Raw genomic sequence first — 57,024 nt, 5'->3', positions numbered from 1 at the left:
AGGGCCAGGGTGAAGCCGTCGATCACTGGCGGTGGCGTGGTCGTGGTGCTGAACGAGCCCATGTCGGTGCCATCGGAGCGCTTGACCGAGTAGTTGGTGGCGCTGGTGAAGGTCACCTGATAATCGCTGGTGGTCAGCTTGCCGGTGTCCTTGATGGTGACATCGAGGTTGCCCGAGCCGGCGCTATTGGTCGACTGCGCAATGCTGCGCTGGCTGACCAGTGCGGCACTGTTGATGTTGTTGAAGATCGCTGCGCCGAAGTCACCGTTCTTGTCGATGCCCTGGGCTTGCTGGCTGTTGACCTGATCGGCCACCACCAGCGCGACACGCCCCAACTCATTGAGCGAAGGGTCGAGCACTTCTTTGCGATAGGTCAGCAGGCCACCGATTTCGCCACCGCTCATGGCCGACGTGATGTCGATCACGCTTGAGCCGCGGTCCAGCTGAATCGCCATGCGCGTCGGATCGTCCTTGCTCGGCACGGTGCTCAAGGTGTTGGTGGTGTTGCCGATCACCAGCGGCTGGCCGGTGCCGATGTACACGTCAAAACTGGTGCCACGCTCGACGACCTGTGCACCGGTCAGCTCGGAGAGCTGACGCACCGCTTCATTACGGCTGTCGAGCAGATCGTTCGGCTGGCCGCCGCTGGTGGAAATCTCGCCGATCTTCTGGTTCAGGTTGGCAATCGAAGTCGCCAGCTTGTTGACCTGGGACGTCATGTCGCTCAGGTTGCCATTGATCGTGGTGTTCTGATCGTTCAGCTGTTTGGCCAGCGCATTGAAACGGCTGGTCAGAGCCTGCGCACCGGTCAGCACCGACTGACGGGAGGTGTCGTCAGTGGCCGAAGTCGCCACGCCCTGCATCGAAGTAAAGAACTTCTGCAGCACACCGGTCAGGCCGGTGTTGGTATCGGACATCGAAGCGTCCAGCGCAGTGGCCTGGGCACCGTACGCAGCCGCTTCGCTATTGAGCGAGGTGGCGGTATGCAGCTGGTTTTCGAGGTAAGAGTTGTAGACCCGGCGCACATCGGCCAGGGTCGTCCCCGTACCGATGAAGACGTTGCCGAACTGCTGCGAGGCCTTGGTGCTCTGCACGGTTTGCTGGCGTGAATACCCGGCGGTGTCGACGTTGGCAATGTTGTTACCTGTGGTCGCGAGAGAGGAAGAACTCGCGGACAACCCCGACATCCCGATATTGAGCAAACTCATGATTCAAACCTTACCGTGTGTTTATAGAGGCGTCGTTGAAACGCCGGCCGCAGCGTAGTTTTCGAAACTGTTCATCTGCTTGGCTATCTGCGAAATCTTCGTCGCGTAGTTCGGGTCGGTCGCGTAACCGGCCTTTTGCAACTCGCGTACAAACTGTTCTGGGTTATCGGCCGACTTCACGACATCTTGATAGCGATTGTTGGTCTGCAGCAAAGTCACCAGATCGTGGAAACTGTCCTTGTACGAGGCATAGGAACGGAACTGCGCCGTCTCCTTGACCATCTGCCCGTTGCGGAACTCGCTGGTGATTGCCCGGGCCGAATCGCCGGTCCAGTTGCTGCTGGCCTTGATGCCGAACAGGTTGTGACTGCTGCTGCCATCCTGGGCACGCATGACCGATTTGCCCCAGCCGGTTTCCAGTGCGGCTTGCGCCACCAGATAACGCGGATCGACGCCAATACGCGCGGCGGCTTCTTTGGCCATTGGCAACATGGTGTTGACGAATTCGTCGGCGGAGCTGAAAGCGCGCTTGGCCGGCGCCAGCGGAATCTGCGCCATCGCTCGACCGTAAATCTGCATCTGCCCGCCGGACGCCTTGGCGTCTTCGGCACGGCTCAGCCAGTCGCCGTTGTACAGCGGGCCGGCGCCGGTGGCGGCCGTGGTCACGGCACGTTGTGGCAAGGCATTGGTGGCGGTCGGCGTGGCGGACGGCACCAGACCGGCGAGCAAACGATCGGCCAGTTTCGGCGGCAATGCCAGACGACGCTTGTTGATCATTGCCATGTCATTGCTGTGCGAGGCTTCGGTAGTAGCCACACGCCCGGAACGCGAGGCCCACAACGGACGCTCGCCATTGAGCCGCGATAACGGCCCATTGGTGGCAGTGGTGCCGGCGGCAATCGGGGTCTGCACCGCAGCGGCTTTCGCCGCCTCTTGCTTGGCGGCGGACGCGGCCGCAGCCTCACCCGGTGCTAGCGGTTTGTTCCTCGACATCTGCTTCATCAGCACGTCGGCCAGACCGATACCGCCGCCCTCGCGGGACAGCGATACCGCCAGTTGCTGGTCGTACATTTCCTGATATTGCTTGGCCGCCGGGGTGTTCATCGGGTTGTCTTTACCCAATGCCTCAGTGGCCGAACGCATCGACTTGAGCATTTCGCCAAGGAACAGCGATTCGAACTCCTGCGCCACTTTGCGCATGTTCGCATCGCTGTTCTTGTCGCCGACCTTGAGCTGGTTCAGACGATTGAGGTCGGAGTACGAACCCGAATCGCCAGTGCCCACCAGACTGCCTTTGCGCATATCCATGGTCGGCGTCCTCAGATCACGATCAGGTCGGCTTGCAACGCGCCGGCCTGCTTCAGTGCTTCGAGAATGGCCATCAGGTCACCCGGTGCCGCGCCAACCTGGTTCACCGCCCGCACGATCTCGTCGAGGGTGGTGCCCGGGCCGAACTTGAACATCGGCTTGGCTTCCTGTTCGGCGTTGACCCGCGAACGTGGAACCACCGCGGTCTGGCCGTTGGACAATGGGCCCGGCTGACTGACGATCGGGTCTTCGGTGATGGTCACGGTCAGGCTGCCGTGAGTCACGGCGGCCGGCGAAACTTTCACGTTCTGGCCGATGACGATGGTGCCGGTGCGCGAGTTGATGATGACTTTCGCCACCGCCTGACCCGGATCGACTTCAAGGTTTTCGAGGATCGACAGGTAGTCGACGCGCTGGCTCGGATCGAGCGGCGCCGTCACACGGATCGAGCCGCCGTCGATGGCTTGCGCCACGCCAGGGCCGAGCATGTCGTTGATCTTGTCGACGATACGCTTGGCCGTGGTGAAGTCGGAACGGTTGAGGTTCAGCGTCAGGCTGTTGCCCTGGTTGAAACCGCTCGGTACCGAACGCTCCACCGACGCACCGCCGGGGATACGACCGGCCGACGGAACGTTGACGGTGATCTTCGAACCGTCACGCCCTTCGGCATCGAAACCACCGACCACCAGGTTGCCCTGAGCGATGGCGTAGACGTTGCCGTCGATACCCTTGAGCGGGGTCAGCAACAGGGTGCCGCCGCGCAGGCTCTTGGAGTTACCGATCGAAGACACGGTGATGTCGACCTGCTGCCCTGGTTTGGCGAACGCCGGCAGATCGGCACTGACCGACACCGCTGCGACGTTTTTCAACTGCACGTTGCCCGATCCCGGCGGCACCTTGATGCCGAACTGCGAGAGCATGTTGTTGAAGGTCTGCAGGGTGAACGGGGTCTGTGTCGTCTGGTCGCCGGTGCCGTTAAGCCCGACCACCAGGCCATAACCGATCAACTGGTTGGAACGTACGCCGGAAATGCTGGCGATATCTTTCAGCCGCTCGGCGTGGGCACCAAAGGCTGCGGACAACAGGGCCGCAGCCAGCATGAGGCTCTTGAAATTCAAAGTCGCCACCTAGAAAGGGAACAGCGGGCTGAGGAAGAAACGGTCGAACCAGCCTGGCTGACTCGCATCGGCAAACGAACCGGTGCCCGAGTAGGTGATGCGCGCATCGGCGACACGGGTCGACGACACGGTGTTGTCGGTGGCGATGTCATCGGCACGCACGAGACCTGCGATGCGCACCAGCTCGTCGCCGGTGTTGAGGGTCATCCACTTCTCGCCGCGCACGGCGATGATGCCATTGGGAAGCACATCGGCCACGGTCACGGTGATCGAGCCGGTCAGGGTGTTGCCCTGCGCCGCCTTGCTGTCGCCCTTGGTCGCACGGTCGCCGCTGTAGCCGACGTCGAGGCTCAGATCATTGCCACCCAACGGGTTGTTGGTGGTGCCACTGCCGCCAAACAGCGAAGTCAGGCCGATGCCGGTCTTGCTGTTCTTGGCCACTTGCGAGTTGGCGTTTTTGCTCGCCTGAGTCTTCTCGTTCAGGGTGATGGTGATGATGTCACCGACCCGGAATGCCTTGCGGTCGCTGTACAGGTTCTGCTCGAAGCCGGCCTGATAGATCGAGCCGTTGTTGGCCGCAGACGGCAATGGCGTGCGTGGCAACACCGGAGCGTAATAAGGGTCATTGGGCTTGGGCGTCGGTGCGACGCAGCCCGCGAGCGAGACGACCCCACCCAATGCCAGAACAGATACGAAGCGTTTCATGACCCTACCTCACGGTGTTGCTGGCGACCTCATGGCCGCCCCATAGACTTGATTACAGATTCTGCGTTACGAACGAGAGCATCTGGTCGGCGGTGGAGATCACCTTGGAGTTCATCTCGTAGGCGCGCTGAGTGGTGATCATGTTGACCATCTCCTCAACGGTGCTGACGTTGGAACCTTCCAGGGTGTTCTGCAGCGTGGTACCGAAACCGTTCAGGCCCGGGGTGCCGATTTGCGGCGCGCCGGAAGCAGCGGTTTCCAGGAACAGGTTGTTGCCCACTGCCTGCAGACCGGCCGGGTTGATGAAGTCGGCGGTTTGCAGGTTGCCGATCACCTGAGCGGCCGGGTTGCCTGGCACCGTGATCGACACGGTGCCGTCGGTGCCGACGGTGAAGCTCTGCGCGTTGTTCGGGATAACGATGGCCGGTTCCAGGGCGAAACCGCTGGCGTTGACGATCTGACCGTTGGAGTCGAGGTGGAAAGTACCGTCACGGGTGTAGGACGTGGTGCCGTCCGGCTGCAGGATCTGGAAGAAACCGCGACCGTCGATGGCCATGTCCAGCGGCTGCTCGGTGGTTTGCAGGCTGCCGGCGGTGAAGTTTTTCTGGGTGCCGACGATGCGCACACCGGTACCCAGTTGCAGACCCGACGGCAATTCACTGTCCTGGGTCGACTGGGCGCCTGGCTGACGCTTGATCTGATACAGCAGGTCCTGGAACTCGGCACGGTCACGTTTGAAACCCGTGGTCGACACGTTCGCCAGGTTGTTGGAAATGGTGGTCAGGTTGGTGTCCTGGGCGGACAGACCGGTTTTGGCAACCCATAGAGCCGGAAGCATTCGATTCTCCTCGTGCGCCTGTTTTACGGCGCGACGTTCTGATAATTAGCTGATCTGCAAGACCCGAGCCATGGCCTGGTCGTCGTCTTTGGCGGTGTTCATCATCTTGACGTGCAACTCGAACTGCTTGGCCAGGGCCAGCACCGAGGTCATTTCTTCCACGGCGTTGACGTTGCTCGACTCAAGGAAACCCGACACCAGTTTGACGTTGGCATCGGCCGGCGCCGGCTGGCCGTCCTTGGTGTAGATCGAGCCGTCGAGGCCTTTGTTGAGGTTCTTGATGTCCGGGTTGACCAGTTTGATCCGGTCGACTTCCGCCATGACGCGCGGGCCTTCGCCCATCGCACGAATACTGATGGTGCCGTCTTCCCCGACTTCGACCTGCTGCTCCGGCGGCACGGCGATCGGACCGCCGTTGCCGAGTACCGGCATGCCGTTGCCGGCGCGCAATACGCCGAGGGCGTCGATGTTCAGGCTGCCGGTGCGCACGTAGCTTTCTCCACCGTTAGGGTTCTGCACGGCAATAAAACCGTTGCCGGTCACGGCGACGTCGAGGTCACGCCCGGTCTGCACCAGCGAACCGGCGGTGAAGTCGGTGGCGGGCCGTTCGCTCATGGCAAACGCACGCGCCGGAAAGCTGTCACCGAACACCGGCATCGAACGCGCCTGCTCCAGGTCGCGCTGAAAACCATTGGTGGAGATGTTCGCCAGGTTGTTGGCATGGGCCTTTTGCGCCAGTGCGTTCTGACTGGCGCCGGTCATTGCCACATAAAGGTACTTGTCCACACTCTTTCCTCTGCATGCCGGACGTTTGCCGCCCACCGCTGTACTGCTGAGCCATAAGCAATTTGCAGACCAACTTTTTTCTGGCGGCTTGCGGCCCGGTAAACAAAGGACTTGCGGGGTTTTGCGGGGAAATTGGAAATGTATCGAAGTCGAAAAACCGGCGGTGTTATGCCGCTGGGCGGCAATCCCGATTGTTGCAGATGGAAAAAGAACCTGTGGTGAGGGGATTTATCCCCGATGGGCTGCGCAGCAGCCCAATCCATCCATTGATGGTGTATCGGATGGACCGCATTTGCCGGGTTTGGGGCGGCTTCGCCACCCATCGGCGATAAATCCCCTCACCACAAAAGCTCTTTTCACCACAGTGTTGCTGTTAAATCTCGGGGTCTTTACCGACCTCATACTCACGCAACTTATTAGCAATGGTGGTATGCGAAACCCCCAACCGCTTACCCAGTTGCCGACTGCTCGGGTGTTCGGAGTACAGCCGCTCCAGTACGGCTTTCTCAAAACGCCCGACGATCTCGTCCAGCCCACCCTCCAGCGAGAAATCGCCAAGCGGCTGACGCACGCCGTAATCCGGCAGGCGGATGTGTTCGACCTTGACCGTGCCGCCCTCGCACAGTGAAACCGCCTGGAACAGCACGTTCTCCAGCTGCCGCACGTTGCCCGGCCAGTGATAATGACTGAGGCGATCCATCGCCGCCGGCGCCAGTTTCGGCAGCGAGCAACCGATCTGGCGGCTGGCCTGATCGAGGAAGTGCTCGACCAGCGGGGTCAAACCGTCGAGGCATTCGCGCAGCGGCGGGATGTGCAGCGACAACACGTTCAAGCGGTGATACAGATCCTGACGAAACTCGCCGCGAGCGCACAGCTCGGACAAGTCGACCTGGGTCGCGCAGATCACCCGCACGTCCAGATACACCTCTTCATCACTGCCGACCCGGCGGAAGCAGCCGTCCTGCAGAAAGCGCAGCAACTTCACCTGTAAGCGCGGGCTCATTTCGCCGACGCCATCAAGGAACAGCGTGCCGCCCGCCGTCAGTTCCAGCAGACCAAGCTTGCCTTCGGCGCGCGCCCCTTCGAACGCGCCGGGGCCGTAGCCAAACAGTTCGGTCTCGGCCATCGACTCTGGCAGCCCTGCACAGTTGAGCGCCATCAGCGGCGACTGCCCACGCGGACTGGCGAGGTGACAGGCACGGGCCAGCAACTCTTTACCGGTGCCGGTTTCGCCTTCGATCAATAGCGGCGCATCCAGCGGCGCCATGCGCCGCGCTTCACGCACGACAGCGGCCATCACTTTCGAGCTCTGGAAGATACTGTCGAAGCCACGCAATTCCTGTTTGCGCACGTTATAGATGCGCTCACCTACGCGGTCGGCGCGGTGCAAGGTCAGTACCGCACCGGCCATGGCTTCGCTGTCGTCGTGCTCCGATTGCAGCGGCGCGATGTCGGCGAGAAAGATGTCGCCCCTGACCTTGACGCGCATGCCGTTGATTCGCGATTTGTTGGCGCGCACCAGTTCCGGCAGGTCGAAATCCTCGGCATAGCGCGACAGCGGAATCCCCGGCACTTCATCCACGCGCACTCCGAGCAACTGCGCCGCCGCGCGGTTGGCCGCAACGATCGAGCCGCCCATGTCGATCGACAGCACCGGAAATTCCAGCGCACCGAGCAACGCATTCAACTCCATGTGCCGACGCTCGCTGGGCATCAACCCGACGCGCTTGACGCCAAACACCCCGGCAATCGCCTCGAACTTCGGTCGCAGCGCCTGAAACTGGATGTTGATCAGGTTCGGACAATGCAGATAGATCGCATTGCCGTGCTCACCGCCGACCTCGCCGCGTGCAACGTTGATCCCGTACTCCACCAGCAGGTTGAGGATGTCACGCAGGATGCCGATGCGGTTTTGGCAGTGGACTTTGATACGCATATAAAGAGGCCCGACGAGGATGAGGGGTTAAACACAATCCCTGTGGGAGCGGGCTTGCTCGCTCCCACAGGGATAGCGCCCCGACTTTTCTGTCGAGGCGCGCAGATAGTTGTCAAGATTATGTGACAGCCACAGCCCTTTTCAAACCTGCAAATCACCGCAAATGCGTGATATCAGTCAAAGCGTAACGATTTTTTTACGAAATGCGGTGATTGTTCCTACTAGGAACGCACTCAACCTGCTGCATCACGCCGCACTCTCGGGTAATTCTCAGTCCATCGCTGGACATAACAAGAACGAATTCCCCTAGCAGGAGAGCAGTATGAAGCAGACGCAATACGTGGCCCGCGAGCCCGATGCGCAAGGTTTTATCGACTACCCCGCCGAAGAGCATGCGGTGTGGAACACGCTGATCACCCGCCAGTTGAAAGTGATCGAGGGTCGGGCGTGCCAGGAGTACCTGGACGGTATCGAAAAACTCGGTCTGCCCCACGACCGCATTCCGCAGCTGGGCGAGATCAACAAGGTGCTCGGTGAGACCACCGGTTGGCAGGTTGCCCGCGTCCCGGCACTGATCCCCTTCCAGACCTTCTTCGAATTGCTCGCCAGCAAGCAGTTTCCGGTGGCCACGTTCATTCGCACCCGCGAAGAACTGGACTACCTGCAAGAGCCGGACATCTTCCACGAGATCTTCGGTCACTGCCCGCTGCTGACCAACCCGTGGTTCGCCGAATTTACTCACACCTACGGCAAACTCGGCCTGCAGGCCACCAAAGAAGAGCGCGTGTATCTGGCGCGCCTGTACTGGATGACCATCGAGTTCGGCCTGGTCGACACCCCGCAAGGCAAACGCATCTACGGCGGCGGCATCCTGTCCTCGCCGAAGGAAACCGTTTACTCGCTGTCGGACGAACCCGAGCATCAGGCCTTCGATCCGCTGGAAGCCATGCGCACACCGTATCGCATCGACATTCTGCAGCCGCTGTACTTTGTCCTGCCGAACCTCAAGCGCCTGTTCGATGTCGCCCATGAAGACATCATGGCCATGGTTCGCCAAGGCATGCAGCTGGGGTTGCACGCACCGAAGTTTCCGCCAAAACCGAAAGCCGCGTGATCCGCGACTTTTGCTGAGAATTGAGTCTGTCAGTCGCCGTCACTTTGGTTTAGCGTGACGGCATTGACGGGCCGATAGCTTCTATAAAAAAAACACACTCGATTTCAGGAATCACACCATGTCCACTTTGAACCAAGCCCACTGCGAAGCCTGCCGTGCCGATGCGCCACAAGTCAGCGACGAAGAACTGCCGATCCTGATCAAGCAGATCCCGGACTGGAACATCGAAGTACGCGACAGCATCATGCAGTTGGAGAAAGTTTTCCTGTTCAAGAACTTCAAGCATGCTCTGGCGTTCACCAACGCCGTCGGCGAGATCTCCGAGGCCGAAGGGCACCACCCGGGTCTGCTGACCGAGTGGGGCAAAGTCACCGTGACCTGGTGGAGCCACTCGATCAAAGGCCTGCACCGCAACGACTTCATCATGGCCGCGCGCACTGACGAAGTAGCCAAGACCGCAGAAGGACGCAAGTAATGCACTTTGACGCCATCGGCCGGGTACCCGGCGACCCGATCCTCGGTTTGATGGAGGCCTATGCGCAGGACACTAACCCGCGCAAATTCGACCTCGGCGTTGGCGTCTACAAGGATGCCCAGGGCCTGACGCCGATCCCCGAAGCGGTGAAAATCGCCGAGGCGCGACTGGTCGAAAGCCAGGACACCAAGACCTACATCGGTGGTCACGGCAATCCGCTGTTCGGCAAAGTCATCAATGAACTGGTGCTTGGCGCCGACTCGAAGCTGATCGCCGAACAGCGCGCCGGCGCCACCCAGACTCCTGGCGGCACCGGTGCCCTGCGTCTGGCGGCCGACTTCATCGCCCAGTGCCTGCCGGGCAAAGGCGTGTGGCTGAGCAACCCGACCTGGCCGATCCACGAAACGATTTTCGCCGCGGCCGGGGTCAAGGTCAGTCACTACCCGTACGTGGGCAGCGACAACCGCCTCGACGTCGATGCGATGCTCGCCGCACTCAACGAAGTGCCGCAAGGCGACGTGGTGCTGCTGCATGCCTGCTGCCACAACCCGACCGGTTTCGACCTGAACCATGACGACTGGCAGCGTGTGCTCGACGTGGTGCGCCGCCGTGACCTGCTGCCGCTGATCGACTTTGCCTACCAGGGCTTTGGCGACGGACTGGAACAGGACGCGTGGTCGACCCGACTGTTCGCCGCCGAGGTGCCTGAGCTGCTGATCACCAGCTCCTGCTCGAAGAACTTCGGCCTGTACCGCGACCGTACCGGCGCGCTGATTGTCTGCGCGAAAACCGCCGACAAGCTGATCGACATCCGCAGCCAACTGGCCAACATCGCCCGCAACCTGTGGTCGACGCCACCGGATCACGGCGCGGCCGTGGTGGCGACCATCCTCGCCGACCCGGAGCTGAAAGCGCGCTGGGCCGATGAAGTGGAAGCCATGCGTTTGCGCATCGCCCAATTGCGCAGCGGTCTGGTCGAAGCACTGGAACCACACGGTCTGCGCGAGCGCTTTGCGCACATTGGCGTGCAACGCGGAATGTTCTCCTACACCGGGCTGTCGCCGGAGCAGGTCAAACAACTGCGTGAGCAGCACAGCGTGTACATGGTCAGCTCGGGCCGGGCCAACGTCGCCGGGATCGACGCCACGCGCCTGGCACTGCTGGCCGAGGCCATCGCCAACGCCTGCAAATAGTCACTGCAACACAAAACCCTGTGGGAGCGAGCCTGCTCGCGAAAGCGGAGTGTCATTCAACGAAAATGTTGCCTGACATACCGCCTTCGCGAGCAGGCTCGCTCCCACATTTGTATCTGCGGTGACAAGCTAACTTCGCCCCCCCTGCGGCCATCTGTCGCATTATTTTCAATTAAAAGTCTGATTGTCATTTTTCCTGCTGTATCCTGCGCAGGCTTTCAAGAAGCGCGGATCTACCAGATCTATCAACAGACTTAGCGAGGAGCGCAACCATGCACGAGATTCCTAATCTCCCCTTCCCAAGCCTGCACGTACCTGAGCAGACGACCACGCAACAAGCCGGTGCCCAACAGCCCGAGCCGAAAGAAGCCGTTGAGAGCCGCCAGGCCGACAGCGAAGAGTAAAACCCGCCGTACAGACCGTGTGGAAAGCGCTAAGATGCGCTTTCCACACTGCCTGAAACCGAGCCCGCCATGACCGACGAATTCTCTGAAAGCCAAGCTGCCGTCCTGATCGGCGCGACCGAGAAAATGATCGAGATCTGGAACCGTCTCTCCCCGGAAAAACAGGCCGCCCTGCTCGCCCGTTTCGGCAGCGAAGAAAACGCCCTCGCTGCACTGGTCACTACACAACTGGTCGCCCCGGCCAAACCCTGAAGCCACCCTCCCGGCAAATAGTTTTACTTTTCCCCGCCCCTGACGCGTCCGCGCCGGTATCATAAGCAGCCTATCTAATCCTGCTTTGCCGTGGATCGTTTCTCATGTCGTCCTCTATGCCACAACCCCAGCGCCCCCTGGCGGTCACGCTGCAAGTCGTGTCCATCGTCCTCTTCACCTTCATCGGCTATCTGAACATCGGCATTCCGCTCGCCGTGCTGCCGGGTTACGTCCACAGCGATCTTGGCTTTGGCGCGGTGATCGCGGGGCTGGTGATCAGCGTGCAATACCTCGCCACCCTGCTCAGCCGTCCGTACGCCGGCAAGATCATCGACAACCAGGGCAGCAAGCGCGCGGTGATGATCGGTCTGGCCGGATGCGGCTTGAATGGTGTGTTTATGCTGATTTCGGCGTGGACACCCAACTTGCCGATGTTCAGCCTGATCAGCCTGTTGATCGGGCGTCTGGTGCTGGGCAGCGCGGAAAGCCTAGTCGGCTCCGGCTCGATCGGCTGGGGCATCGGCCGCGTTGGCGCGGCGAACACCGCCAAAGTCATCTCGTGGAACGGCATCGCCAGTTACGGCGCGCTCGCGGTGGGCGCGCCGTTCGGGGTCTGGCTGGTCGGCCAGCTGGGATTGTGGAGCATGGGCGTCAGCATCATTCTGCTGGCAGCGCTGGGCCTGCTGCTGGCGTGGCCGAAAACCGCGGCGCCGATTGTCGCCGGCGAGCGCTTGCCGTTCATGCATGTGCTCGGTCGCGTGTTCCCCCACGGCTGCGGCCTGGCGCTAGGCTCGATTGGTTTTGGCACCATCGCCACCTTCATCACCCTGTATTACGCCACCCGGCACTGGGACAACGCAGTGCTGTGCCTGAGCCTGTTCGGCGCCAGCTTCATCGGCGCGCGACTGCTGTTCGGCAACCTGATCAACCGCCTCGGCGGCTTCCGCGTAGCGATCGCCTGCCTCTCGGTGGAAACCCTCGGCCTGTTACTGCTGTGGCTGGCGCCGGATGCGCATTGGGCGCTGGCCGGGGCGGCGTTGAGCGGTTTCGGCTTCTCGCTGGTATTCCCGGCGCTGGGCGTGGAAGCGGTGAACCTGGTGCCAGCCTCCAGCCGTGGCGCAGCGGTCGGCGCGTATTCGTTGTTCATCGATTTGTCGCTGGGGATCACCGGACCATTGGCGGGGGCAATTGCGGCGGGTTTCGGCTTTGCTTCGATCTTTCTGTTTGCCGCCATTGCCTCACTGAGCGGCCTGATCCTGAGTGTGTATTTGTACCGCATTAAACCAAAACACCACTCTCATTGATCGCCCAATATTGGCCATTCATTGGTTCCGAATGGCCAATGCACAACCGCGGCTTTTATAAGCTAACCATGCAAACGGAAAATGGCGAAGCTACCGTTTTCTCTATTTTTACTGGATACAAACACAATTTTTCGATCTTCCTGAACAGCGAGATCGTGAATAATCTGGTCTTTTGGAAATACAACCTTTCCAACATTACCAAACCCCTCGTCCCAACCCATGTCTTGTTCAAGACTGGCAATAAATGCCTGACTATCCGACCCGCCACGCAAATAAGCATAACCTGCTACCACAACGGTTGATTTCAAATTATAGAGTGCTGCTTTCGTCATATAGATATCGCTGAAATCATCAGTGATAAATCCTCCCCATCCTTGTTTGCCAAAAAGGTCATCTTCCTCACCATTCGACCCACGACGTTGAAGCTGGAGAAACAGATACTGCGGAACTCCATTATCCGAAGTACCCACAATATAAAACTTATCGTCACGTTTCAGAATCACATTTTTAACCGAAGGTACTCCATCATAATAACCTCCGGCCCCAAAACTGGAGTCAAGATCACCACGGGCATCATACCGGCCAACAAACCAACGTTTATCACGCAGACCGTCTGACGCGGCGACAACATAACCATTCCCTTGGCGAAACATATCCTGTCCTATGACTAAAACAGACGGACCTCGAGAAACCAATCGGTACCCGCCATTACCGAACGTTTCGTCCAACCCACCGTTATTTTTTAACTTGACCACAAACGCCCTATCGAAAAATCCTCTGTCGTCAAGCGTGGTCAGAAGCAAAACGCCGCCATCGTCCAATAATTCCATAGTTCCGTGGTAGTCGCGGCCTTTATCCGCCAGAGGCTGCTTCAGCTTTGGAACATCTGAACTTGCAGGAACAACCTCTTTCAGATCCAGACTCCACAACATGACGCCTTTGCTGCCAAACCCTTCATCAATCTCCCCATTCAAATCGAATCGAGCCAGGCCGGTAGCACGATTAAAGCCATCTTTACGAGCGAAGAACCCCAACACATACTTGCCATGAACACTATCAAACTTCACGCTATAGGGCTGCGGCAAATCCCACCCAGGAAAAAACTCCGAGAGTTTAAAAAAAACACTACCCGCTTTTCCGAAACTCTCGTCGATACCTCCTTCCTCATCAAGCATGCACAGGTAAATCTCTTGCCGCTCCTCGTCAGTTGCTGCGCAAAGAATCCTGTTCGGTTCTGAGAGAAGAGTGACGACCCGAGGTTGAAGCCTCTGACCTTGTTCTCCGTATAAAACGACCTCACTGCGCACACCAAAATCAGTATCGGGAGTACCACGCACAACATTTAAGTTATTCATTTACTTTTGCTCAATCAATGAAAAGAGAGCTCAGTAAACGTGTAACAGCAATCCGGCACACCTGTCAGATATGACAGTCATGTAGACCAATTAGTTATAAAAGAGTCGTTCAATGTCCGGAAATTGATTTAAGTTGAGAGGTGCGTAATGGATACAATGCCCGCTCCGGATGAAATGGAACAACTCCATGACACCAACCCTTAAAAATCCACCTTGCCGCGCCCGGCCTTGATGCTGCCGCGCTTGGTCTTGGATTCGAGCCGGCGCTTCTTCGAGCCGAGGGTCGGCTTGGTCGGGCGGCGCTTCTTTTCGACCTTGGTGGCGCTGAGGATCAACTCGGTCAGACGCTCCAGCGCATCGGCACGGTTGGCTTCCTGCGTGCGGTATTGCTGAGCCTTGATGATCAGCACGCCATCGCTGGTGATGCGACTGTCACGCAGCGCCAGCAGTCGCTCCTTGTAGAACTCGGGCAAGGACGAGGCCGGAATGTCGAAGCGCAGGTGCACGGCGCTGGAGACCTTGTTGACGTTCTGCCCACCGGCGCCTTGCGCGCGGATGTACGTCAGTTCGATCTCGGCATCCGGCAGATGCACGTTGTTGGAAATCACCAGCATGGAAAAAAGTCCGAATTCAGAGCGTGCAGGATACCGCGATTAACCACAAAGCAGGCCTCCTGCGGCCATGCGCAACTTCTTGCATCAATCGTTTCGCGTTATGATCCCCAGCGAAAATTTACCAGTTCAATGCAGGAAGCATAAGCATGAGCAATAAAGCAGTTATCGTTTTTAGTGGCGGACAGGACTCGACGACCTGTCTGATCCATGCACTGAGCCACTATGACGAAATTCATTGCATCACGTTTGACTATGGTCAGCGTCATCGCGCGGAAATCGAAGTCGCGCAGCAACTGGCCAAACAGCTCGGCGTGACCGTGCATAAAGTGATGGATGTATCTTTGCTGAATGAGCTGGCCATCAGCAGCCTGACTCGCGACAACATCCCGGTTCCGACGGTTAATAGTTCTGGCGAAAGTCTGCCAAGCACCTTTGTGCCGGGAAGAAACATCCTGTTTTTGACCCTCGCCTCTATTTACGCCTATCAGGTACAAGCCAGAACGGTCATCACCGGGGTTTGCGAAACAGACTTCTCGGGCTATCCGGATTGCCGGGACGAGTTCGTCAAGGCACTGAACAAAGCCCTTGAGCTGGGCATGGATTACCCATTGAAACTTGATACTCCGCTGATGTGGCTGAACAAGGCGGAAACCTGGGCATTGGCCGATCATTACCATCAGCTTGATTTGGTTCGCCACCAGACACTGACCTGCTACAACGGCATAACCGGTAGCGGATGTGCAAATTGCGACGCTTGCAATCTTCGCGCAAAAGGCCTCAATGAGTTTCTGGAAAACAAGGATGAGGTGATGAACAGCTTGAAAACGAAGCTGAATCTGCAATAAAGCACCCAGCATATAAAAATGCGCTCACTTGAAAATTTCGAGTGAGCGCATTATTTAATCCATCAAGCCTGACTACCCGTCAGATACCTCTTGAACAATGACCTGGCACCGTATGCCGGCATGATATTGAAGAACGCAAAACCGACCTTTATCGCGATCTGGACGTAAATCATGCTGAGTATCGCGCTGTTCTCCATCGTCCCGTAAAAGGCGATGTAGCAGAAAAGAAAACTGTCGATTATCACCGCAAACAAAGTACTCAGAAACACCCGCAAGAAGAGAAATCGGGAGTTGGTCAGTTCTTTGATTTTGCACAACAGATAAGAGTTTATATTTTCCGACACCAGAAACGATACAGACGAAGCTACCAGCACCGACGACAGCTGACTGATCACATCATTGTAAGGCCCGTCGAGCTTCCACCCGGGTAGCCCGGGAAGGTACGTAGTCATGGCCAGCAAAATGATAATGGCCGCATTACTGATGAACGCGAAGAGTATCGCCTTGCGCGCCAACCGGAGGCCGAAGGTTTCATTCAGCAAGTCGACGATCAAAAACGTCAGCGGATACAGGAAAGTACCCGGCGTTACGACAATATCAAAATATTCCAGATAGATAGGCTTGGTCGCAGCAATGCTGGTAAAAATATAAAGCGTGAACAGCATCAGGTTCAGAATGATATAAATCATCCAGGAACTCTCGTGGCGATCATTTATTTCATAAGCGGTAAGCGACCCTCCCTGGGAGTAGAATTTCTTGTACAGATTCTTTACTTCTATCTTGTTCAGATTATCCATAATCTCACTATTCAACACTTCACTCAGCTTTATTTTAATTATCTTGCCTGTCGCAATGACCATGATCACCGCCAGGCTTTTTCCGTTTTCGAACCCCAACAGCTTATATTTGGTGTTTTCCCTTTCAACGCTGCAATCCATTAAATCGTTCCTCGATTATATCCCCGACAACACAAACACTCTCCAGCGCAAGATCAACTTCAGTTGTTATGAATAACCTTTTACTGACCTTGTCATACACCAGTTTTTCCTTGTCGATGCTTGCCGCGCCTTTCTGCACGATCAGCAGGTCGCCCGGTTCATTCATGCCACTGACTTCATTTTCCAGCAGGACGCCTATCAAATTGAAGGACGTTCCGAAATAGTAAGTCAGTGGAAAAATCGTCGCCAACTCGCCGATTCGCTTATCCAGATTCTGCAGAAGCAGACTTTCCTTGATGACAGGCACTGCCGCCGGGTTCATGTTGCCCTGCGGCGAGATGCTGCTGTCGATGATTTCCTTTTCTTCAAACGAGATCGTCTCTATCTCTTCGTAGGACACTCCGAAAAAGTCGGAAATCTTGCGCACAGTGGACTGCTGTACGTTGACCACTTTACCTTCAAGAATGTTGTAGATCGTGGTTCGGGTCAGTCCACTGGAATTACATAACGACAGCTGCGTTTCCCCACGACTCTTTATCAGGTACTTGATATTGTTCTTCAGATTCTCCGATCGTTTTCTTCTGTGCATGGAATGCTTACCGTCTTTTATAAAGGCAATTTGAAAATACCCCTCGAATCATCATTCAGGGACTCAACAGGCCCACTAGGAAATAGTTATACGGGTATTAGAGCCGCGGCAGATCATAGCATTCCCCCTCCCTGATTTCGGCATAAACATAGTGTGAACAACACCGCTGGTGTGAACCAGAAAGAACAATTCGAATTCTTTACTGACCCGTCAGTTCTGCTTATCGGCCAGCAGAATCTCGTGAATAGCGATCCTTCCCGCCTGCAGTTTTACACCCTGAGGCCCTGAGAAAAGAATCATTTTATTTGAACAATGTTCATTTTTCTGATTAATTTTCTGGTGTTCCGCCGTGAAAAACCTATGATGCGTCGGGCAGACCGGACTGTCGGCAGCGACCGCAGTCAACAGAAAACGGGCCGGCGATACAGAGATTAGTTTGCGCGCAGTGCCGCGAAAACAAGGAATCCGCTGTATCCGGTCGGGCAAGGGCAGAAACGCACGCACCCTCCGGTAAAACCAAGGAAGTCGCGCTCGTTCGCAGCGCGCTGCACACAGGGAAGGAATACAGACAATGGCAGTCCATACCGAACCGCTCATGAACCAGGCTGATCTGCTGCAACGGGGCCTGGCGGATCTGTGGGCGCAAGACGCCGAACTGGCAGGGATCCTCGACGCGGAAGTTGCCCGTCAGCACCAGGTGCTGTCGCTGGTCTCCTCCTCCTGCGCCGTCAGGCCCATGACCCTGGCCGCCTCCGCTTCGGCACTGGTCAATGTGACGGCCGAGGGGTTGCCCGGCAGACGTTACGGCGGCGGGTGCGAAAACGTCGATCTGGTCGAAGCGCTTGCCATCCGCAGAGCGCGGGAACTGTTCGATGCCCAGTACGCAAGCGTGCAATCGCATTCGGCATCAAACGCCAATTACCACGTGCTGACCGCCCTGCTCGAACCAGGCGATACCTTGCTGGGAATGGGCGTCAAATACGGCGGCCATCATACCCATGGCAGTTCCACCTCATTCGCCGGCATTTACTACAAGGCGATTCGGTACGGCACGACTTCAGCGGGGGTCATCGATTACGACCAGGTGCGCAAACTGGCGCTCGCCCATCGCCCACGCATCATCATGTGCGGCGCGACGGCGTACTCACGGGTCATCGATTTCCAACGATTTCGCGAGATTGCCGATGAAGCCGGCGCCATCCTGCTCGCCGATATTTCGCATATCGCCGGACTGGTTGCCACAGGGCGGCATCCCAGTCCGATCGACGTCGCACACGTCACCACCACCTGCACCCACAAACAACTCATGGGCCCGCGCGGCGGTCTGATCCTTTCGGGTCAAGCGGCGAACAACAAGGTGCCTGGCTTGAGGACGACATTCAGCCGCGCCCTCGACCAGGCCGTTTATCCGCGAATGCAGGGCGCGCCTGCCGTCAACATGATCGCTGCGAAGGCGGCGGCTCTGGCTTACGCAAAGTCCACGGAGTTCGACAGAAGCATGGGGCGGATTCGCAGCACGGCTGACGAGTTCGCCAGCGCCTTTCAGGCACACGACTACGAAGTCGTCGGCGGGGGCAGTGAGAACCATACGGTATTGATTCGGTTGCGTGGCGGCATCACCGGCGCCATTGCCGAATCGGCGCTGGAGCGTTGCGCAATTATCGTGGACAAATATCGTGTACCGGGCGAGACACGCCCTTCACTCATTACCAGCGGTCTGCGCATCGGCACGGGCTCCATCGCGCAGCGCAGAATCGATCCGCAGGGATGTCGCCAGATCGTCGATCTGATCTGCCGGATCCTCGACAGTGTGAGACCGATCAGCGAGCAGGATTACCTGCTGGAACCGGCCTTGCGCGAGCAATTCCGGTTGCAGACCGAAGCGTTCTGCACAGCCCATCCCATCGCCGAATACGTCTGACGGCAAATAAAAAAACCCGGCACATTGGCCGGGTTTCTCACTTTCTGCGTCTGGCTTACTTCGCGGCAGAACCCGCCGCGTGCAGCGCCTGCTGCGCCCCACGCTTGTTCTTGATCACATAGCAGACCCACATGAACACGACCCACACCGGAATCGCGTACACCGAGATCTGGATGCCCGGGATCAGCAGCATCACGCCAAGGATGAACACCACGAACGCCAGGCAGATGTAGTTACCGTACGGGTACCACAGCGCCTTGAACAGTGGTGTCTGCTGCGTCTTGTTCATGTGCTGTCGGAACTTGAAGTGCGAGAAGCTGATCATCGCCCAGTTGATCACCAGCGTTGCAACCACCAGCGACATCAGCAGTTCCAGCGCCTGCTGCGGGATCAGATAGTTGAGCAGCACGGCCACCAGCGTGACCGCTGCCGACGCCAGGATCGAACGCACCGGCACGCCGCGCTTGTCGATCTTCGCCAGACCTTTCGGCGCATCGCCCTGCTCGGCCATGCCCAGCAGCATGCGGCTGTTGCAGTAGGTGCCGCTGTTGTACACCGACAGCGCTGCGGTCAGCACCACGAAGTTGAGGATGTGCGCGGCGGTGTTGCTGCCGAGCATCGAGAACACCTGCACGAACGGGCTGCCGCTGTACGAATCGCCGGACGCGTTGAGGGTTGCCAGCAGGCTGTCCCAAGGAGTCAGCGACAGCAGGATCACCAGCGCGCCGATGTAGAAAATCAGGATGCGGTAGATCACCTGGTTGATCGCTTTCGGGATCACGGTCTTCGGCTTGTCGGCTTCGGCTGCGGTGAAACCGAGCATTTCCAGACCGCCGAAGGAGAACATGATGATCGCCATCGCCATCACCAGACCGCTGACGCCGTTGGGGAAGAACCCGCCGTGCGACCACAGGTTGCTGACCGAGGCCTGCGGGCCGCCATGCCCGCTGACCAGCAGGTAGCTGCCCAGCGCGATCATGCCGACGATCGCCACGACCTTGATGATCGCGAACCAGAATTCAGCTTCACCGAAGACTTTGACGTTGGCCAGGTTGATCGCGTTGATCAGCACGAAGAAGGCGGCGGCGGTGACCCAGGTCGGGATGTCCGGCGCCCAGTAGTGGATGTACTTGCCGACGGCGGTCAGCTCCGACATGCCCACCAGAATGTACAGAATCCAGCAGTTCCAGCCCGACAGGAAACCGGCAAAACCGCCCCAGTACTTGTGCGCGAAATGACTGAAGGAACCGGCCACCGGCTCTTCGACGATCATCTCGCCGAGCTGGCGCATGATCATGAAGGCGATGAAGCCGCAGATGGCGTAGCCGAGGATCATCGACGGGCCGGCGGATTTCAGCACCCCGGCCGAGCCGAGGAACAATCCGGTACCGATCGCGCCACCGAGGGCGATCAGTTGAATATGGCGATTTTTCAGGCCGCGTTTCAGCTCGCCTGATTGCGAGTTTTGTCCACTCATGAAAAAGGTCCCACGCAAGGTTTGATGATGTTCAGTAGACGTTGCTGCAAGGTTGCGATTTCAGACAACCCCGATCAAACCCCAGCGCAAGCACCAGGAATTCAGCTTTTTTACAACGGTCATGCGTCACCTGTTTGTTTTTATCTGTGACGAAATCGAACCCGACACGCTTGTGACGCGGCGGAGTGAACAAGGCGGATGGCCTTGAGGTTTTGCGATTACGCAGAGGGTCACAGTTAAAACGCGGCGCATTGTACACCGCTAACCCCCTGCTGCCAGACCCCGCTGGATCAGCGTGGCGCTTGCCGGGATTGCGTGGGTCCGCCTCGAGATGTCCGGGCGGCTGCAAAAATTGAGTCAGGCCTTTGCAGGCCATCGACGGGGACGTGCGAAAAACCGCCCCACGGAGAGAAGTGAAGATCAATCTCGGCGTTCATTGCGCCTCCTTCTTGTTATGTACCTGCACGACAGGCATGAGGCGCATCTCACCTTGCAAACGGCGCTGAAACAAGCGCGCCAGAGCCCTGCGCCACGCCTTTGCAGGCTGGTTCCGGCAGGTTTTCCTTACAGCGTCGGCAACGGGGTGAATCCACTGCTCTTTACCGGGGATTCCGTAAACTTTTCTTTACAACGCGTAACGCAGATTTTCCATTTCGGAAAATTCTGTAGGACGTCTGCAAATTGACGGTAGCAAGCTTGCTAATGAAAGTTGCCGCTTAGTTTTTTGTTTTCAAATAAGAAATCCGCCGCTTAAAAACAGAATAAAAAGTTTATTTAAATTTTAAATAAATAATTTTTTGCATTACAAAACACCCTGAACTAGGTTCTTCACGTCTTGCCGGCCAACTCGACCGGCCAGTCATAACCGTGAAAGTCATCTAGGAGATCGACCATGCAAGCACTGGAAAAAGACCTGGACACCGAACTGCAACTGGACGAATGGTTCGAAGCACCGACCCATGAGGCGGCTGTGGAAATGATGCAAGCCGACGCGGTGGTTCCGTTCGGCACGGCGATGTGGCCTCTGTAAGACATCCCCGGGCAGGCACGATCCGGCCGGTCGTGCCTGCCGCTTTATTCACGGTCAGTCAGGGAGGACTCATGGATAAGCTCCGCGCGATCTCGCATTTCCTTTACTACCTCGAACATCACCCTGCCCTTGCCGGTCTCGATTCGGCGAAGGTACTGCTCGGCCACACCGCCGATTACGAAGCCTTGACCGGCGCCATCGCCGAACAGGCCGGCGATCATCCCCGCTTCACGTTCAGTGCCCGTCGCCTGGACCTGGAAAGCACCGCAACGCTGACCGCGGCGATTGCCGACAGCGATCTGTACATTTTCTTCTACGACTCTTCCACCCTGCCCAACCCGCGCCCCGACGGCCCGGAGTTCGTCCGCGCCCTGCAGGGCGTGATGGCGGAAAACTGGAAGAAGTCGCTGCTGTTCAAGGATTACGGCGACTATTTCTACGACACTTTCAGCGTCACCCCGCAGCGCATCGCCGGGCTCAACAGCCACTTGATCCAGCGCATGTCCCAAGCGACGACGCTGAGTTTCAAGGACGACCACGGCTCCTGGTTTGAAACGCCGCTGAGCAGCATCAAGAAGTGGACCGACATCAACGGTGTCGGCAACTTCGATCTGGCCCCCGGCGAAATCGCCACCCACAGCGAAGCCATCAACGGCCATGTGAAATTCAAGGGCACGTTCCTCAGCACCATCCCCTTCGCCCGCAAGTACGGCGTGCTCGAGTCGCCACTGGAACTGTGGATCGAGAACTCGACCATCAGCCGCATCGCCACCGACGTTCCGGGGCTGGAGCATGATTTCAACAAGTACCTGGACGCCAATCCGTCAAACCGACGCATCGAGGAATTGGGGATTGGTACCAATGAAGGGGTGAAAGATCTGTATGCGCGCAATGCCGGGTTCGAAGAGCGGCATTGTGGGTTGCATCTGGGACTGGGCGGTGGGGCCAAGGGCAGTCATCACCTGGACCTGATCTTCTCCGGCGGGGTGTTGGCGCTGGATGACAAGCCAGTGTTTGATGGGCGGTTTGTGTTTTAGGCGACCGACGCCTTCGCGAGCAGGCTCGCTCCCACAGGAGATTTGTGTTCGACGCAATTCTAATGTGGGAGCTAGCCTGCTCGCGAAGAGGCCGAATCAGACGCTACATACCTTCCGCCAGACGAAAAAAAACGCCAACCCTGCGGTTGGCGTTTTTTGCTTTAGCTCGAAGCTTGCCGCTCAAAGCTCACAACTGCTTATTCCGGCTTCTTGCGACCGAAACCCGGACGCTGACCGGAACCGGCCGGAGCACCACGACGCTTGCCCGACGGCTTGTCGCCGTCGACCAGTTTGATCCCCGGACGCTTCGGTGCAGGCTTGGCCGGACGCTTGTTGGTGGTGTCGGCAGGACGATCCGCCACCGGCGTACCGCGACCGGCCGGCGCACGACCTTCGCCACGCTCGGTACGACCGTTGGCCGGGCGCGGTGCGCGCTCGCCATCACGGGCAACCGGCTTGCGGCCAGGACGCTCGCCTTCGATCTGCGGCTCGCGGCTCGGACGCGGACCGGTCGGCGCGCCAGCGGCTGGACGCAGGGTACGCACGCGCTCGGTCTTGGCCATCGGCCGCGACGATTTGCGCTGCATACGTTCCAGCTTGTCCTTGCTCTTGGCGTTGAGTTGCGGCATCGCCACCGGGGTCAGACCGACTTCGGCACTCAGCACGTCGACTTCGTACTGGCTCATTTCGCGCCAGCGGCCCATCGGCAGATCAGAGTTGAGGAACACCGGACCGAAACGCACGCGCTTCAGACGGCTGACCACCAGCCCTTGAGATTCCCACAGACGACGAACCTCACGGTTACGGCCTTCCATCACCACGCAGTGATACCAGTGGTTGAAGCCTTCGCCGCCCGGTGCCTGTTGAATGTCGGTGAAGCGCGCCGGGCCGTCTTCCAGCACCACGCCAGCCTTCAGGCGCTCGATCATTTCATCGTCGACTTCACCGCGTACACGCACGGCGTACTCACGGTCCATCTCGTAGGACGGGTGCATCAGGCGGTTGGCCAGCTCACCGTCAGTGGTGAACATCAGCAGACCGGTGGTGTTGATGTCGAGACGACCGATGTTGATCCAGCGGCCTTCTTTCGGACGCGGCAGCTTGTCGAACACGGTCGGACGGCCTTCCGGGTCGTCACGGGTGCAGATCTCGCCATCGGGCTTGTTGTACATGATCACGCGGCGCACCGATTCGGCAGCCTCTTCGCGCTTGATCACCTTGCCATCGATGGTGATGGCGTCGTGCATGTCGACGCGCAGGCCGAGGGTGGCGTCTTTGCCATTGACCTTGATCCGGCCCTGGCTGATCCAGGCTTCGACGTCACGGCGCGAGCCGACGCCGATACGGGCGAGGACTTTCTGCAGCTTTTCGCCTGCTGGGCCGATTTCCTGGTCGTCTTGCTGATTGATGTCACTCATCTGGGCACCTCCCGGTGTGGTCTGCTCAGGCGACGCCTGAAGCATTGAAATCTGGTTTTCGGGCGAAGGGATCGCCGAAGGGTCGCGAATCATACGCGGATGTGCGCCATCGCGCATCAGAGACTAGCTGATCGATCGCCAGTTATTTGTTTTTCCGCCGACCGGCGCCACCGAGTTTGATCAGGCGCAGCGCGGCTTCGGCCAATACCGTGCGCTTGTCGTCCTTGTCGAGTTTCTTCCAGGCACGGATCTCGCGCTTGCTGCGGCCACAGCCGAGACAGATGTCGTCGCTGAACTTGCACAGGCTGATGCACGGGTCTTTGGTTGAGCTCATCAGCATCTCCTGGCTGAACGTAGATCCAAATGTGGGAGCGAGCCTGCTCGCGAAAGGGTCCTGTCAGTCGACATCAACGTTGTCTGACACGCCGCATTCGCGAGCAGGCTCGCTCCCACAGTTGTTCGTTATCAGTCCTCGAACTCGCGACGTTCGGCTTCGATGGCTTCCGCCAGCGCACGGGCTTCAGCTTCTTCTTCGCTCAGCTCGGGTTCAGGTTCTGGCACTGGTTGTTCGAGGGCGGCGACGGCGGCCAGGAGTTTTTCCCGGGCCTCGGCAACGCCCAGCACATCCTCTTCCGGTTCGGCTTCAGGCTCGGCCTCAAGTTCAACTTCAATCACCGGCTCGACGGTCTCGACTTCCGGCTCAGTCGTCGACGCTTCACCATCCGCGGCATCGCGCAACAAATCATCGAAGTCGGTCTTGATCCCCTCCTCCATGCTGTCCAGCTCCAGCAGCAAGGTGTGGAAACTGGTTTCTTCCTTCGGCTCTTCCGGCTCGGCGCTGGCGTCGGCCTGTTCCTGCAGGCCCTGCGGCACCGGTGCGTCGTCGAAATCGAGGACTGGCTCGGTTTCCATCTCGCGCAGTTCGGCCAGCGGTGGCAAGTCTTCGAGGTTTTTCAGGTTGAAATGATCGAGAAACGCCTTGGTGGTGGCGAACATCGCCGGTTTGCCCGGCACGTCGCGGTAACCGACGATGCGGATCCACTCGCGCTCGATCAGCGTCTTGACGATGTTGGTGTTGACCGCCACGCCCCGCACGTCTTCGATCTCGCCGCGAGTGATCGGCTGGCGATAGGCAATCAGCGCCATGGTTTCCAGCAGCGCCCGGGAATAGCGCTGCGGCCGCTCTTCCCACAAGCGTCCGACCCACGGCGAAAACTTCTCGCGGATCTGCAGGCGGTAGCCGGAGGCGACTTCCTTGAGTTCGAACGCGCGGCCCTCGCAGGACTTGGCCAGCAGGCTCAGGGCTTTCTTGAAGACCGGCGGTTCGGGCCGTTCGCCTTCTTCGAACAGTTCGTAGAGGCGTTCAAGCGATTGCGGTTTTCCCGAGGCCAACAGAAAGGCTTCAAGCAGGGGCGCCAGCTCGCGGGGTTCAGTCAGGTTCATGTTTCGACTCGTTATTCGGCTCGGGCTCGCACGTGGATCGCGGCGAACGGCTCATTCTGCACCAGCTCGACCAAGGATTCCTTGACCAGTTCAAGGATCGCCATAAAGGTCACCACCACACCGAGGCGACCTTCCTCGGCGGTGAACAGCTCGACGAACGGCACAAAGCCGCCGCCCTTGAGCCGTTCCAGCACATCGCTCATGCGCTCGCGGGTCGACAGTGCCTCGCGGCTGACCTGGTGGCTCTCGAACATGTCACCCCTGCGCAGCACTTCGGCCATGGACATCAAAATCTCTTCCAGCGCGACGTCCGGCAACAGCTTGCGCGCCCGGGCTTCCGGGGCGTCGAGCTTGGGCACGACCACATCGCGACCGACCCGGCTCAGGCCGTCGATGCCTTCGGCGGCAGCCTTGAAGCGCTCGTATTCCTGCAGGCGACGGATCAGTTCAGCGCGCGGGTCGTCCTCTTCGTCTTCGACGGTTTCGGCGCGCGGCAGGAGCATCCGCGACTTGATCTCGGCCAGCATCGCCGCCATCACCAGATACTCGGCGGCCAGCTCCAGACGCACCGACTGCATCAATTCGACATAGCCCATGTACTGGCGGGTGATTTCCGCCACCGGGATGTCGAGGATGTTGATGTTCTGTTTGCGGATCAGGTACAGCAGCAAGTCGAGCGGGCCTTCGAAGGCTTCGAGAAACACTTCCAGCGCATCCGGCGGGATGTACAGGTCCAGCGGCATTTCCGTGACCGCCTGGCCATAGACCATGGCAAACGGCAGTTCCTGCTGGGCGCCGGCCTGGGGATCGACAACGGTTTCCACTGCGGACATTCAGGCCTCGACCATGAACGGCGCGGGGTCGCCGCAACCGACGCGGATCACTTCCGGGTCGTCGCCGGTCAGGTCAATCACGGTGGACGCCTTGATCCCGCCGAAACCGCCGTCGATGATCAGGTCCACCTGGTGTTCGAGCAATTGACGCATTTCGTACGGATCGCTCAGCGGATCTTCGTCGCCGGGCATGATCAGGGTCACGCTCATCAGCGGCTCGCCGAGTTCGGCCAGCAACGCCAGGGCAATCGGATGGCTCGGCACCCGCAGGCCGATGGTGCGTTTTTTCGGATGCAGCAACAGGCGCGGCACTTCACGGGTGGCGTTGAGGATAAAGGTGTAAGGCCCCGGCAGATGCGCCTTGAGAATGCGGAAAGTGCCGGTGTCGATCTTGGCGTAGTTGCCCAGTTGCGACAGGTCGCTGCAGATCAGCGCAAAGTTGTGCTTCTCGTCGAGCTGACGCAGACGGCGCACGCGCTCGATCGCGGTCTTGTCGCCGATCTGGCAACCGATGGCGTAGGAAGAGTCCGTGGGATAAATCACCACCCCGCCCTTGCGGATGATCTCGACCGCCTGTTTGATCAGGCGCGCTTGCGGGTTTTCCGGATGGATCTGGAAAAATTGACTCACGTTTTCTACCTGTTCAGACGGCGGCAATATCTGTGTCATGTTTGAACCGACACCACAGGGGTGGAAGGTCCTCGGGAACCGGCCGGTACTGGCCAATCTCGGACCAGCCTCCAGGGCCATGGAAATCACTGCCGGCGCTGACCAGCAGACCGAACTCGCGGGCAAGGATTGCCAGGCTGCCGACCTGTTCCGCGGGCTGATGGCCATTGACCACTTCGATTGCATGCCCGCCCGCTTGAATATAGTCGGCAATCAGCTTTCGGCGCTTGCTGCGGGTGAAATCGTAGTGCCATGGATGCGCCAGACTGACCCACGCTCCGGCGGCGCGCAGGGTGCCGACGGTGTCTTCCAGCGTCGGCCAGTGCTGTTTGACGTCACCCAGCTTGCCGGCGCCGAGCCATTTGCGGAACGCCTCAGCGCGATCCTTTACAAAACCTTCACGCACCATCCAGTCGGCAAAATGCGGGCGGGCCGGCGCGTTACCGCTGTCGCCCAGCTCCTGCTGGATCTGCCGGGCGCCGTCGAGGGCACCGGGCATACCTTTGAGGCCGAGCTTGCGGCTTATTTCTTCCGACCGCAGCCAGCGGCCATCGTGCAATCGGGCGATCGCCTCGACCAGTGGCGCGGCGTTGACGTCGAAACCGTAGCCCAGCACGTGGATGGTCGCGCCGCCCCAGGTGCAGGACAGTTCGACGCCATTGACCAGTTGCATGCCCAGTTCTTCGGCGGCGCTGCGCGCTTCGGCGAGGCCTTCGAGGGTGTCATGATCGGTCAACGCCAGGACTCGCACGCCGTTTTCGAACGCACGCGCAACCAGAACCGCCGGCGCCAGGGCGCCATCGGAGGCCGTGCTGTGGCAGTGCAAATCAACATTCACGGGGAGTTGTAACCTCAAATCAGCTGGCGCTATCGCGCGCCCATATGTTTGTTATTATGCCGCCACATCCAGCTTCTGGCTCTCACTGTGAAACAATTCATCGATTTCATCCCGCTTCTGCTGTTCTTCATCGTTTACAAACTTGATCCACGGGTTGTCGATATCGCCGGCCACGAGGTCACTGTAGGCGGTATTTACAGCGCCACGGCGATGCTGATCATCAGCTCCCTGGTGGTCTACGGCGCGTTGTTCATCAAACAGCGCAAGCTGGAGAAGAGCCAATGGCTGACCCTGATCGCCTGCCTGGTGTTCGGCAGCCTGACCCTGGCCTTCCACAGCGAGACCTTCCTCAAATGGAAAGCCCCGGTGGTCAACTGGCTGTTCGCCCTGGCATTCATCGGCAGCCACTTCATCGGTGACCGCCTGCTGATCAAACGCATCATGGGCCACGCGCTGACCCTGCCGGATCCGGTCTGGACCCGCCTCAACATCGCCTGGATCGCCTTTTTCCTGTTCTGCGGGGCTGCCAACCTGTTCGTGGCGTTCACCTTCCAGAGCATCTGGGTCGACTTCAAGGTGTTCGGCAGCCTGGGCATGACCGTGCTGTTCCTGGTCGGTCAGGGCATCTACCTGTCCCGCCATCTGCATGACGCCGATACCACCACGCCAAAAACCGAGGACTGACATGCTTTACGCAATCATTGCCACCGACGTCGCCAACTCGCTCGAAGCCCGCCTCGCCGCGCGCCCGGCCCACCTCGAACGCCTGCAAGTGCTCAAGGGCGAAGGCCGCATCGTACTGGCCGGCCCGCACCCGGCGGTCGACAGCAATGATCCGGGCGCTGCGGGTTTCACCGGCAGCCTGATCGTCGCCGAATTCGACTCCCTGAGCGCCGCCCAGGCCTGGGCCGACGCCGATCCGTACATCGCCGCCGGCGTGTACGCCAACGTGATCGTCAAGCCGTTCAAGCAAGTCTTGCCGTAACCAAGGAATGTGGAGGGGCTCTGTGGCGAGGGGATTTATCCCCGATAGTTGCGCAGCAACCCAAAGCCATCCAATGCGGTGTGCCTGACACACCGCATGCTCCCATTTCAGGTCTGCTTCGCAGCCCATCGGGGCGGTGCGACGTTTCGCTGAATCCCCTCACCACAACAGCTCTCTCGCCACACTCAACCCACTCCAAGCACTGAACCTTCACGCTTCTCACCGCTCTCAATCGCTCATTATTCTCGTTTGCCTGCCGACAACCTGCCCAATATCCATTTGCAAGCAGGAATCGCAATGCGCAAAGGTCCGTTGTGTCTGATGTGGGTCACGTTGTCGATCATGGCGCCCGCCCATGGTGAGGAAACCACCGAAAGCGGCAGCTCCACGCCATTGTCGTTAAGTGCCGGCAGTCAGATTACCGAACTGCAGCAGCGCCTGAAGGCCAGCGAGCAGCAGCGGGAAGAACTGAGCAAACAACTGCAAAATGCCGATAACACCCGCGAAAGCGCCCAGCTTGCCCGGTTGCGTCAGGAGAACCAGCGCCTGAAGCTGCAACTCAAGGAAGCCCAGGCCAGTCCATTGCCGCGTCTGTTGACCGAACAGCAACAATGGTTCGTCACCGGCGCCGGGGTAGCGCTATTGGCGCTGCTGTGCGGTATCTTTGCCAGTGGAGCAAGCCGAAAACGTCGGCAATGGCTAAATTGAGTGAGTCATGAGCGAGCTGTTACTGATTGATGATGACCAGGAGTTGTGCGAACTCCTGAGTAGCTGGCTGAGCCAGGAAGGCTTCCAGGTACGCGCCTGCCACGATGGCCAGAGCGCGCGCAAAGCGTTGGCCGAATCCGCCCCGGCGGCGGTGGTGCTGGACGTGATGCTGCCCGACGGCAGCGGTCTGGAACTGCTCAAGCAATTGCGCAGCGAACACGCCGATTTGCCAGTGCTGATGCTCTCGGCCCGGGGCGAACCGCTGGATCGCATCCTCGGTCTGGAGCTGGGCGCCGACGATTACCTGGCCAAACCCTGCGATCCGCGTGAACTCACCGCTCGCCTGCGCGCCGTGCTGCGCCGCAGTCACCCGGCTGCCGTGTCGACCCAGCTCGAACTCGGCGACCTGAGCTTCAGCCCGGTGCGTGGCGTGGTCAGCATCGACGAGAAAGAACTGACTCTCACCGTTTCCGAAAGTCGTTTGCTCGAAGCCCTGCTCAAGCAGCCCGGCGAGCCGCTGGACAAACAGGAACTGGCGCAACTGGCCCTCGGCCGCAAGCTGACCCTGTACGACCGCAGCCTCGACATGCACGTCAGCAACCTGCGCAAGAAGATCGGCCCCCACCCCGACGGTCGCCCGCGAATCGTCGCCCTGCGCAGCCGTGGTTATTACTACAGCCTGTAAACCGTTTGCTTCTCTGTGGCGAGGGAGCTTGCTCCCGCTGGACTGCGCAGCAGTCCCTCGTTTTTGATTTGAAAAGCGAGGGGCCGCTTCGCTGCCCAGCGGGAGCAAGCTCCCTCGCCACAGGCGGATTGCCAGAGATATTTGTCAGGTCGGGTACGAAGCGTCTTTACCCAAGCTTTACGCAGCGCTGACCGCCGCTGACCTTGATCTCCGTAATCTGAACTCATCCGGAACGTACCGGGAACGAGACAAGGAGATACACCATGCGCAAGACTCTTATCGCTCTGATGTTCGCTGCCGCTCTGCCAACCGTCGCCATGGCTGTGCCACAGGATGGCGGCCCCATGGGTGGCCCGCTCGACGGCCCACGCCACGGCGGTCAGATGCACGGCGAACACGGCAAAGGCCCGTACAGCCAACTCGACCTGTCCCGCGAACAGCGCGATCAGATCCGCAAGATCATGGGCGAGCAGATGCACGAGCGTCGCCAGGTGGTCGAGAAGTACCTGGAAAAACTCTCGCCGGCGGACCAGAAAGCCATGAAAGACGAGATGGCCGCCAACCACAAGAAAGCCGAAGCTGACGTACGCAACCTGCTGAAACCGGATCAACAGAAGAAGTTCGACGAGATCCAGAAGAAACAGGCTGAACGCCGCGCCGAATGGGCCGAGTTCAAAGCGTGGAAAGCGCAACAACCGCAAAAAGCGCAATAATGCGATAACCTCGGATCCGACGGCTAAGCGCCGTCGGTTCTGTTGCCACTCAATCCAAATGTGGGAGCGGGCTTGCTCGCGAATACGGTGTATCAGACAAAGTAATGTTGACTGACACACCGCATTCGCGAGCAAGCCCGTTCCCACATTGTTGAGTTTTTTGTTTGATTGAGGATTTTCTGTGCGTTCATTGTTCTGGCGTATTCTCGCGAGCTTCTGGCTGGCCATTGCTCTGGTGGCGGGGCTGTCGATTCTGCTCGGGCACATGCTCAACCAGGACGCGTGGATCCTCAGCCGCCATCCCGGCCTCAACACTCTGGCCGCCGAATGGACGCAAACCTACGAAGCCCAGGGCGAAGACGCCGCGCAGGACATCCTCGAACAGCGCAAACGCCAATATCACATCGATGTCCAGGTGCTGAACGAAAGCGGCGACCCGGTGGTGCGTGGCACCTTCCCGCGTCGCGCCGCCGCCTTCGAAGCCCGGCAGAACAACGATGACCGACGCCTGCCCTGGCGGCGCCTGACCGACGAATTCACCAGCGAAAAAACCGGCGACACCTATCTGTTCATCTTCCGCATCCCGCACCCGGAGCTCGACGCCTGGCACCGCGAAAGCCTGCTCTGGCCGCTGAGTGCGCTGGGCATTGCGCTGGTGGTGCTGACCCTGTTCAGCCTGCTGGTGACCTTCTCCATCACCCGCCCGCTCAGTCGTTTACGCGGTGCGGTGCATGATCTGGGGCAGACCACCTATCAGCAGAACAGCCTGGCGAAACTGGCCAACCGTCGCGATGAGTTCGGCGTGCTGGCCAACGACTTCAACCGCATGGGCGCGCGCCTGCAAAGCCTGATCGGCAGTCAGCGCCAGTTGCTGCGCGATGTGTCCCACGAACTGCGTTCACCTTTGGCGCGACTGCGGATTGCGCTGGCACTGGCGGAACGGGCCAACCCGGAAGAACGGGAAAAGCTCTGGCCACGCCTGACCCGCGAATGTGATCGGCTGGAAGCGCTGATCAGCGAGATTCTGGTGCTGGCGCGAGTCGATGCCGACAACGCCAGTGCTGAAGAAGTAGACCTGAATGCGCTGCTCGGCACCCTGCAGAAAGACGCGCAACTTGGCTCGCCGGAGCAGACCGTGCGCCTGGATGCCGAACCACACCTGACACTGACCGGCTGGCCGACCATGATCGAGCGCGCCGTCGATAACCTTTTGCGCAACGCCCAACGCTTCAACCCGGTGGATCAGGCAATCGAGATGCAGGCCACGCGTCAGGGCGAACGAATTGTGGTGAGTGTGCGCGACCACGGGCCGGGCGTGCAGGCCGAGCATCTGAGCCAGTTGGGCGAGCCGTTCTACCGGGCGCCGGGTCAGACGGCGCCGGGACATGGTCTGGGGTTGGCGATTGCCAGGCGCGCGGCGGAGCGGCATGGCGGGAGCCTGCTGCTGGCCAATCATCCTGAGGGCGGGTTTGTCGCCAGCCTGGAATTGCCGTTAGTGCCGGGCGCCGTCGTGCAACCCTGATCAAAACTGTAGGAGTGAGCCTGCTCGCGATAGCGGTGGATCAGACGAAAATTCATTGACTGATCCACCGCTATCGCGAGCAGGCTCACTCCTACATTTGATCGGTGGTGTCAGGCCTTGCCCGGCCAGGCGCTGACGAATTCGGCCAGATCAACCTTCTCGGCCACACGCGGCTCCTTCTGCGGCGTGCCGAGATACAGGAACGCGATCACCTCTTCGCCCTCTGCCAGCCCCAACCCTTGGGCCACATGTTTCGAATACGCCAGATCACCAGTACGCCACACCGCCCCGATCCCCTGAGCATACGCCGCCAGCAGAATCCCGTGAGCCGCACACCCCGCCGCCAGCAACTGCTCGGCCTTCGGATACTTAACGTGATCCTGCAGTTTCGCGATCACCACGACCACCAGCGGCGCCCGCAGCGGGCCGTTGCGCGCCTTGTCGATCATCGCTTCAGTGACTTCGCCTTCCTGCATCTGCGCCGCTTCGGCCAGCAACTCGCCCATTTGCTCACGTGCCGCGCCTTCGACGGTGAGGAAACGGTACGGCTGCAAGTGGCCGTGATCCGGCGCGCGCAGGGCTGCGCCAAACAGGGCTTCGCGCTGCTCGGCGGTAGGGGCCGGTTCGACCAGACGTGGAACGGAAACACGGTTGAGCAAAGCGTCGAGAGCCTGCATCGGCCACCTCCTGAGAAAAATGTGCGGCTATTCTAGCGGTATCCGGCAACAGGGTGCCGGTTTACATGCCCTGCCCCACGGGTAGAATGGCGCCCTTCCTACATCAGCCCGAGCGGACTTCATGGCGTTGCCGACCTTACGGATCATTGGTTTCATCATCGGCATCTTCCTGATCACCCTGGCCATCGCCATGGTTGTGCCCATGGCCACCCTGGTGATTTTCGAGCGCACCAGCGATCTGCCGTCGTTCCTCTGGGCGAGCATGATTACCTTCGTCGCCGGCCTCGCACTGGTGATTCCGGGCCGCCCGGAACACATTCACCTGCGCCCGCGCGACATGTACCTGCTGACCGTCAGCAGCTGGCTGGTGGTGTGCATTTTCGCCGCGCTGCCGTTTTTGCTGACCCAGCACATCAGCTACACCGACTCGTTCTTCGAAAGCATGTCCGGCATCACCGCCACCGGCTCGACCGTGCTCAGCGGGCTCGACACCATGTCCCCGGGGATTCTGATGTGGCGCTCGCTGCTGCACTGGCTCGGCGGCATCGGCTTCATCGGCATGGCGGTGGCGATTCTGCCGTTGCTGCGCATCGGTGGCATGCGCCTGTTCCAGACCGAATCGTCCGACCGCTCGGAAAAGGTCATGCCGCGCTCGCACATGGTGGCGCGCCTGATTGTGGCGGCCTACGTCGGTATCACCATCCTCGGCAGCCTGGCGTTCTGGTGGGCCGGGATGAGCCCGTTCGATGCGATCAACCACGCGATGTCGGCGATTTCCACCGGCGGTTTCTCGACCTCCGACCAGTCCCTGGCGAAGTGGACGCAACCGGCGGTGCACTGGGTCGCGGTGGTAATCATGATCCTCGGCAGCCTGCCGTTCACGCTGTACGTGGCGACCATGCGCGGCAATCGCAAGGCGCTGATCAAGGATCAACAGGTGCAGGGTTTGCTCGGTATGTTGCTGGTGACCTGGCTGGTGCTCGGCACCTGGTATTGGTGGACCACCAAGCTGCACTGGCTGGAAGCGCTGCGGCACGTGGCGCTGAACGTAACGTCGGTGGTCACCACCACCGGTTTTGCCCTCGGCGACTACAGCCTGTGGGGCAACTTCTCGCTGATGCTGTTTTTCTATCTGGGCTTTGTCGGCGGCTGCTCCGGCTCGACGGCGGGCGGGATCAAGATCTTCCGTTTCCAGGTCGCCTACATCCTGCTCAAGGCCAACCTTAACCAGCTGATTCACCCGCGCGCGGTGATCAAGCAAAAGTACAACGGCCACCGTCTCGACGAAGAGATCGTGCGTTCGATCCTGACCTTTTCGTTCTTCTTCGCCATCACCATCTGCGTGATCGCCCTGCTGCTGTCGCTGCTCGGCGTCGACTGGATGACCGCGTTGACCGGCGCTGCCAGCACCGTGTCCGGCGTCGGCCCGGGCCTGGGCGAGACCATCGGCCCGGCGGGCAACTTTGCCACCTTGCCGGATGCCGCGAAGTGGATTCTGTCGTTCGGCATGCTGCTCGGCCGACTGGAGATCATTACGGTGTTTGTGCTGTGTATTCCGGCCTTTTGGCGTCACTGACCGGCGCCTGCAACAGCCGCGCCCGGTAATCGCCGGGCGTGGTGTCGAACCAGCGGCGGAACGCACGGAAGAAGTTGCTCGGATCGGCAAACCCCAGCAGATAGGCGATCTCCAGCAAGGTCATGTTCGGCTGCGCCAGATACTGCTCGGCCAGTTCGCGGCGAGTGTCGTCGAGCAACTGCTGAAAACTGGTGCCCTCCTCCTGCAAGCGGCGCTGCAAGGTGCGCTGCGACAGATGCAGGGTCTGCGCCACGGTATCGCGCTTGGGTTCGCCCTGCGGCAGTAAACGGCATAACACCTGGCGCGCCTTGTGGGTCACGCGGCTTTCAGAGAATCGCGCCAGGTATTCCCCGGCAAACCGGTCGTGCAGCAGCGCCATGGCCTCGTTGGCGGTGGGCAGTGGTGCTTCCATATCGGCCCGTTCGAAAATCAACGCATCGTACGGCGCGTTGAACATCAGCGGCGCATGAAAGGCTTGTCGGTAAGGTTGCAGGTCAGCGGGCTCGTCGCCTTGAAACAGCACTTTGACCGGATGCAGGGTGCGCCCGGTCAACCAGCCGCACAGGCCCAGCGCACAGGCCAGCGAGGCTTCGGCGCTCTGCCGGGTTGGCGGCAGGTGATCGCCATGCACCGTCAGAATCAGCGCATAGCCTTCTTCGAGCAGACGAAAACTCAGGTCGGCGCTCTCGGCGATAATCCGCTGATAACGCACCAGGCGTTGGAAGCCTTCGGCCAGGGTGTTGCTCGACATCAAGGCATAGCCGGCAACGTGGAACGACGCCGGGCGTACCACCTTGCCCATGTTCAGGCCGATCGCCGGGTTGCCGGACAGCTCGACCGCCCGTTGCCAGAGGCGGGTCATGGAATCTTGCGGGAAGCGCGCATCCGGATCATCCAGGGCCGCGTAATCGAGCCCCAGTTGCTTGAACAGTACCCGGCAATCCAGGCCGTCCATCTCCAATGCTTTGACAATCCCCATCGCCCAGCTTGCAGAAGTCGTTCGTTCGCTCATGGCGTTATTCTTTTACATGATGGATCGCATGTTACGACCCGATTTGCGAAGGATACTAAAGTGGCGCCCATTGTCACTGGCTGATGCCAGTGTTCACTCTAGACTCAAATAAGCTACCCGCCGAACAACTTGCCGTCAGAACAATAACCACAGAGATCGCAGTCGTGGAAAACATCAAGCAATTCAACACTTTCGCCGAGTTCTACCCGTATTACCTCAGCGAACACGCCAACAGTACCTGCCGACGATTGCATTTCATCGGCACCACGCTGGTGATTTTCATTCTGGCCATGACCATCGCCAAAGGCGCCTGGCTGCTGTTGCTGGCCCTGCCGCTGGCCGGTTACAGCTTTGCCTGGGTCGGCCACTTCTTCTTTGAAAAGAACCGTCCGGCGACTTTCCAGCATCCGCTGTACAGCCTGCTCGGCGATTTCGTCATGTACCGCGACATGATCCTCGGCCGCGTGGCGTTCTGAAACCCGACCCACCAGGAGGCTTGCCGATGAACGCCAATGCCCGCTTCACTCACATGCAAGACGGCACGCAGGAAGACTGGGCGATCATCGCCGCCGACTTCAGCGCCTACGCTCGGCAATTGCCGTCGCGGATCATCGCGCACCTGAAGTTGCTCGAAGGCGATTTCGGCGGCTTCCCGGTGGATCGCCTGACCCATTCGCTGCAAACCGCGACCCGCGCCTATCGCGATGGTCGTGACGAGGAATATGTGGTCTGTGCGCTGCTGCATGATATTGGCGACACCCTCGGCTCCTACAATCACCCGGACATCGCGGCGGCGATTCTCAAACCGTTCGTCAGTGCCGAGAATCTGTGGATGGTCGAGAAGCACGGGATCTTTCAGGGTTATTACTTCTTCCATCACCTGGGCATGGATCGGCATCTGCGCGAGCAATTCGCCGCGCATCCGCAGTATCAGGCCACGGCGGAATTTTGCGCCAGGTACGATGCGGCGGCGTTCGACCCGGCCTATGAAACCCTGCCGCTGAGCTTCTTCGAGCCGATGATGGAGCGGTTGTTTGCCCAGCCGAAGCACTCGATCTACAAGGCGGCGATGGAAGAACACGCCCCGGCCTGATGTTGTCTGCACCGGCCTCATCGCTGGCAAGCCAGCTCCCACAGTGATCTGTGGCGTTCACAATACCTGTGGGAGCTGGCTTGCCAGCGATGAGGCCCTTTTGTACACCTGAAAAATCAGGCAATCTCGGCAACCTTGGCCGCCTTGAGCTGTGCCTCCCGCGCCTGTGCATCCGCCAGGCGATACAGCTCGATCGTGCCGTCCCAGTGCTCGATCAACGCCGTGCACGACTCCACCCAATCGCCGCAATTGAGGTAGTCCACCTCCCCCACCTTGCGGATCTCGGCATGGTGAATGTGCCCGCAGACCACGCCGTGCAACTCGCGTTTCACGCATTCGTGGGCGATGGCTTCTTCGAAGTCGCTGATGAAGCTCACTGCCGTCTTCACCTTGTGTTTCAGGTACGCCGACAACGACCAGTAACCGTAGCCATAACGGGCCCGCCAGTGATTGAGCCAGCGGTTGAGGGTCAGGGTGAATTCGTAGGCCGAGTCGCCGAGAAAGGCCAGCCAGCGGTGATAACGGGTGATCACGTCGAACTGATCGCCATGAATCACCAGCAGGTGCCGGCCATCCGCCGTGACATGCACCGCCTCGTCGACCAACTGGATGTTGCCGAGGATCAGCTTCGAATAGCGGCGCAGGAATTCATCATGGTTGCCGGTGACGTAGATCACCTCGGTGCCGCGCTTGCTCATGGTCAGCAGGCGACGGATCACGTTGGTGTGCGCCTGCGGCCAGTACATGCCACCGCGCAGCTTCCAGCCGTCGATGATGTCACCGACGAGGTAGATCTTGTCGGCGTGGTAGCCCTTGAGAAATTGCGACAAGTGCTCGGCCTGGCAATCCCGCGTGCCCAGGTGCACGTCGGAAATCCACAAGGTACGCACCCGTTGTTTGCGGCTGGGTTTGGCGAGCTCGGCGCTGGTCATGGGCAACCCTCTGCGATGTTTTCGCCACTGTGCACGTGCCGGGTGAATCGACCATGACAGACAGGCGTCAGTCGTGTGACAGCGCGCAAGCCCGTCACCCCGGTGTAGACTGGCGCTCACTTCGGAGACCTCTGCCATGCGCCCGATCCTCACCCTGCGCCAATACACCCACGACCTGATCGTCCACAGCCACGACCACGCGCAACTGGTGTTCGGGCTGTCCGGCGCGCTGGATTTCGAAGTCGAGGGTCAGGGCAGCCAGGTGCGTCAGCAGAGTTTCGTGGTGGTTCCAGGCGGCGCGCATCACGCCTGCGGCAGCCCCGATGGCAGCCGTTGTCTGGTGCTGGACGTGCCCGACGGGCAATGGCTGAACGACTCACTGGGCGAGCACGCCGACGCCAGTCAGCGCTTGCTCGACCAGCCTGCGCGATTGTCGCTTGATGCCGGGCAAAGCCAATTGGTCCACTGGCTGGCACACAGCCCGGTCAGCGATCCGCTGATCGCCCAGCAAGGCGCAGTGTTGCTGCTGGCCAGCCTGAATCACGCCAGACCTGCCGAACATTCGGCGCGGCGCCTGCCCTACGCAGCGCTGGATGCGCACATCGAACAATACGCCGCCTACCCGCTGCAAGTGGCGGATCTGGCGCAGATCGCCGGGCTGTCCAGCGCCCGTCTGCATGCGCGGTTCATGGCTGAATGCGGACAGACGCCGATGGACTACATTCGCAGCCGGCGCCTGCACAAGGCAGTCTGCCTGCTGCGCGACACGGCACTGCCGATCGGTGAGATCGCCAGTCGGGTCGGCTACAGTTCGCAAAGCGCGTTCGCGGCGGCGGTGTTGCGCGAGTTCGGCGCGTCACCGGGGCAGTTGCGCCGCGACTCCTGCGACAAAAAACGCTAGTTCGCCGACAGACTTCTGCGCCGCAACACGTTTCAATGGGCAACATTGAAACCGTGTTCGGATTAAGGATTGCAATGACTCCGCGTACCGCCCTCGGCGCCCTGCATATCGGCGCTTTAATGTTCGGCCTGACCGGTGTGTTCGGCAAACTCGCGGCCGCCTCGCCGGCGGTGATCGTCTTCGGACGTGCGGCGTTTGCCGTGCTCGCCCTGGCCTTTTTCGCCCGCTTCGCCAGTCAGCACGGCTGGCGGAAACTGCAGGCGGTCGACTGGCGGCGCCTGGCGCTCAGCGGCGTGTTGCTGGCCGGGCACTGGGTGAGTTTTTTCATCGCGGTGAAGGTCGCCGGCGTGGCCATCGCGACCCTGGGCTTTACCAGTTTCCCGGCGTTCACGGTGATTCTCGAAGGGCTGATTTTCCGCGAACGCATCCGCGCCAATGAAATCGTGCTGGTGGTGCTGGTCAGCGTCGGTCTGGTGCTGGTGACCCCGGCGTTCGATCTGGCCAGCGGCGCCACCACCGGGTTGCTCTGGGCGGTGCTGTCGGGCTTGCTGTTCGCCCTGCTGTCGCTGACCAACCGCGCCAGCTCCGGACGCATCCCGGCGGTGCAGGCCGCATTGTGCCAGAACGTGGTGGTGGCGCTGTGTCTGCTGCCGGTGGCTGCGCCGCAACTGAGCGAAGTGCGCGCGCTGGACTGGCTGTGGATCGGCCTGCTCGGGGTGTTTTGCACCGGTGTCGCCCACAGCCTGTTTGTCGCCAGCCTCGCGGTGATCAAGGCGCGCACCGCCGCCGTGGTGTTCGCCATGGAGCCGGTCTACGGAATCACCGTCGCCTGGTTGCTGTTCGATGAAAACCCGACCGTGCGCATGCTGATCGGGGGGGCGCTGATCATCATCGCTATCGTGGTCTCGGCGCGGATGTCAGGCAGCGCCGACAAGAAAACCGTCGCCGCCGAAGCCGCGTCTCACTGAGTGCGGTCGTTGTGGCCGAGGTCGCGCGCAGGATCGATCTGATCGCGCACCCGCTGCTTGAGCACCTTGGCCTCGGGAAAGCCGCCGTCGGCTTTGCGCTCCCAGATCTGCACGTCGTCGCAGCTGATGTGAAACACCCCGCCGGTGCCGGGCACCAGAGACACCTTGCCGAGGTCATCGCCGAAGGTGCTGAGCAGCTCCTGCGCCAGCCACGCGGCGCGCAGCAGCCACTGGCATTGGGTGCAATAGGTGATGACGACTTCCGCTTTTTTCACGCTCATGTGCGCTGAAACTCCTGAGACAGAGGGCGCCGCTATAATAGCCGGCTTTATCGCTTGCCCCGAGACTCACCATGCGCCGTTTGCTGTTCTGCCTGCTGCTTGGCTTCCTGCCCCTCTTTGCTAATGTCACCGTGCATGCCGCCGAAGCGCCCCGCCCGAAAGTCGGCCTGGTGCTGTCCGGCGGTGCTGCCCGTGGCCTGGCGCACATCGGCGTGCTCAAGGCGCTTGAGGAGCAAGGCATCAAGATCGATGCGATTGCCGGCACCAGCATGGGCGCGGTGGTCGGTGGCCTGTATGCCTCGGGCTACAAGATCGATGAACTGGAAAAACTCGCGCTGAACATCGACTGGCAACAGGCGCTGTCCGACGCGCCGCCACGCGAAGACGTGCCGTTTCGCCGCAAGCAGGACGACCGCGACTTTCTGGTGAAACAGCAGCTGAGTTTTCGCGATGACGGTAGCCTCGGCCTGCCGCTGGGGGTGATTCAGGGCCAGAACCTGGCGCTGATGCTGGAAAGCCTGCTGGCGCACACCAGTGATACCCGCGACTTCGACAAACTGCCGATTCCCTTCCGCGCCGTGGCCACCGACATCGCCAATGGCGAAAAAGTGGTGTTCCGCAAAGGCCACCTGCCGCAGGTGATCCGCGCCAGCATGTCGATTCCGGCGGTGTTTGCCCCGGTCGAACTGGACGGACGGCTGCTGGTGGACGGTGGCATGACTGACAACATCCCGCTCGACGTCGCGCGGGAGATGGGCGTCGACGTGGCAATCGTGGTCGACATCGGTACGCCGCTGCGCAACCGCAAACAACTGACGACCGTGGTCGATGTGCTGAACCAGTCGATCACCCTGATGACCCGGCGTAACTCCGAAGAGCAACTGGCCGCCCTCAAACCCACCGACGTGCTGATCCAGCCGGCGCTGGCGGCATTCGGCGTGACCGATTTCGGCAAGGCTCAGGAGATGATTGACGCCGGTTACCGCGCCACGCGGATTCTCGACGCCCGCCTCGCTCAGCTCAAACCTCAGCAATCTCAAGACGCCGAACTCAATGCGGCCCGCGCCCCAGGCCAGCGCACGCCGATCATCACCGCGATCAGGGTCGAGAACGACTCGAAAGTCGGCGATGAGGTGATTCGCTATTACATCCGTCAGCCGATCGGCGAGCCGCTGGATCTGGGCCGACTGCACTCGGACATGGGCACGCTGTACGGCCTCGATTACTTCGAACAGGTGCAGTACCGCGTAGTGCACAAGGGCCAGGATCACACGCTGGTGATCAGCGCCCGGGGCAAACGCAGCGGCACCGATTACCTGCGGGTCGGCCTGAACCTGTCAGACGACATGCGCGGTGACAGCGCCTTCAATCTCGGCGCCAGCTACCGCATCAACGGCATCAACCGCCTCGGCGCGGAATGGCTGACCCGGGCGCAGATCGGCGACAAACAGGAGCTCTACACCGAGTTCTATCAGCCGCTGGACGTCGGCTCGCGCTACTTCGTCGCCCCGTATGCTGCGTTTGAAGCGCAGAACGTCGATGCGGTGCTCGACAACGACCCGATCGCCCAATACCGCGTCGAACGCTACGGTTTCGGCCTCAATTTCGGCCGGCAGATCGGCAACAACGGTGAAATCCGCTTCGGGGTCGGCGAGGCCTGGGGCAAAGCGGATGTGCGCATCGGCGATCAGGACCTGCCGAGAGAAAACTTCACTGAAGGTTTCTACTCGCTGAAGTACTCGTTCGACTCGCTGGACAACGTCTACTTCCCCCACGAGGGCAAGGACGTCAGCCTGACCCTGATGCAATTCGAACCGGGCCTCGGCTCGGACACGCGCTACCGGCAGTGGGAATTCAAGCTCGATAAAGCCATGAGCCGTGGCCCGGATACGCTGATTCTCGGCGGCCGTTATGGCCGAACGCTGGACGATGCCAATGTGGTGACGTCGAGCTTCCTGCTCGGCGGTGCGCGACAGCTGTCGGGCTTTCGCGAGGATTCTATTTCCGGGCAAAACGTCAGCCTGATGCGCGCCGTATACTACCGCCGGTTGACGCCGCGTTCCTATCTGCCGCTGGACTTCCCGCTGTATGCCGGGGCTTCGCTGGAGCGTGGGCGGGCGTGGAACAACGACAATGAATTCGACAGCGGCTACATCAATGCCGCCAGCGTGTTTATCGGCTTCGATACGCCGTTGGGACCGCTGAACTTCACCTATGGCTTGAATGATGCGAATGAGCAGGCGGTTTATCTGAATCTGGGGCAGACGTTCTGATCATTCAGGTGGATCTATATTGCCTGCCAGGCCGCCTTCGCGAGCAAGCCCGCTCCCACACTGAAACGCATTCCAACTGTGGGAGCGGGCTTGCTCGCGAAGGCGATAGTTCAGTCAGCGAACAATTCCGCTGACTCAACCTTCAGCGAATCCCCGCCAATAACGTCCGCGCCGTTTGCTTGAGGGGTTCATCCCCTTCCTTGAGCAACTCATTGAGCAAGGCAATCGCGCTGTCGATATCCCCATCATCAATGCAGGTCTGTGCCTGTTCGAGTTTCACTGACCCGACAGCAGGTTCCGGCTCCTGCAAGCTCAGCGGCTCCAGCGCCAGAGTGGACGGAGGATCGCCGAACGCATTGAGAAAGTCATCGTCCAGCGGCTGCGCGTCCGGTTCGGGGATCCACTCCAGCTCCGCCTCTTCGCTGGCCACCGTTTCGGGCAGCTCGAAGTCCGGCGGCAGGATCTCGAGATCGGAGTTCAATGCAGTCCGCTCTACGGGCTGCTCAGGTGTCAAACGACTGTCTTCAAGATCCCAACTGGACGCCATCGACAGCTCACCCAGATTCAACTCGAAATCATCCTCGGCCGCCGGTGGCGCAGGCGCCACCGCTGCGGCGGCGGCAATTGGCAGCACCGGGGTTATCGGCGCAGCGCCGGTCAATTTTGGATGCCGTTCACGGATCGCGGCCAGTTGCTGAGGATCCACCCCGGCATCACGCAGGCGGTGTTCCTGTTGTTCATAAGCAGCGCTGTCGCCCTGCCGCCCCAGCACTTCGAGCAATTGCACACCCAATTCGGTGCGCTCGGGCTCCTTGTCCATGGCATTGCGCAACAACCCGACCGCCTCACTCAAACGCCCATAAGCCAGATAGATCCCCACCGCCTCCAGCACATCGCCGGCCGCCGGTTCTTCACGGTGTTCGGTGGCTGCGCGGATGCTCGCCGATTGAGTGGTTGGCGGGTCTTCAGGATCTGTTTGCCGATCTGCCGGCAGAGCTGCCAGTGGCGCCGCGCCCTCAGCCAGTTGCCGGCGACGTCGTACGAACAACCCGGTACCCAATAATCCCAACAGCACCAGCAAGCCACCGAGCAGCGGCCAGTTGAGGCCATCGTCGGCAGCTTCAGGCGCGGTGGTGACCGGCGCGGGTGTTGGCGGCGTAACGGCCGGTGCCGCTGGCTTTTGCAATTCGCTCAAACGCGTTTGCAGATCACTGACCTGCTTTTTGCCGTCGGCAATCTGCACATCTTGCGCCTGCAGTCTGGCGTTGAGTTCGTCCACGGTCTTCTGCAACTGCTGATTGAGCAACACGCTGGCCGCCAATTGCTCGGCCACGGCATCGTTGGCTGGCGCCGCCGGAGCGGGTGGCGCTGAAGGGGCGGCGTCGCGCTTGCCCTGGGCAGCCTGAGGCACTGCCGTGGCAGGTTCGACGGTGGGAAATTCAGAAGATTGCGGACGTGGATCGGGCTCGTCGGTGGCCGGCACGATACTCGGCGATCCGGGTGGATCGATCAGCAGCGTGTACTCGCGCAGCAGGCGGCCATTGGGCTGATTGAGCTGCACCAGAAAATTCAGAAAGGGTTCATTGACCGGTTTGCGCGAGGTCACCCGGATCATCTGGCGATTGCCATGCAGGATCGGGGTGAACCTGAGGTCATTGAGGAAGAACACCCGCTCGACCCCGGCCCGACCGAATTCATCCGCGGTGGCCAGGCTGGCCGAGAGGTCGCTGGCACTGAGGCCCGCGGCATCCACCAAGGCGATGTCGGCCTTGAGCGGCTGATTGAGGGCCGAATGGACGGTAATGTCCCCCAACCCCAGCGCCATCGACCAGGTCGAATAGCTGAATACACCAGCGACCAGCAGCCATCTGGCGCCACCGCGCAGTACAACGTGCCGACTTGCGAGCATGAGCATCCCTTAAATAAGCAAAACCGGTTTCTATGCGTTCGCACATCCGGTACGAACACGATATTGCCCAGTAGTTCTTATAGTCTGCTCTGCGCGATCCCTCAAAAAACCGGCGCGCGGTTTATGCCTCAAGATTTTTCCAGGTTGCCCAGAATGTGCCCGTGAACGCGCATGCACACCTTCAGATCCGCCTCGTCGACGCCTTCGAACAATTCGTGACGCAACTGCGTGGCAATGGTTTCGATTTGTTCGATCAGCGGCAACGCCGGGGCGCAGAGCACGATTTTTTTCGCCCGGCGGTCTTCCATCACCGACTGACGTTGCACCAGGCCCTGGCTTTCCAGGCTGTCGAGCAAGCGCGCGAGGGTCGGCCCTTCGACACCGACGCTTTGCGCCAGCTCACGTTGGGTCGGCGCGTCTTCGAAACGCGCCAGATGCAGCAGCACCAGCCAGCGCGCCTGGGACAAGCCCAGACCGGCCAGCCGGCGATCCAGTTCGGCACGCCAGCCACGGGACATCTGGGCCAATTGCATGCCAAAGCGGTGTTGATCGGTTAACGGCATAAAACACTCATGAGTAGACTGACAAATAGAGAAAAACTAATTATTAGTCAGCTAAGCATGACATTTGGCTATAGGCAAGAGCCGACCTGTACTGAATCGTTACAACTGCCTGACGGTTGGCGCAATCGCCCTCTTACATTTCGAATTCCGATTGCAGCGCAGCCCTTACGCAGTAAAGAACGCCTTCCGGAACCCGACCGGCGAACAGCTCGGCCACTTCGGCGACCGATGGCAACTCGCCCTCGCCGTCGAGGAACGCGTCCTGCACTTCGCCCATCAGTTCTTCAGGCAAGTCGAGCGCCTGCTCCAGCGACAACTGTTGCTTGCCAATGGCCTCGGCGAGCATGGTGTAGACGTTCTTTTCCGAGCATTGCAACTGCCCGGCGATCTGCATCGGGGTCATGCCGGCGCGGGCCAGGGTGATCAGTTCGTGACGCACATCGGCCACCACTTTCGGCGCCTCGGCCTCGCCGCCAAGCACTTCGAGGAAGGCTTCGCCGTAACGTTCCAGCTTGCGCGCACCAACACCGCTGACCCGCGCCATGTCGGCCAGCGAGGTCGGCTGGCTGCGGAGCATTTCCAGCAGGGTCGAATCGGGGAAGATGACGTACGGTGGCACGCCATGCTCTTCGGCGAGTTTGCGCCGCAGTGCACGCAAGGCTTCCCACTGTTCGCGCTCTTCGCCACGCACCAGCTGACTGGCCGGACTCTTGCTGGCGGTCTTGGCGGTGACTTGCGGCTTGAGGTCGCGGCGCAGCTCCAGGCTCACTTCGCCCTTGAGCAATGGCCGGCAGGTATCGCTCAGGCGCAGGCCACCGTAGCCTTCATGATCGACGTCGGCCAGACCACGCGCCACCAGTTGCCGGAACAACGAGCGCCATTCGCTCTCGCTCAGCGCCTTGCCGACGCCGTACACCGACAGGTGCTGATGGCCAAAGCTGCGGACCTTTTCGTTGTCCTTGCCCAGCAACACGTCCACCAGATGGCCGACGCCATAGCGCTGGCCAGTGCGATAGATCGCCGACAGTGCCTGGCGCGCCGGCTCGGTGGCGTCCCAGGTCTGCACGCCGTCGACGCAGTTGTCGCAGTGGCCGCACGGCTCGGGCATGTCTTCGTCGAAATACGCCAACAGCGTCTGCCGGCGGCAGCGGGTTTCTTCGCAGAGCGAGAGCATCGCATCGAGTTTGTGCTGCTCCAGACGCTTGTGGCGCTCATCGCCTTCGGAGTTCTGCAGCATCTGCTTGAGCATCACCACGTCTTGCAGACCGTAGGCCATCCACGCATCCGCCGGCAGGCCATCACGGCCGCCGCGCCCGGTTTCCTGGTAATAGGCTTCCAGGGATTTCGGCAGATCGAGGTGCGCGACGAAACGCACGTTGGGCTTGTCGATGCCCATACCGAACGCCACGGTGGCGACCATGATCAGGCCTTCCTCGTTGAGGAAGCGCTTCTGGTGATAGGCGCGCAAATCGTTGGGCAAACCGGCGTGATACGGCAGCGCCGGGAAGCCCTGCTCGCTGAGGAACGCGGCGACTTCCTCGACCTTCTTGCGCGACAGGCAGTAGACGATGCCGGCATCGCTGCGCCGCTCGGCAAGGAACGCGAGCAACTGCTTGCGCGGCTGTTCCTTGGGCACGATGCGGTAGAAGATGTTCGGCCGGTCGAAGCTCGACAGGAAACGCTCGGCGTTCTGCAAGTGCAGGCGGGTGACGATTTCTTCGCGGGTACGCTTGTCGGCGGTCGCCGTCAGGGCGATGCGCGGTACGTCGGGGAACATTTCCGCCAACTGGCCCAGTTGCAGGTATTCCGGGCGGAAATCATGGCCCCATTGCGACACGCAGTGCGCTTCGTCGATGGCGAACAGGGCGATGTTCAAGCCTTGCAGGAACGACAGCATGCGCGGCTGCACCAGACGCTCGGGCGCCAGATAGAGCATCTTCACTTCACCGCGTTTGATCCGCGCCGCCAGATCGCGCTGCTGTTCGGCGCTCAACGTGGAATTCAGCGCAGCGGCGGCCACGCCCAGCTCTTCGAGGGTGGCGACCTGATCGTCCATCAGGGCGATCAACGGCGACACCACCACCGCCAAGCCGTCGCGCAGCAGCGCCGGCACCTGGAAGCACAGGGACTTGCCGCCACCGGTAGGCATCAGCACCAGCGCATCACCGCCGCTGGCCACGCGCTCAATGATTGCACCCTGACGGCCACGGAAACTGTCGTAGCCGAAGATGTCCTTGAGGACGCGTTGAGCCTGTTCGAGCATAAAAACTCCAAAAATCTACCGAAACATCCCTGCACAGGCTGGTTCAGGACAGCCACAGCTGCTTAAACAAAACGTAAGAGCGCATTGCCAGACCACCGCAATACGAGCAGGGAGCGCAAAACGCGGCAGTATACCCGAGCGTTCCCCGGCACAGGGTGCCGCTGATAAGACTCCGCTAGCCGCCAACACGAAAACCCTGTGGGATATTCGTGTTGCCTGTAATTGCGGCAAATCTGCCGTGCGGCTGGCTTGAGCGCTCAAGAAGGCCTAGAATTCCCGCATTGTTTATTCCCCCAAGGTAGCCCCGTAATGTCCTTCGCTGAGCAACTAACCCGCCTGCAAGTCTTTCTCGACGCCGACGAGCTGCACGAAGAGGCGCTGGATTACGTGGCCGCCCACGGTTACCTGACCGCCCTGTCAATCTGTGCAGAAGACGTACCGGAGCGTGAGTGGATCGACGCCCTGTTCGCCGAAGAGCCGCATTACAGCAGCGAAGCCCAGCGTGAAGAAATCGAAGCCACGCTGATTGGTCTCAAGGCACACATCGCCCGTCAACTGGCGTCCGACGAAGAATTCGAGTTGCCGTGCGAACTGGACCTGGGCGACGAGCCGGACGACTCCGAACTGCGCGGCTGGTGCATCGGCTTCATGGAAGGCGTATTCCTGCGTGAAGCGGCCTGGTTCGAAACCGCTGAAGAAGAAGTCAGCGAAATGCTCCTGCCGATCATGGTCGGTTCGGGCTTGTTCGACGAGCAGCCAGAGTTCGAAGACATCGCCAAGGACGCCAACCTGATGGACGACATGATCGTGCAGATCCCGGAAGCCCTGACCGCGCTGTACCTGCTGTGCCAGGCGCCAGACGAAAAACCGGCGATCCTCAAGCCACGTCACCACTAAGATCCGGCCTATGGACAACCCCATAGGCAACCGCTCCCTGATGTTGCGCTACTTCCTGCTGGCCGTCGGCTGGCTCAGCGTGGCATTGGGGGTGATCGGGATTTTCCTGCCGGTTCTGCCCACAACCCCTTTCCTTTTGCTGGCGGCCGCCTGTTTCGCCCGCAGCTCTCCGCGTTTCTATCAATGGCTGGTCGAACACCCAAAGCTCGGGCCATGGATTCGTGACTATCTCGACGGCAACGGCATACCACTCAAGGGCAAGGTCTACGCGATCGGGCTGATGTGGGCGAGCATTCTGTTCTCGTGCTACCTGGTGCCACTGCCGTGGGCGCGGGGGTTCATGTTGACCAGTGCGGTGTTGGTGACGGTGTACATCCTTCGGCAAAAGACTTTGGATAAATCCTGAATACCGCCGCCCCCGCTACATCTGCATTTATCCCCGAGACAGCGCCTCAGGCCGTCTGTTTCGTGTGTTTCGAGCCAGTTATCCAAGTGCCCTGCCACTGACCGCTCGTCGGACAAAACCTCCTACCTGTTATTTCTGACAGTTGGCAGCACTCGCCATATCAGGCCCAATCAATCAACGCCTTCCTCGCAGAGCCACCTGTCCTTCGCTGAGGTTTTTCGTCATGACGCACTTTCACTCCTTCCTGTTTCCACGCTTGCAGACTGAGATTCCGGGGCTGAAACTGCGTCCCTTGCGGATTTCGGCCATGATAGAGCCGATCGTCAATGGGGACGGCGGTATAAACTGCAAAACCTACTACCAATTTCCCGACGGTTTGTTCTGCTCCGTCGATGCCTACGCCGAACCTATGCGCAAAGGTGACACGCTCGATATCTATTGGGGCAAGGACCACAAGATCTTTACCCGGGTTCTGCAGGACGACGAAGACGGCAGCAACCAACCGGTGTTTTTCTTCCTGCCTGTGACGAACATCCTTCCCGGCTGGGTCGACGAGGTCTACTACGTACTGACCCGCGCAGGCAGCACCAGCCCCGACGAGCCCGCCACGCCCTTGCGAATACTGGTGAAGCTGGATCTGCCAGGCGGCAAAGACGATAAGCCCCATTTGCCCGGACATGCAAAATTGCACATCGTGCAGCTGCCGCGTGACGTCATCGTTAACGGTGTGGATGCGGTTTGGGCAGCCAAGGGTGTGCCGATGGTTATTCCTCCCTACCCGAACATCGCCGTGCGCGACGTTATCCAGGTGCAATGGGGCAATGCGTTCTTGCCACCTCATACCGTCAGCGCCGATGAGGCAGCCGGCACGGCACCTATCGAGATCACCGCACACAAGGACGATATTGTGGCCGGTGGCGACGGCAACGCGCAGGTGGTGCATTACGGGATCCATGACGAGGTATTCAACCACTCCGAGAAGTGGTCGCTGAGGACCCCAGTCAAAGTCATGTCCGGAATCCGGCAGCTGGATGAGCCGATTATCCAGGAGTCAGTCAACGGCATCATTGATCTCGACAAATTGAACAATCGCGATGTCAACGTGCATGTTCGCGCCTCCACCAGCGATTTCGAGGTGGGTGACACCGTCACCATGACTTGGGTAGGCACACCACCCACCGGTGCTCCGTTGCCCAACCGACAATCCCAGAGGGTGGAAAGCTTTCCCAGCATCCTCATGTTTCAGATTCCGAATGCGCAGGTCCGGGCGATTGCCATGGGAACCGCAGACGTATCGTATGTGCGCTACAAAAAGGACGATGGCTCTGGGCTCCCCTCCAGGCACGAACTCGCCAGGGTGGAAGGCCGGATCCCCGCGCCGGTCTTAAGCGAAGCCGCGGGCAATACGGTGAGCGCCGATATCACATCGGCCACCGTGAACATTCAGTACCCGGGCATGACCACGGACGATATCGTCAACATGGCCTGGCTGGGCACCAAGGCCAATGGCATTCCCTACTTGTATGAGGCTCGGCACATCGTCAGCCCGCAGGACGTGGAAAATCATCTCGTGACCTTGTACGTGCCGGGAAAACATCTGCGGGTGCTGGAGAACGGTGCACTGAATCTGTTCTACCGCGTTTCCCGTGACGGGCCGCACTGGCGGGGCACGCATGAGTCCGGGCATCAGGAAATCAACGTGTTGCGATTCACCTGAGTCGCAGGTGTCAGGTCAACCCGCCGGCCCGGACAGCGGGTTGCCCGGCAGGCCAGCACAAAAAAACGCCCCGCAGGTGCGAGGCGTTTTCAGGTATTCACATCATGAGGCTGCTTACCAGGTCCAGCGCGCTCCGACATTCAAGTCATACGGCTTCTCGATGTACTTGCCATGGCTGTAGTCATAACCGGCATACACCTGCAGGTCCTTGGTCAGTGCCACTGCAACGCCTGCGCCCAGCACACCACGGGTGCCAGACAAGTCGTTGTTGAACTGATTATCAGCGTTGACCGTCACGCGGTTGTTATTGATGAACTCGTGCTGCACCGCAACGCGCACATAAGGCTGGGCGACCATGCCATTGCCCATGTTGAAATTGCGGCCCACAGTGGTTCCCGCTTCACCCAGCACCGAGCGGCTGCGATCGCCGTCGGCCTCCATGCCATTGTCCAGGTCGAAGCTGCGCCCGCGAATCAGCGCAGTCGACAGTTTGCCGTACGGCTCGATGTAGTAGCCGTTGCCCAGGGTGATCTGACGCCCGAACTCCGCCGAGGCGCTTATGCCGGAGTTGTCATAACTGCCCTTGGCCCGCGTGCCATCGCTCATGCCGACTTTCGTATCGTTCTGAAAGCGGTTGAACTTGAGCAGCGCATCAAAGTAGTAACCGCTCTGCTTGTTCATCCAGGTCACGTAAGGGCCCAGATAGTAGCTGTCGACAGTACCCGAAGTCCCCTGTGCGACGTCCAGGTTGGTATGGCTGTAGCCGCCCATGATCCCGGCCACCCACAGACTGTCGCCCAGGTGCGTATCCGCCCCCAGAGAAAGCCCTTGCTGGGTCTGCTGATAACCCACGCCGGAAGCGGCGTTGATGTTGTACTTGTTGCCATAGGTGCGCATCCACAGGCCGGTGTCACCCCCATTGAAACGCAACTCGCCCATGCGGCTGCGCAAAGTTGCCGCCTCGGCATACAACAGCGTCACCGGAGCGTTGAACAGCGCCAGCACCGATTTCGCCCCGGGGCTGATGGTCTTGGTGGTCGGGTCGAGAAACCATTCCGTACCGCCCTCCCCCACTTCTCGCCGAGCGAGGTCATACGACCAGGTACCCAGATCGACCTGCCCGCCTCTCAGGGCAAATTGCGCGTCGCCGGCGGCGGTGTGCACCAGGGTCAACTGCTGCGGGCTCAGCGCGTCCAGACCGGAAGCGGCCACCAGTAATCCGAATTGCCCGCTGGCAACGCCCGTGACATTGAGGAAGTCGTGCTGACCGGTGGCGAAATTGCCCTTCATTTCGAACGTACTGGAACCATCCGGCGAGCCGGCCAGCGTGCCGACGTTCAACTGGTAGAACGTATCTGGCACATCGTGCGCACCAAAGCGCACCGTCCCGCCATTCATGGCGAGTGTTTCTACAGTGTCAGCGCCTGTCAGGGTCCAGCTCGAACCGCTGTTGACGGTCACGCCGTTGACCTTGTCGAGACGGCCGGTCAGTTGCGAGTTGTTCTGCAGGGTGACGTTGGCAGTCGACCCGTTTTCGACCAGCACATCGCCCTTCATGTTGCCCTGATCGAAGGTGAGATTGGCGGTACTGTTGCCGGTGACGTTGACGTTGCCTTGCAGCGTGCTGTCGCTGACAGACATGCCCGCGGTGGAAGCGCCCTGCACCGTCAGCACGTTGCCGTTGCCCCCCGTCAGGGAAGACTGGTTCAACACCTCAAGGGTGGCATTGATGCCCTTGTCCACAAGAATCGCATCACCGGTGCGGCCTTCCACACTGGCGTTGTCGAGCCGCAGTGAATTGTTGCCCAGGCCCGAGGGATCCCTGCCCATAGTCACCCCGGTCTTGTCGCCGCTGATAACCGTGTTTGCGGAGGCGCGTACATCACCCCCCAATATGTTCAGGCCGGTACTGTCAGCCCCTGTGCCCGTCACCTGACTGTTGATGAGCGTGAGCGTGCTCAAGCCGGTGACCTGAGCACCGATTTCCCCACCCTTGAATTGACTGTTGGTTGTAGTGACCGTGGAGCCCAGGGTCGAGCCGATAGACCGATTGACCGCCAGCCCCATAAAGTCGCTGGTCACGATGGCGCGAGTGAGATCACCCGTGCTGCCGGTTATGCGAATACCCACCAGCCCACTGTCGGCATTGACCGTTGCGCCGTTGATATTCAACGTTGATCCGGACGTGACAGACAGACTCTGGGTGGTGGCCCCCGCGATGTTCAGCACACTTGCGTTGCGTACCAGATAATCGCTCTGTGGTGTGCTTGCATCGATATTCAGCGTATTGCCGTTATCGACAATAACGGCGGCAAAAGAATGCCCGCCGGTAAAAAAAAATGCTGGCAGCACGACCAGCATTTTAAAGAGTCCTGCCGCAGCATTTTTTTGCAGCGAAACATGGTTTTTGTTCATGACGTGGCTTCCTGAATGTTCATCACCTCACATCTTTCAGAAGAAACGCCAAAAGACTGTAAGAGGCGCGAACAATACCTATCCGGGTCAAGCAAAAATGTAGGAGAAGTCCTAGATCCGGACGGAAAAGTCCTGTCCCGCTCGAGGAATGATCCGCCTGTTTCAGCAACCGTTTCAGCGAGGACACGGGAGGCGTAGCGGCCTCCCGTGTTTCCTTTGAAACGCATTGAATCAGGTAGGCAACGGGCAACTTCCGCCATCACCCGGATTGACCAGGTACACCTTGACCAAATGCTGTTTGGAGGTCGTCTCACGTCCGTTAATGACAGCCTTATATTTGACGCCACCCCACGCATTCAGAGTCGCGAGCAAGGGCGCGTATGGGATCTTCACAATGAAGCCGGACGCGGCCTCCTGATCTGTCGGTGTGTAGAACACCTCCTTATCTGTCCCGGGTTTGGTGTTTGCACCGCCGTCGTCGGTATAACCCTGATAGGTGAATGTCAGCTCTTGATTCGCCAGTGCCAATTCCCCGCCCGGGACCCGCACCTCGACCACCACACCCTCGTTGGGATCCAGGCGCAAGGATTTGCAGTTCAGCCAGTCAGTATAGTTAGGATCAAGGTGTAAAAATGCCGGATCAGGGACAGTGTCCACTTGAATCTCCACATCCACCTCCTGAGGTTCTGAAATATCTACGTTGTCGTTCAGCGGATGACCGATGACGTAAGCCATCGGGTGCTTTGGATTACCATTACCTGCCGCCGCAATAACGTCCCACTTCACTTTCCACTCAAGCGATGTGGGGATAACGTCTGGAATCGTAACGAGGCCACCATCCTCCTCAGAAACAAGCTGGCCCGCATATTTAAGTTGAACGGTGTCATATTCCTTGGCGCCGGTATAGGTAATGACCGTGACAGTAACTTCCTCATTTTGGTCGGCTTCTCGCAACGTATTGGGTGGGCCTCCGGAATCACCCTGAACCGTCACCAACGCCAGATTTGGATTGGTCGGGTCTGGATTATTCGGATCAATCGGCAGACCGGGCTTTCGCATATCAACCTTAACTTCTTTGGAAATCGGAGTTGGCGGGTAATAGGTGCTGCCGCGTTTGATTTGGTACTCGGCGTCTACAGTTTTTTCACCAGGGTCGTCTTTGAACACGTCTTTGAATGAAATATCGACGTAAACCGGGAAACCGTTGATGGGCTTCGCCATCTGCGGAATGCCGTCGTAGGTCACCACCAACTCATCTCCCGGCAAGTAGTGGGTGTATTCGTCAAGTATTCCCACGCCCAAAGGCGTTTGCGCATCCGCCAGATCTACCAGACCGTCACCGACACCGTCTAACAGCGGAATATCAAGGGGCACCAGCCCCTCGGGTGGGTCTGTCAGAACGACCGTAACGGGGACTGATGGAGAAATGGCACTTAGGTTTCCCTTACGGTCGGTGATTCTGAAAAAAATCGCGTGAGTCCCTTCACCTGTCGTGAATACTTGTGCAGCGGTAAGTTCAAGCACGATCTCAGTGGTGGTATCAGTCCTGGTGATCGAATCGACAACCTCTGCCAACGGTATCGAGTCCCCATATAACACCTCTATAAAATCGCCAATCCTCATATCTCCATAATCAGGAATCTTAATGGCTACGTGACCAATGTCGTCCAGATATTTTTTGGTAATACCTTCATCTATCACTTCCTGCGGAAGAATAACCGGAAAAAACGGGTGTGGAGGAGTTCTATCAACATTGCACTCCAACGGTTCAGAGTTGCTCTCATTACCGCCTTGATCGATAAAGTATCCCAACTCATGTGGCCCCGGCCTATCGGTGTATCCGACAGGAAACGTCATGTCGATTTCAAGAATATCGGGGTTCAGCGGCGTAACATAATCGTATCGAGTAGAGACTATCGGACTTCCGTCAAACGTCAGATGAATGAAGCCCGGTATCATCTTCGGGTCGTCAGCCTCAGCAGGTCTCGGAACCAGACACTTGAAAGGCTTTCCCTGCTGGCTCAGCGGAATCTGATTGGCTTCATCATCCGACGTATCGCTTAGAAATGGGTTATCTGGATGCACTTTGATGACGGGTGCATCAGCTTTTGTAACAGCACGGCGAACTTTCAGATAATCGACCCGACTTTGTTCAGCGGGCGTCAATGGTTTCGGACTTGCCATTTTTCAGCTCCTTCAGAAACGGGCTTTATCCGCCCGGGATTTTGTCAATCAACTAACGCCCAAAACGCGGGCACAACACTCTCTGTCAGCCACGAATAAATACTCGTGACTGTCCCGACTAAAACCGGCTAATGCACCTTAATTAATAAAATACCCGTTACGGTTCCGTACAGGTTTCATTAGTGGGTGAACACACTGCACCACTGGGCATGGTTCTATTGATAATCACGAAATCTTTTTTTGAAACACCCTGCCCACCCGTAAACTTTTTCAAGGTGTAATGACATAACGCCGAACCCCGGTTTTGCATCGGCGCTATCAATCTTTCGTAATCGGTCACATGCACTTCAAAACCGTTTCTTGCCTGATCCGCACTCAAAGTGGTGAAGAACGGTTGCGCGGCCCCGGGAATGGGCGTGGTGCCATTCGGTCCCGCGCATCCCTGCCAGAACAACGTCACGATGTCCTTCTCGTCAAACGCCGGGTTGCCTTCAATCCTCACGCGCACCCGCTCCCAGAGACGCGGTTTCGCACAGCAGTCAAGCGTCCCTTCGATGCCAGCGTCAGGGAACGAAGGCTCTTGGAGACCTTCGATAATGATGATCGACACCTTGACGGGCGTGAATGGCGCCAACTGCTGGTTGATGCCATTGCTGGTGGTGTAATGGACCGGCAACGCCGGGTTCAGCCGGTCCTGGTCAATGACCGCCCATGGAATATTGAACGGCACTCTCTTGCCGGCACCGTCACCGCTCTGGACGATGTATCTCGCCACGGGCGTACTGATGCTCCCCCAATAAACTTCGATCGTGTGTCCTCGTTCAGGTGCGTCGAACAAGGTCAGGAAGCCGTCGGCGTCCTCGCCGAAATCTTCGGTAAGCAATGTGTTCAGCACCTTGGAGTTGGCGCCGTAGATCTCCAGCAAGGCAAGCTTGGGGTTCAACAACGCCGGCGCATTGGCGTGATCCTGGCCTGCCACCGTCAAGTTCACCGATACCAGGGTTTCCATTGATGGTTTGCTATCGACGCCCCCCGTGCGCACGCGGTAAGTGACACGAGCAGTCGCCGGACCCAGCCCCTTGGCTGTGAGCGCACTCCACGGCACAGGGATCACGCAAGGAAAATTGGCCGGGTCGACATCCTGCGGCGGCAGAACAGTGCCATCCCAGTCCAGCAGTACCTGATCGCCGCTCAACGGATTGTCATAGGCATCGATTTCGACCGTCACCGCCCCTTGATTGACCGCCCCCTCCCGGGCGTGCTGACGATCGATCAAGCCTCTGTCCGACAGGGGAATGCGCGGAGGCTTGTGAATGGGTGCCCCCGGGGTCAGATCGACGAACACAGGCAGCAACCGCGAGCGCGGTCCCCGGTTTCCGGCCCAGTCGCGCAAGCGATAATAGATGTATCGCTGCCCATGACCACGCAGGCGAATTTCGTCTGCGTAGACGGTGATGATGAGTTGATCGTTATCGATATCAAACTGACTGAACGCCTGCTCGCGGATTTCGGTTTCGAAGCCCGGTGGCGTGTCGGTGTCCGTCCAGTAATAAATCGCCCGGTCACGGGCCTTCACGTCCAGATAGAGGCGTACTTTGAAACGAACCTGACCGTGCTCGTCCAAATAGTCATCGGTGATGTCGCCCTCAAGATCCAGCAGCTCCAGCATCGCCGGTTCCTGGCCGTCATCCGGCGGCACTCTATCGACGGTGATGGTTTTTTTCAGCGATTCCGCGTCGTTGCCACCAATCACGAGCTTGTACGACAGGTCGTAAACGCCAGCTTCCAGGTCCCTTTGAGGCACCGAAACAATCTTGTCACCCGGATCAATGGGAATATCGAACGGGAACACCCCCGCCGTGTCGTCATCAAAGGGAAGCCCCCGTCGCCTGAAGCCCACCCACACGACGTCTTTTACGAAATGCGGATCTGTCGAGAAATCCCACGCCGGAATCGTGATTTTCAAATCGCGATTCAATACATCGCGAGGTAATAGCCCGTCCGGGCTCTCATTTCCCTCTTCGTCTTTCAGGATATCCGGAACAATCGGTTCTGGAATAACCACAAGACTTGGTTCGTCATCGCCGCGTGCGTGTTGCGGATCCATCGACGACTCTTCTGGGGGCACCATTGCGAAACTCCACGGCAATTGAGCGGACAGTGTTCTCGCGCAGGGCAGTCGTGAAGATAAAACGGGCCGTTGACTGACGATGGCGTGGAACGTTTGTGACCCAATTAGATGCCTGCCGGAAAAAGCTGACTACTGTCAGAAATACTAGGTTTTCTTACCGTTTGTCGGGAAGCCGATGGAAACGACTGAACAGTCAGCTCAGCGTGAAGCTGTATTTTTGTTGAGCAGAAGGGGGGTTACCGCAGAGTCGACTTCTCTGCGGTAGCGCCTACTGGGAAGCAGTTTCAGGCATGCAAAACCCGCCCCCCGACCGTTCATCGCAAATACGTCCTTACCTGTAATTTCTGACAGTAGCCAACGCTCGCCACCTGCCCCTAAATAACTTCCAGCGTCTTCTTTGCCCCCCACGACTCTGGAGTCTTCAGCATGCTTATTCAGCGCCCTCGCCTCCCGGCCCCAAAGTCTCTGCGGCAACTGGAAATACCCGACCGTACGCAGCCGGCCCTGGATGGGGGGGTGTGGGGGATCAATATTGCCGCCGCGCAGTTGCTGGCGCCCGACAAGG

Annotated in this window: 53 protein-coding genes (1 of these 53 only partly in view); 25 read left to right on the top strand and 28 right to left on the bottom strand. The window is 59.4% G+C overall.

The features are described from left to right. The 7 genes from flgK to QRN61_RS14325 all read right to left on the bottom strand — a co-directional run. Positions 1–1,208, bottom strand: partial view of a flagellar hook-associated protein FlgK gene (flgK, locus tag QRN61_RS14355; RefSeq protein ID WP_285374062.1) — the 5' portion only. Its footprint begins 838 nt before the window's first position; only the first 1,208 of its 2,046 coding nucleotides appear in the window; its start codon is at positions 1,206–1,208; the stop codon falls past the left edge of the window. A 21-nt stretch (positions 1,209–1,229) separates the two neighbouring features. Further along, entirely contained in the window at positions 1,230–2,516 is a 1,287-nt protein-coding gene (flgJ, locus tag QRN61_RS14350) for a flagellar assembly peptidoglycan hydrolase FlgJ (RefSeq protein WP_098967804.1), read from the bottom strand. A gap of 11 nt (positions 2,517–2,527) precedes the next feature. Then, complete coding sequence (locus QRN61_RS14345) at positions 2,528–3,616, bottom strand: flagellar basal body P-ring protein FlgI (protein WP_177325661.1); 1,089 nt, start codon at positions 3,614–3,616, stop codon at positions 2,528–2,530. Between the two features lie 27 nt (positions 3,617–3,643). Continuing rightward, entirely contained in the window at positions 3,644–4,339 is a 696-nt protein-coding gene (flgH, locus tag QRN61_RS14340) for a flagellar basal body L-ring protein FlgH (protein WP_027613958.1), read from the bottom strand. A gap of 52 nt (positions 4,340–4,391) precedes the next feature. Further along, positions 4,392–5,177, bottom strand: a complete 786-nt coding sequence (flgG, locus tag QRN61_RS14335; protein ID WP_003222804.1) for a flagellar basal-body rod protein FlgG — start codon at positions 5,175–5,177, stop codon at positions 4,392–4,394. Positions 5,178–5,222: 45 nt separating this feature from the next. Beyond that, positions 5,223–5,963 carry a flagellar basal body rod protein FlgF gene (locus QRN61_RS14330; RefSeq protein WP_007965507.1) on the bottom strand — a complete coding sequence of 247 codons (741 nt, stop codon included), beginning with the start codon at positions 5,961–5,963 and terminating at the stop codon, positions 5,223–5,225. Between the two features lie 373 nt (positions 5,964–6,336). After that, positions 6,337–7,899: a sigma-54-dependent transcriptional regulator gene (locus QRN61_RS14325; protein WP_285374061.1), complete on the bottom strand. Its 1,563-nt coding sequence runs from the start codon at positions 7,897–7,899 to the stop codon at positions 6,337–6,339. A gap of 322 nt (positions 7,900–8,221) precedes the next feature. Between QRN61_RS14325 and phhA the strand changes: the two genes are divergently transcribed. The 6 genes from phhA (at position 8,222) to QRN61_RS14295 (ending at position 12,641) form a co-directional block, all read left to right on the top strand. Next, on the top strand, positions 8,222–9,013 hold the full coding sequence (phhA, locus tag QRN61_RS14320; protein ID WP_007965510.1) for a phenylalanine 4-monooxygenase: 792 nt from the start codon (positions 8,222–8,224) through the stop codon (positions 9,011–9,013). A 118-nt stretch (positions 9,014–9,131) separates the two neighbouring features. Then, positions 9,132–9,488, top strand: a complete 357-nt coding sequence (locus QRN61_RS14315) for a 4a-hydroxytetrahydrobiopterin dehydratase (RefSeq protein ID WP_003222798.1) — start codon at positions 9,132–9,134, stop codon at positions 9,486–9,488. Next, the gene (locus tag QRN61_RS14310; RefSeq protein ID WP_096796289.1) at positions 9,488–10,681 is read left to right on the top strand and encodes an amino acid aminotransferase; all 1,194 of its coding nucleotides are present in this window, start codon (positions 9,488–9,490) and stop codon (positions 10,679–10,681) included. The genes QRN61_RS14315 and QRN61_RS14310 overlap by 1 nt, the downstream gene beginning before the upstream one ends. A 272-nt stretch (positions 10,682–10,953) precedes the next feature. Continuing rightward, the gene (locus QRN61_RS14305) at positions 10,954–11,085 is read left to right on the top strand and encodes a hypothetical protein (protein ID WP_256214475.1); all 132 of its coding nucleotides are present in this window, start codon (positions 10,954–10,956) and stop codon (positions 11,083–11,085) included. Between the two features lie 69 nt (positions 11,086–11,154). Beyond that, positions 11,155–11,337: a hypothetical protein gene (locus tag QRN61_RS14300; protein ID WP_003222790.1), complete on the top strand. Its 183-nt coding sequence runs from the start codon at positions 11,155–11,157 to the stop codon at positions 11,335–11,337. Between the two features lie 104 nt (positions 11,338–11,441). Further along, positions 11,442–12,641: an MFS transporter gene (locus tag QRN61_RS14295; RefSeq protein ID WP_285374060.1), complete on the top strand. Its 1,200-nt coding sequence runs from the start codon at positions 11,442–11,444 to the stop codon at positions 12,639–12,641. A gap of 62 nt (positions 12,642–12,703) precedes the next feature. Here QRN61_RS14295 and QRN61_RS14290 read toward each other — a convergent pair whose 3' ends face one another. Together QRN61_RS14290 and arfB are read right to left on the bottom strand one after the other, a co-directional pair. Then, positions 12,704–13,996 (bottom strand): hypothetical protein, encoded by a 1,293-nt coding sequence (locus QRN61_RS14290; protein ID WP_097090163.1) that lies wholly within the window; start codon positions 13,994–13,996, stop codon positions 12,704–12,706. A 200-nt stretch (positions 13,997–14,196) separates the two neighbouring features. Further along, positions 14,197–14,610 (bottom strand): alternative ribosome rescue aminoacyl-tRNA hydrolase ArfB, encoded by a 414-nt coding sequence (arfB, locus tag QRN61_RS14285; RefSeq protein WP_027613963.1) that lies wholly within the window; start codon positions 14,608–14,610, stop codon positions 14,197–14,199. Positions 14,611–14,756: 146 nt separating this feature from the next. On the opposite strand from arfB, the gene queC reads away from it, so the two are divergent. After that, positions 14,757–15,455 carry a 7-cyano-7-deazaguanine synthase QueC gene (queC, locus tag QRN61_RS14280; protein ID WP_098967794.1) on the top strand — a complete coding sequence of 233 codons (699 nt, stop codon included), beginning with the start codon at positions 14,757–14,759 and terminating at the stop codon, positions 15,453–15,455. A gap of 62 nt (positions 15,456–15,517) precedes the next feature. Here the strand turns inward: queC and QRN61_RS14275 are convergent, their stop codons facing one another. After that, entirely contained in the window at positions 15,518–16,393 is an 876-nt protein-coding gene (locus QRN61_RS14275) for a queuosine precursor transporter (protein WP_027613965.1), read from the bottom strand. Further along, positions 16,377–16,982 (bottom strand): helix-turn-helix transcriptional regulator, encoded by a 606-nt coding sequence (locus QRN61_RS14270; RefSeq protein ID WP_285374059.1) that lies wholly within the window; start codon positions 16,980–16,982, stop codon positions 16,377–16,379. Before QRN61_RS14270 ends, QRN61_RS14275 begins: the two co-directional genes overlap by 17 nt. Positions 16,983–17,553: 571 nt before the next feature. Here QRN61_RS14270 and glyA point away from each other — a divergent pair. Then, positions 17,554–18,903, top strand: a complete 1,350-nt coding sequence (glyA, locus tag QRN61_RS14265; RefSeq protein WP_285374058.1) for a serine hydroxymethyltransferase — start codon at positions 17,554–17,556, stop codon at positions 18,901–18,903. Positions 18,904–18,958: 55 nt separating this feature from the next. Here the strand turns inward: glyA and QRN61_RS14260 are convergent, their stop codons facing one another. Beyond that, complete coding sequence (locus tag QRN61_RS14260) at positions 18,959–20,380, bottom strand: amino acid permease (protein ID WP_027613968.1); 1,422 nt, start codon at positions 20,378–20,380, stop codon at positions 18,959–18,961. A gap of 892 nt (positions 20,381–21,272) precedes the next feature. Here QRN61_RS14260 and QRN61_RS14255 point away from each other — a divergent pair. Both QRN61_RS14255 and QRN61_RS14250 read left to right on the top strand, forming a co-directional pair. Beyond that, positions 21,273–21,410: a hypothetical protein gene (locus tag QRN61_RS14255; RefSeq protein ID WP_003222780.1), complete on the top strand. Its 138-nt coding sequence runs from the start codon at positions 21,273–21,275 to the stop codon at positions 21,408–21,410. A gap of 71 nt (positions 21,411–21,481) precedes the next feature. Next, entirely contained in the window at positions 21,482–22,447 is a 966-nt protein-coding gene (locus QRN61_RS14250; protein WP_115987974.1) for a M29 family metallopeptidase, read from the top strand. 197 nt (positions 22,448–22,644) lie between these two features. Here QRN61_RS14250 and rluB read toward each other — a convergent pair whose 3' ends face one another. The 6 genes from rluB to QRN61_RS14220 all read right to left on the bottom strand — a co-directional run bounded on the left by rluB (position 22,645) and on the right by QRN61_RS14220 (position 27,648). Continuing rightward, positions 22,645–23,865: a 23S rRNA pseudouridine(2605) synthase RluB gene (gene rluB, locus QRN61_RS14245; RefSeq protein ID WP_095139335.1), complete on the bottom strand. Its 1,221-nt coding sequence runs from the start codon at positions 23,863–23,865 to the stop codon at positions 22,645–22,647. A 142-nt stretch (positions 23,866–24,007) separates the two neighbouring features. Continuing rightward, positions 24,008–24,199, bottom strand: coding sequence for a DUF1289 domain-containing protein (locus QRN61_RS14240; protein WP_027613971.1), 192 nt, complete (start codon positions 24,197–24,199; stop codon positions 24,008–24,010). A gap of 131 nt (positions 24,200–24,330) precedes the next feature. Then, the gene (gene scpB, locus QRN61_RS14235) at positions 24,331–25,308 is read right to left on the bottom strand and encodes an SMC-Scp complex subunit ScpB (RefSeq protein WP_115987975.1); all 978 of its coding nucleotides are present in this window, start codon (positions 25,306–25,308) and stop codon (positions 24,331–24,333) included. A gap of 11 nt (positions 25,309–25,319) precedes the next feature. After that, positions 25,320–26,141, bottom strand: coding sequence for a segregation and condensation protein A (locus QRN61_RS14230; protein ID WP_007966015.1), 822 nt, complete (start codon positions 26,139–26,141; stop codon positions 25,320–25,322). Then, positions 26,142–26,771, bottom strand: a complete 630-nt coding sequence (locus QRN61_RS14225; RefSeq protein ID WP_007966016.1) for an L-threonylcarbamoyladenylate synthase — start codon at positions 26,769–26,771, stop codon at positions 26,142–26,144. Positions 26,772–26,784: 13 nt separating this feature from the next. Further along, positions 26,785–27,648, bottom strand: a complete 864-nt coding sequence (locus QRN61_RS14220) for a PHP domain-containing protein (protein ID WP_027613974.1) — start codon at positions 27,646–27,648, stop codon at positions 26,785–26,787. Positions 27,649–27,735: 87 nt separating this feature from the next. Here QRN61_RS14220 and QRN61_RS14215 point away from each other — a divergent pair, with 87 nt between their 5' ends. From QRN61_RS14215 to QRN61_RS14190, 6 genes are all read left to right on the top strand, one after another. Next, positions 27,736–28,332, top strand: a complete 597-nt coding sequence (locus QRN61_RS14215) for a septation protein A (RefSeq protein WP_027613975.1) — start codon at positions 27,736–27,738, stop codon at positions 28,330–28,332. 1 nt (position 28,333) lies between these two features. Beyond that, on the top strand, positions 28,334–28,633 hold the full coding sequence (locus QRN61_RS14210) for a YciI family protein (protein WP_007966019.1): 300 nt from the start codon (positions 28,334–28,336) through the stop codon (positions 28,631–28,633). A 297-nt stretch (positions 28,634–28,930) separates the two neighbouring features. Beyond that, positions 28,931–29,341 (top strand): SH3 domain-containing protein, encoded by a 411-nt coding sequence (locus QRN61_RS14205; protein WP_027613976.1) that lies wholly within the window; start codon positions 28,931–28,933, stop codon positions 29,339–29,341. A 7-nt stretch (positions 29,342–29,348) separates the two neighbouring features. Then, complete coding sequence (locus tag QRN61_RS14200) at positions 29,349–30,026, top strand: response regulator transcription factor (protein ID WP_007966021.1); 678 nt, start codon at positions 29,349–29,351, stop codon at positions 30,024–30,026. 263 nt (positions 30,027–30,289) lie between these two features. Further along, the gene (locus QRN61_RS14195; RefSeq protein WP_027613977.1) at positions 30,290–30,739 is read left to right on the top strand and encodes a Spy/CpxP family protein refolding chaperone; all 450 of its coding nucleotides are present in this window, start codon (positions 30,290–30,292) and stop codon (positions 30,737–30,739) included. 181 nt (positions 30,740–30,920) lie between these two features. Next, the gene (locus tag QRN61_RS14190; protein ID WP_285374057.1) at positions 30,921–32,261 is read left to right on the top strand and encodes a sensor histidine kinase; all 1,341 of its coding nucleotides are present in this window, start codon (positions 30,921–30,923) and stop codon (positions 32,259–32,261) included. Positions 32,262–32,371: 110 nt separating this feature from the next. Here QRN61_RS14190 and QRN61_RS14185 read toward each other — a convergent pair whose 3' ends face one another. Next, entirely contained in the window at positions 32,372–32,938 is a 567-nt protein-coding gene (locus tag QRN61_RS14185; protein WP_258678931.1) for a nitroreductase family protein, read from the bottom strand. Positions 32,939–33,059: 121 nt separating this feature from the next. Between QRN61_RS14185 and QRN61_RS14180 the strand changes: the two genes are divergently transcribed. Beyond that, positions 33,060–34,514 (top strand): TrkH family potassium uptake protein, encoded by a 1,455-nt coding sequence (locus QRN61_RS14180; RefSeq protein ID WP_285374056.1) that lies wholly within the window; start codon positions 33,060–33,062, stop codon positions 34,512–34,514. On the opposite strand, the gene QRN61_RS14175 is transcribed toward QRN61_RS14180, so the two are convergent. Beyond that, the gene (locus QRN61_RS14175) at positions 34,471–35,526 is read right to left on the bottom strand and encodes an AraC family transcriptional regulator (RefSeq protein ID WP_218568261.1); all 1,056 of its coding nucleotides are present in this window, start codon (positions 35,524–35,526) and stop codon (positions 34,471–34,473) included. The two genes, QRN61_RS14180 and QRN61_RS14175, sit on opposite strands and share 44 nt — an antisense overlap. A 164-nt stretch (positions 35,527–35,690) precedes the next feature. Between QRN61_RS14175 and QRN61_RS14170 the strand changes: the two genes are divergently transcribed. Continuing rightward, positions 35,691–36,002 carry an Mpo1-like protein gene (locus QRN61_RS14170; RefSeq protein ID WP_003222750.1) on the top strand — a complete coding sequence of 104 codons (312 nt, stop codon included), beginning with the start codon at positions 35,691–35,693 and terminating at the stop codon, positions 36,000–36,002. Positions 36,003–36,028: 26 nt separating this feature from the next. Continuing rightward, the gene (locus QRN61_RS14165) at positions 36,029–36,619 is read left to right on the top strand and encodes an HD domain-containing protein (protein ID WP_096797737.1); all 591 of its coding nucleotides are present in this window, start codon (positions 36,029–36,031) and stop codon (positions 36,617–36,619) included. Between the two features lie 116 nt (positions 36,620–36,735). Here QRN61_RS14165 and QRN61_RS14160 read toward each other — a convergent pair whose 3' ends face one another. Further along, on the bottom strand, positions 36,736–37,551 hold the full coding sequence (locus QRN61_RS14160; RefSeq protein WP_007966031.1) for a UDP-2,3-diacylglucosamine diphosphatase: 816 nt from the start codon (positions 37,549–37,551) through the stop codon (positions 36,736–36,738). Positions 37,552–37,687: 136 nt separating this feature from the next. Between QRN61_RS14160 and QRN61_RS14155 the strand changes: the two genes are divergently transcribed. Together QRN61_RS14155 and QRN61_RS14150 are read left to right on the top strand one after the other, a co-directional pair. Further along, positions 37,688–38,452, top strand: a complete 765-nt coding sequence (locus QRN61_RS14155; protein ID WP_285374055.1) for an AraC family transcriptional regulator — start codon at positions 37,688–37,690, stop codon at positions 38,450–38,452. 74 nt (positions 38,453–38,526) lie between these two features. Next, the gene (locus tag QRN61_RS14150; protein ID WP_285374054.1) at positions 38,527–39,420 is read left to right on the top strand and encodes a DMT family transporter; all 894 of its coding nucleotides are present in this window, start codon (positions 38,527–38,529) and stop codon (positions 39,418–39,420) included. Here the strand turns inward: QRN61_RS14150 and QRN61_RS14145 are convergent. Then, a complete protein-coding gene (locus QRN61_RS14145) occupies positions 39,414–39,701 on the bottom strand; it encodes an Rdx family protein (protein WP_247840240.1) in 288 nt (95 codons plus the stop codon). The two genes, QRN61_RS14150 and QRN61_RS14145, sit on opposite strands and share 7 nt — an antisense overlap. A 71-nt stretch (positions 39,702–39,772) precedes the next feature. Here QRN61_RS14145 and QRN61_RS14140 point away from each other — a divergent pair, with 71 nt between their 5' ends. Beyond that, entirely contained in the window at positions 39,773–41,974 is a 2,202-nt protein-coding gene (locus QRN61_RS14140; RefSeq protein ID WP_285374053.1) for a patatin-like phospholipase family protein, read from the top strand. Between the two features lie 142 nt (positions 41,975–42,116). Here the strand turns inward: QRN61_RS14140 and QRN61_RS14135 are convergent, their stop codons facing one another. From QRN61_RS14135 to recQ, 3 genes are all read right to left on the bottom strand, one after another. Beyond that, a complete protein-coding gene (locus tag QRN61_RS14135; protein ID WP_285374052.1) occupies positions 42,117–43,883 on the bottom strand; it encodes a motility hub landmark protein FimV in 1,767 nt (588 codons plus the stop codon). Between the two features lie 128 nt (positions 43,884–44,011). After that, entirely contained in the window at positions 44,012–44,446 is a 435-nt protein-coding gene (locus QRN61_RS14130; protein WP_027613988.1) for a MarR family transcriptional regulator, read from the bottom strand. Between the two features lie 133 nt (positions 44,447–44,579). Next, positions 44,580–46,709 (bottom strand): DNA helicase RecQ, encoded by a 2,130-nt coding sequence (gene recQ / locus QRN61_RS14125; protein ID WP_285374051.1) that lies wholly within the window; start codon positions 46,707–46,709, stop codon positions 44,580–44,582. Between the two features lie 309 nt (positions 46,710–47,018). On the opposite strand from recQ, the gene QRN61_RS14120 reads away from it, so the two are divergent. The 3 genes from QRN61_RS14120 to QRN61_RS14110 all read left to right on the top strand — a co-directional run bounded on the left by QRN61_RS14120 (position 47,019) and on the right by QRN61_RS14110 (position 49,729). Next, a complete protein-coding gene (locus QRN61_RS14120; protein ID WP_115987067.1) occupies positions 47,019–47,606 on the top strand; it encodes a UPF0149 family protein in 588 nt (195 codons plus the stop codon). Positions 47,607–47,616: 10 nt separating this feature from the next. Continuing rightward, positions 47,617–48,012: a YbaN family protein gene (locus QRN61_RS14115; protein ID WP_098967773.1), complete on the top strand. Its 396-nt coding sequence runs from the start codon at positions 47,617–47,619 to the stop codon at positions 48,010–48,012. A gap of 223 nt (positions 48,013–48,235) precedes the next feature. Continuing rightward, the gene (locus QRN61_RS14110; protein ID WP_285374050.1) at positions 48,236–49,729 is read left to right on the top strand and encodes a hypothetical protein; all 1,494 of its coding nucleotides are present in this window, start codon (positions 48,236–48,238) and stop codon (positions 49,727–49,729) included. A 114-nt stretch (positions 49,730–49,843) separates the two neighbouring features. On the opposite strand, the gene QRN61_RS14105 is transcribed toward QRN61_RS14110, so the two are convergent. The 3 genes from QRN61_RS14105 to QRN61_RS14095 form a co-directional block, all read right to left on the bottom strand. Further along, entirely contained in the window at positions 49,844–52,090 is a 2,247-nt protein-coding gene (locus QRN61_RS14105; RefSeq protein ID WP_285374049.1) for an autotransporter outer membrane beta-barrel domain-containing protein, read from the bottom strand. A 285-nt stretch (positions 52,091–52,375) separates the two neighbouring features. Beyond that, positions 52,376–54,328: a hypothetical protein gene (locus QRN61_RS14100; RefSeq protein WP_285374048.1), complete on the bottom strand. Its 1,953-nt coding sequence runs from the start codon at positions 54,326–54,328 to the stop codon at positions 52,376–52,378. Positions 54,329–54,485: 157 nt separating this feature from the next. Beyond that, positions 54,486–56,435 (bottom strand): hypothetical protein, encoded by a 1,950-nt coding sequence (locus QRN61_RS14095; protein ID WP_285374047.1) that lies wholly within the window; start codon positions 56,433–56,435, stop codon positions 54,486–54,488. Between the last annotated feature and the right edge of the window lie 589 nt (positions 56,436–57,024).

Origin of the sequence: Pseudomonas sp. lyk4-TYG-107 (assembly GCF_030209055.1) — a bacterium.
GTDB lineage: Bacteria > Pseudomonadota > Gammaproteobacteria > Pseudomonadales > Pseudomonadaceae > Aquipseudomonas > Aquipseudomonas putida_A.
The sequence above is the reverse complement of the archived record's forward strand: the minus strand, read 5'-3'. Positions and strand labels throughout refer to the sequence as shown.

Excerpts from the sequence above, each read along its gene's own strand:
- QRN61_RS14095 (WP_285374047.1), bottom strand. The coding sequence starts at position 56,435 with ATGGATCCGCAACACGCACGCGGCGATGACGAACCAAGTCTTGTGGTT.
- QRN61_RS14140 (WP_285374053.1), top strand. The coding sequence starts at position 39,773 with ATGCGCCGTTTGCTGTTCTGCCTGCTGCTTGGCTTCCTGCCCCTCTTT.
- QRN61_RS14115 (WP_098967773.1), top strand. The coding sequence starts at position 47,617 with ATGGACAACCCCATAGGCAACCGCTCCCTGATGTTGCGCTACTTCCTG.
- QRN61_RS14260 (WP_027613968.1), bottom strand. The coding sequence starts at position 20,380 with ATGAGTGGACAAAACTCGCAATCAGGCGAGCTGAAACGCGGCCTGAAA.
- flgH (WP_027613958.1), bottom strand. The coding sequence starts at position 4,339 with ATGAAACGCTTCGTATCTGTTCTGGCATTGGGTGGGGTCGTCTCGCTC.
- QRN61_RS14100 (WP_285374048.1), bottom strand. The coding sequence starts at position 54,328 with ATGGCAAGTCCGAAACCATTGACGCCCGCTGAACAAAGTCGGGTCGAT.
- rluB (WP_095139335.1), bottom strand. The coding sequence starts at position 23,865 with ATGAGTGACATCAATCAGCAAGACGACCAGGAAATCGGCCCAGCAGGC.
- QRN61_RS14120 (WP_115987067.1), top strand. The coding sequence starts at position 47,019 with ATGTCCTTCGCTGAGCAACTAACCCGCCTGCAAGTCTTTCTCGACGCC.
- QRN61_RS14275 (WP_027613965.1), bottom strand. The coding sequence starts at position 16,393 with ATGGATTGCAGCGTTGAAAGGGAAAACACCAAATATAAGCTGTTGGGG.
- QRN61_RS14175 (WP_218568261.1), bottom strand. The coding sequence starts at position 35,526 with ATGAGCGAACGAACGACTTCTGCAAGCTGGGCGATGGGGATTGTCAAA.
- QRN61_RS14155 (WP_285374055.1), top strand. The coding sequence starts at position 37,688 with ATGCGCCCGATCCTCACCCTGCGCCAATACACCCACGACCTGATCGTC.
- QRN61_RS14200 (WP_007966021.1), top strand. The coding sequence starts at position 29,349 with ATGAGCGAGCTGTTACTGATTGATGATGACCAGGAGTTGTGCGAACTC.
- QRN61_RS14310 (WP_096796289.1), top strand. The coding sequence starts at position 9,488 with ATGCACTTTGACGCCATCGGCCGGGTACCCGGCGACCCGATCCTCGGT.
- QRN61_RS14255 (WP_003222780.1), top strand. The coding sequence starts at position 21,273 with ATGCAAGCACTGGAAAAAGACCTGGACACCGAACTGCAACTGGACGAA.
- glyA (WP_285374058.1), top strand. The coding sequence starts at position 17,554 with ATGGCAGTCCATACCGAACCGCTCATGAACCAGGCTGATCTGCTGCAA.
- QRN61_RS14130 (WP_027613988.1), bottom strand. The coding sequence starts at position 44,446 with ATGCCGTTAACCGATCAACACCGCTTTGGCATGCAATTGGCCCAGATG.
- arfB (WP_027613963.1), bottom strand. The coding sequence starts at position 14,610 with ATGCTGGTGATTTCCAACAACGTGCATCTGCCGGATGCCGAGATCGAA.
- QRN61_RS14230 (WP_007966015.1), bottom strand. The coding sequence starts at position 26,141 with ATGTCCGCAGTGGAAACCGTTGTCGATCCCCAGGCCGGCGCCCAGCAG.
- QRN61_RS14145 (WP_247840240.1), bottom strand. The coding sequence starts at position 39,701 with ATGAGCGTGAAAAAAGCGGAAGTCGTCATCACCTATTGCACCCAATGC.
- QRN61_RS14300 (WP_003222790.1), top strand. The coding sequence starts at position 11,155 with ATGACCGACGAATTCTCTGAAAGCCAAGCTGCCGTCCTGATCGGCGCG.
- QRN61_RS14180 (WP_285374056.1), top strand. The coding sequence starts at position 33,060 with ATGGCGTTGCCGACCTTACGGATCATTGGTTTCATCATCGGCATCTTC.
- scpB (WP_115987975.1), bottom strand. The coding sequence starts at position 25,308 with ATGAACCTGACTGAACCCCGCGAGCTGGCGCCCCTGCTTGAAGCCTTT.
- QRN61_RS14110 (WP_285374050.1), top strand. The coding sequence starts at position 48,236 with ATGACGCACTTTCACTCCTTCCTGTTTCCACGCTTGCAGACTGAGATT.
- flgJ (WP_098967804.1), bottom strand. The coding sequence starts at position 2,516 with ATGGATATGCGCAAAGGCAGTCTGGTGGGCACTGGCGATTCGGGTTCG.
- QRN61_RS14150 (WP_285374054.1), top strand. The coding sequence starts at position 38,527 with ATGACTCCGCGTACCGCCCTCGGCGCCCTGCATATCGGCGCTTTAATG.
- QRN61_RS14165 (WP_096797737.1), top strand. The coding sequence starts at position 36,029 with ATGAACGCCAATGCCCGCTTCACTCACATGCAAGACGGCACGCAGGAA.
- QRN61_RS14305 (WP_256214475.1), top strand. The coding sequence starts at position 10,954 with ATGCACGAGATTCCTAATCTCCCCTTCCCAAGCCTGCACGTACCTGAG.
- QRN61_RS14325 (WP_285374061.1), bottom strand. The coding sequence starts at position 7,899 with ATGCGTATCAAAGTCCACTGCCAAAACCGCATCGGCATCCTGCGTGAC.
- QRN61_RS14160 (WP_007966031.1), bottom strand. The coding sequence starts at position 37,551 with ATGACCAGCGCCGAGCTCGCCAAACCCAGCCGCAAACAACGGGTGCGT.
- flgG (WP_003222804.1), bottom strand. The coding sequence starts at position 5,177 with ATGCTTCCGGCTCTATGGGTTGCCAAAACCGGTCTGTCCGCCCAGGAC.
- QRN61_RS14135 (WP_285374052.1), bottom strand. The coding sequence starts at position 43,883 with ATGCTCGCAAGTCGGCACGTTGTACTGCGCGGTGGCGCCAGATGGCTG.
- QRN61_RS14185 (WP_258678931.1), bottom strand. The coding sequence starts at position 32,938 with ATGCAGGCTCTCGACGCTTTGCTCAACCGTGTTTCCGTTCCACGTCTG.
- QRN61_RS14195 (WP_027613977.1), top strand. The coding sequence starts at position 30,290 with ATGCGCAAGACTCTTATCGCTCTGATGTTCGCTGCCGCTCTGCCAACC.
- QRN61_RS14205 (WP_027613976.1), top strand. The coding sequence starts at position 28,931 with ATGCGCAAAGGTCCGTTGTGTCTGATGTGGGTCACGTTGTCGATCATG.
- queC (WP_098967794.1), top strand. The coding sequence starts at position 14,757 with ATGAGCAATAAAGCAGTTATCGTTTTTAGTGGCGGACAGGACTCGACG.
- QRN61_RS14315 (WP_003222798.1), top strand. The coding sequence starts at position 9,132 with ATGTCCACTTTGAACCAAGCCCACTGCGAAGCCTGCCGTGCCGATGCG.
- QRN61_RS14240 (WP_027613971.1), bottom strand. The coding sequence starts at position 24,199 with ATGAGCTCAACCAAAGACCCGTGCATCAGCCTGTGCAAGTTCAGCGAC.
- QRN61_RS14105 (WP_285374049.1), bottom strand. The coding sequence starts at position 52,090 with ATGCTGGTCGTGCTGCCAGCATTTTTTTTTACCGGCGGGCATTCTTTT.
- recQ (WP_285374051.1), bottom strand. The coding sequence starts at position 46,709 with ATGCTCGAACAGGCTCAACGCGTCCTCAAGGACATCTTCGGCTACGAC.
- QRN61_RS14295 (WP_285374060.1), top strand. The coding sequence starts at position 11,442 with ATGTCGTCCTCTATGCCACAACCCCAGCGCCCCCTGGCGGTCACGCTG.
- phhA (WP_007965510.1), top strand. The coding sequence starts at position 8,222 with ATGAAGCAGACGCAATACGTGGCCCGCGAGCCCGATGCGCAAGGTTTT.
- QRN61_RS14345 (WP_177325661.1), bottom strand. The coding sequence starts at position 3,616 with ATGCTGGCTGCGGCCCTGTTGTCCGCAGCCTTTGGTGCCCACGCCGAG.
- QRN61_RS14210 (WP_007966019.1), top strand. The coding sequence starts at position 28,334 with ATGCTTTACGCAATCATTGCCACCGACGTCGCCAACTCGCTCGAAGCC.
- QRN61_RS14250 (WP_115987974.1), top strand. The coding sequence starts at position 21,482 with ATGGATAAGCTCCGCGCGATCTCGCATTTCCTTTACTACCTCGAACAT.
- QRN61_RS14270 (WP_285374059.1), bottom strand. The coding sequence starts at position 16,982 with ATGCACAGAAGAAAACGATCGGAGAATCTGAAGAACAATATCAAGTAC.
- QRN61_RS14290 (WP_097090163.1), bottom strand. The coding sequence starts at position 13,996 with ATGAATAACTTAAATGTTGTGCGTGGTACTCCCGATACTGATTTTGGT.